41 protein-coding genes and 2 pseudogenes (2 of these 43 only partly in view) are annotated in these 57,671 nt (G+C 62.8%); 30 read left to right on the top strand and 13 right to left on the bottom strand.

Translation table 11 applies throughout. The features are described from left to right. Positions 1-674, bottom strand: partial view of a nucleotide sugar dehydrogenase gene (locus tag QD408_RS11220; protein WP_414139354.1) — the 5' portion only. It extends 664 nt beyond the left edge of the window; 674 of the gene's 1,338 nt are visible here — the first part of the coding sequence; it begins with the start codon at positions 672-674; the stop codon falls past the left edge of the window. Positions 675-1,110: 436 nt separating this feature from the next. Here QD408_RS11220 and QD408_RS11215 point away from each other — a divergent pair, with 436 nt between their 5' ends. The 10 genes and pseudogenes from QD408_RS11215 (at position 1,111) to QD408_RS11170 (ending at position 15,723) form a co-directional block, all read left to right on the top strand. Further along, complete coding sequence (locus tag QD408_RS11215; protein WP_414139353.1) at positions 1,111-2,454, top strand: adenylate/guanylate cyclase domain-containing protein; 1,344 nt, start codon at positions 1,111-1,113, stop codon at positions 2,452-2,454. A 152-nt stretch (positions 2,455-2,606) separates the two neighbouring features. After that, entirely contained in the window at positions 2,607-4,496 is a 1,890-nt protein-coding gene (locus QD408_RS11210) for an ABC transporter ATP-binding protein (RefSeq protein ID WP_414139352.1), read from the top strand. Next, entirely contained in the window at positions 4,496-6,403 is a 1,908-nt protein-coding gene (locus tag QD408_RS11205; RefSeq protein WP_414139351.1) for an ABC transporter substrate-binding protein, read from the top strand. The genes QD408_RS11210 and QD408_RS11205 overlap by 1 nt, the downstream gene beginning before the upstream one ends. A gap of 3 nt (positions 6,404-6,406) precedes the next feature. Continuing rightward, the gene (locus QD408_RS11200) at positions 6,407-7,405 is read left to right on the top strand and encodes an ABC transporter permease (protein WP_088683516.1); all 999 of its coding nucleotides are present in this window, start codon (positions 6,407-6,409) and stop codon (positions 7,403-7,405) included. Next, positions 7,405-8,577: an ABC transporter permease gene (locus tag QD408_RS11195; RefSeq protein ID WP_190237480.1), complete on the top strand. Its 1,173-nt coding sequence runs from the start codon at positions 7,405-7,407 to the stop codon at positions 8,575-8,577. The genes QD408_RS11200 and QD408_RS11195 overlap by 1 nt, the downstream gene beginning before the upstream one ends. A gap of 96 nt (positions 8,578-8,673) precedes the next feature. Then, positions 8,674-9,857, top strand: a pseudogene (locus tag QD408_RS11190) (glycosyltransferase family protein). Between the two features lie 9 nt (positions 9,858-9,866). Continuing rightward, a complete protein-coding gene (locus QD408_RS11185) occupies positions 9,867-11,114 on the top strand; it encodes a glycosyltransferase (RefSeq protein WP_414139350.1) in 1,248 nt (415 codons plus the stop codon). Further along, positions 11,111-12,256, top strand: a complete 1,146-nt coding sequence (locus QD408_RS11180) for a glycosyltransferase family protein (RefSeq protein ID WP_414139349.1) — start codon at positions 11,111-11,113, stop codon at positions 12,254-12,256. Before QD408_RS11185 ends, QD408_RS11180 begins: the two co-directional genes overlap by 4 nt. Positions 12,257-12,436: 180 nt before the next feature. Then, on the top strand, positions 12,437-15,151 hold the full coding sequence (locus QD408_RS11175) for an ABC transporter ATP-binding protein (RefSeq protein ID WP_088683521.1): 2,715 nt from the start codon (positions 12,437-12,439) through the stop codon (positions 15,149-15,151). Between the two features lie 104 nt (positions 15,152-15,255). Continuing rightward, positions 15,256-15,723 carry a cyclic nucleotide-binding domain-containing protein gene (locus QD408_RS11170; RefSeq protein WP_004679746.1) on the top strand — a complete coding sequence of 156 codons (468 nt, stop codon included), beginning with the start codon at positions 15,256-15,258 and terminating at the stop codon, positions 15,721-15,723. Between the two features lie 7 nt (positions 15,724-15,730). Here QD408_RS11170 and QD408_RS11165 read toward each other — a convergent pair whose 3' ends face one another. The 3 genes from QD408_RS11165 to QD408_RS11155 form a co-directional block, all read right to left on the bottom strand. After that, positions 15,731-16,021 (bottom strand): type II toxin-antitoxin system RelE/ParE family toxin, encoded by a 291-nt coding sequence (locus QD408_RS11165; protein WP_088683522.1) that lies wholly within the window; start codon positions 16,019-16,021, stop codon positions 15,731-15,733. Beyond that, entirely contained in the window at positions 16,018-16,479 is a 462-nt protein-coding gene (locus QD408_RS11160) for a hypothetical protein (protein WP_088683523.1), read from the bottom strand. Before QD408_RS11160 ends, QD408_RS11165 begins: the two co-directional genes overlap by 4 nt. A 481-nt stretch (positions 16,480-16,960) precedes the next feature. Further along, positions 16,961-18,292, bottom strand: a complete 1,332-nt coding sequence (locus tag QD408_RS11155) for an MFS transporter (RefSeq protein ID WP_088683524.1) — start codon at positions 18,290-18,292, stop codon at positions 16,961-16,963. A 376-nt stretch (positions 18,293-18,668) separates the two neighbouring features. On the opposite strand from QD408_RS11155, the gene cyoA reads away from it, so the two are divergent. From cyoA to QD408_RS11125, 6 genes are all read left to right on the top strand, one after another. Beyond that, positions 18,669-19,853, top strand: a complete 1,185-nt coding sequence (gene cyoA, locus QD408_RS11150) for a ubiquinol oxidase subunit II (RefSeq protein ID WP_414139348.1) — start codon at positions 18,669-18,671, stop codon at positions 19,851-19,853. 42 nt (positions 19,854-19,895) lie between these two features. Further along, the gene (gene cyoB, locus QD408_RS11145) at positions 19,896-21,899 is read left to right on the top strand and encodes a cytochrome o ubiquinol oxidase subunit I (RefSeq protein ID WP_414139347.1); all 2,004 of its coding nucleotides are present in this window, start codon (positions 19,896-19,898) and stop codon (positions 21,897-21,899) included. A 5-nt stretch (positions 21,900-21,904) separates the two neighbouring features. Next, complete coding sequence (gene cyoC, locus QD408_RS11140) at positions 21,905-22,525, top strand: cytochrome o ubiquinol oxidase subunit III (protein WP_088683777.1); 621 nt, start codon at positions 21,905-21,907, stop codon at positions 22,523-22,525. Beyond that, positions 22,522-22,923, top strand: coding sequence for a cytochrome o ubiquinol oxidase subunit IV (gene cyoD / locus QD408_RS11135; RefSeq protein ID WP_414139346.1), 402 nt, complete (start codon positions 22,522-22,524; stop codon positions 22,921-22,923). Before cyoC ends, cyoD begins: the two co-directional genes overlap by 4 nt. A 43-nt stretch (positions 22,924-22,966) precedes the next feature. Then, positions 22,967-23,725 (top strand): SURF1 family protein, encoded by a 759-nt coding sequence (locus tag QD408_RS11130; protein WP_414139345.1) that lies wholly within the window; start codon positions 22,967-22,969, stop codon positions 23,723-23,725. 132 nt (positions 23,726-23,857) lie between these two features. After that, the gene (locus tag QD408_RS11125; protein WP_414139381.1) at positions 23,858-25,057 is read left to right on the top strand and encodes an acyltransferase family protein; all 1,200 of its coding nucleotides are present in this window, start codon (positions 23,858-23,860) and stop codon (positions 25,055-25,057) included. A gap of 184 nt (positions 25,058-25,241) precedes the next feature. On the opposite strand, the gene QD408_RS11120 is transcribed toward QD408_RS11125, so the two are convergent. The 3 genes from QD408_RS11120 to QD408_RS11110 form a co-directional block, all read right to left on the bottom strand. Beyond that, positions 25,242-27,170, bottom strand: coding sequence for a PAS domain S-box protein (locus QD408_RS11120; RefSeq protein ID WP_414139344.1), 1,929 nt, complete (start codon positions 27,168-27,170; stop codon positions 25,242-25,244). A gap of 69 nt (positions 27,171-27,239) precedes the next feature. After that, the gene (locus QD408_RS11115; protein WP_414139343.1) at positions 27,240-28,646 is read right to left on the bottom strand and encodes an FAD/NAD(P)-binding protein; all 1,407 of its coding nucleotides are present in this window, start codon (positions 28,644-28,646) and stop codon (positions 27,240-27,242) included. Between the two features lie 287 nt (positions 28,647-28,933). Then, on the bottom strand, positions 28,934-29,551 hold the full coding sequence (locus QD408_RS11110) for a flavodoxin family protein (RefSeq protein WP_414139342.1): 618 nt from the start codon (positions 29,549-29,551) through the stop codon (positions 28,934-28,936). A 121-nt stretch (positions 29,552-29,672) separates the two neighbouring features. On the opposite strand from QD408_RS11110, the gene QD408_RS11105 reads away from it, so the two are divergent. The 5 genes and pseudogenes from QD408_RS11105 (at position 29,673) to QD408_RS11085 (ending at position 36,337) form a co-directional block, all read left to right on the top strand. Further along, the gene (locus QD408_RS11105) at positions 29,673-31,634 is read left to right on the top strand and encodes an ABC transporter ATP-binding protein (protein WP_414139341.1); all 1,962 of its coding nucleotides are present in this window, start codon (positions 29,673-29,675) and stop codon (positions 31,632-31,634) included. 23 nt (positions 31,635-31,657) lie between these two features. Further along, positions 31,658-33,550, top strand: coding sequence for an ABC transporter ATP-binding protein (locus QD408_RS11100; protein ID WP_414139340.1), 1,893 nt, complete (start codon positions 31,658-31,660; stop codon positions 33,548-33,550). Positions 33,551-33,655: 105 nt separating this feature from the next. Further along, complete coding sequence (locus QD408_RS11095; RefSeq protein WP_088683533.1) at positions 33,656-33,973, top strand: hypothetical protein; 318 nt, start codon at positions 33,656-33,658, stop codon at positions 33,971-33,973. Positions 33,974-34,175: 202 nt separating this feature from the next. After that, positions 34,176-35,217, top strand: a pseudogene (locus QD408_RS11090) (LacI family DNA-binding transcriptional regulator). A gap of 82 nt (positions 35,218-35,299) precedes the next feature. Then, positions 35,300-36,337, top strand: a complete 1,038-nt coding sequence (locus tag QD408_RS11085) for a LacI family DNA-binding transcriptional regulator (RefSeq protein ID WP_414139339.1) — start codon at positions 35,300-35,302, stop codon at positions 36,335-36,337. 16 nt (positions 36,338-36,353) lie between these two features. Here the strand turns inward: QD408_RS11085 and QD408_RS11080 are convergent, their stop codons facing one another. Further along, a complete protein-coding gene (locus tag QD408_RS11080; protein ID WP_088683536.1) occupies positions 36,354-37,553 on the bottom strand; it encodes a multidrug effflux MFS transporter in 1,200 nt (399 codons plus the stop codon). Positions 37,554-37,724: 171 nt separating this feature from the next. Between QD408_RS11080 and QD408_RS11075 the strand changes: the two genes are divergently transcribed. Then, positions 37,725-38,465: a TetR/AcrR family transcriptional regulator gene (locus QD408_RS11075; RefSeq protein ID WP_088683537.1), complete on the top strand. Its 741-nt coding sequence runs from the start codon at positions 37,725-37,727 to the stop codon at positions 38,463-38,465. 15 nt (positions 38,466-38,480) lie between these two features. On the opposite strand, the gene QD408_RS11070 is transcribed toward QD408_RS11075, so the two are convergent. Both QD408_RS11070 and QD408_RS11065 read right to left on the bottom strand, forming a co-directional pair. Next, positions 38,481-38,921 (bottom strand): response regulator, encoded by a 441-nt coding sequence (locus tag QD408_RS11070; RefSeq protein ID WP_088683538.1) that lies wholly within the window; start codon positions 38,919-38,921, stop codon positions 38,481-38,483. A gap of 200 nt (positions 38,922-39,121) precedes the next feature. Further along, positions 39,122-39,340: a hypothetical protein gene (locus QD408_RS11065; RefSeq protein WP_414139338.1), complete on the bottom strand. Its 219-nt coding sequence runs from the start codon at positions 39,338-39,340 to the stop codon at positions 39,122-39,124. Positions 39,341-39,498: 158 nt separating this feature from the next. Between QD408_RS11065 and QD408_RS11060 the strand changes: the two genes are divergently transcribed. The 5 genes from QD408_RS11060 to cueR all read left to right on the top strand — a co-directional run bounded on the left by QD408_RS11060 (position 39,499) and on the right by cueR (position 52,758). Next, on the top strand, positions 39,499-44,964 hold the full coding sequence (locus QD408_RS11060; protein WP_414139337.1) for an MG2 domain-containing protein: 5,466 nt from the start codon (positions 39,499-39,501) through the stop codon (positions 44,962-44,964). After that, positions 44,964-47,045 (top strand): penicillin-binding protein 1C, encoded by a 2,082-nt coding sequence (gene pbpC / locus QD408_RS11055; protein ID WP_414139336.1) that lies wholly within the window; start codon positions 44,964-44,966, stop codon positions 47,043-47,045. The genes QD408_RS11060 and pbpC overlap by 1 nt, the downstream gene beginning before the upstream one ends. 60 nt (positions 47,046-47,105) lie before the next feature. Then, positions 47,106-49,715, top strand: a complete 2,610-nt coding sequence (gene treY, locus QD408_RS11050; protein ID WP_414139335.1) for a malto-oligosyltrehalose synthase — start codon at positions 47,106-47,108, stop codon at positions 49,713-49,715. A 115-nt stretch (positions 49,716-49,830) separates the two neighbouring features. Then, a complete protein-coding gene (locus QD408_RS11045; RefSeq protein ID WP_414139334.1) occupies positions 49,831-52,359 on the top strand; it encodes a heavy metal translocating P-type ATPase in 2,529 nt (842 codons plus the stop codon). Between the two features lie 9 nt (positions 52,360-52,368). Further along, a complete protein-coding gene (gene cueR, locus QD408_RS11040; protein ID WP_088683544.1) occupies positions 52,369-52,758 on the top strand; it encodes a Cu(I)-responsive transcriptional regulator in 390 nt (129 codons plus the stop codon). A 5-nt stretch (positions 52,759-52,763) separates the two neighbouring features. Here cueR and QD408_RS11035 read toward each other — a convergent pair whose 3' ends face one another. After that, positions 52,764-53,072 (bottom strand): hypothetical protein, encoded by a 309-nt coding sequence (locus QD408_RS11035; RefSeq protein ID WP_088683545.1) that lies wholly within the window; start codon positions 53,070-53,072, stop codon positions 52,764-52,766. A 186-nt stretch (positions 53,073-53,258) separates the two neighbouring features. Between QD408_RS11035 and QD408_RS11030 the strand changes: the two genes are divergently transcribed. The 3 genes from QD408_RS11030 to QD408_RS11020 are packed head-to-tail and all read left to right on the top strand — an operon-like array spanning position 53,259 to position 55,283. Beyond that, on the top strand, positions 53,259-53,798 hold the full coding sequence (locus QD408_RS11030; RefSeq protein WP_414139333.1) for a sigma-70 family RNA polymerase sigma factor: 540 nt from the start codon (positions 53,259-53,261) through the stop codon (positions 53,796-53,798). Beyond that, complete coding sequence (locus QD408_RS11025) at positions 53,785-54,552, top strand: anti-sigma factor family protein (protein ID WP_414139332.1); 768 nt, start codon at positions 53,785-53,787, stop codon at positions 54,550-54,552. The genes QD408_RS11030 and QD408_RS11025 overlap by 14 nt, the downstream gene beginning before the upstream one ends. 20 nt (positions 54,553-54,572) lie before the next feature. Then, entirely contained in the window at positions 54,573-55,283 is a 711-nt protein-coding gene (locus QD408_RS11020) for a Bax inhibitor-1/YccA family protein (protein ID WP_088683548.1), read from the top strand. 172 nt (positions 55,284-55,455) lie between these two features. On the opposite strand, the gene QD408_RS11015 is transcribed toward QD408_RS11020, so the two are convergent. Together QD408_RS11015 and repC are read right to left on the bottom strand one after the other, a co-directional pair. Then, the gene (locus tag QD408_RS11015) at positions 55,456-56,589 is read right to left on the bottom strand and encodes an RHE_PE00001 family protein (RefSeq protein ID WP_414139331.1); all 1,134 of its coding nucleotides are present in this window, start codon (positions 56,587-56,589) and stop codon (positions 55,456-55,458) included. A gap of 180 nt (positions 56,590-56,769) precedes the next feature. After that, a protein-coding gene (repC, locus tag QD408_RS11010; protein WP_414139330.1) for a plasmid replication protein RepC crosses the window boundary here: on the bottom strand, positions 56,770-57,671 show its 3' portion. 313 nt of this gene lie beyond the right edge of the window; 902 of the gene's 1,215 nt are visible here — the last part of the coding sequence; the start codon falls outside the window, past its right edge; its stop codon occupies positions 56,770-56,772.

The raw sequence follows: 57,671 nt of genomic DNA, 5'->3' as shown, positions 1-57,671 counted from the left end.
TTTTCGGTAAGCTTCACCGCCTCGGCGGTCGCATTCGAGGAGACCGGGACGACGGTCGAGACCGCCGCGCCATAGAAGGCCTTCATCAGTGCCAGCGCCTCGGCGCCGTCGCCGGCAACGACCTTGGGGATGGTGGCGGTGTGATAATGCTGATTGCCGGGATCTTCGCGCTCCGGCGAGAAACCGACAAAGAAATCCGAGCCGGATTTCAGTCCTGTGCCTTCGAGAATGACCTTGACGATATCGTCGGTCGTGCCGGGATAGGTGGTCGATTCCAGCGCGACGAGCTGGCCGGGGCGCAGATGCCGAGCGATCGAGCGTGACGTCGCCTCGACGAAGGAAAGGTCGGGATCGCGGTGCTTGGTGAGCGGCGTCGGCACGCAGATGATGATGACGTCGCATGCGGCGAGGCCGGCGAAATCCGTCGTCGCCTGGAACCGCCCCGCCTCGATCTCGGCGGCAAGCGCTTCGTGGCTGACGGCGTCGATATAGGAGCGGCGGGCCTCGAGCGCCACCATCTTGCCGGGATCGATGTCGAAGCCGGTGACCGCAAAACCGCTGCGCGCCACCGCGATCGCCAGCGGCAGGCCGACATAGCCGAGCCCGATGATGCCGGCACGCGCCGCGCGGGTTTCGATCTTCTGCAAAAGCGTATCGAAGGTGGAGGAGGCCAAGGCGGGATCTTTCAGATGGGGAAGCTCAGGAAGCTGATCTAATGCATGATCGCTGCAAATTAAACCCGCGCGTGGATCTTCCTCTTTCTCCGGCGCGCTGTCCTTCCGCGCCGGTGGCTCCCCCTATCCAAGGTGTGACCGGAAAACCCCGGTGGCCGCCTTGCTACAACTTGAGCGCACAAAAAAATCCGGGTCCCATTGTTTCGCATTTGCAGCATCCCTATTTTGTCTTTTGATAATAAACCGCCATGAAAGGACTGCCTGTCCGATCTCCGACCGGGGAGCTGAGGGGCGCTGCTGCCGGGCTCCCGGCAGATCGTTGACACAATAATACCGCTCGTACATCCTGATTTCCTTATGTCCTGCGCATGAAAATGCGCCGGCCAAGGGGTTTTTGTTCTTGGGGATGGCGTGCCTTATGAGGATCATACCGAGAATGAGCACGACCGAATCCAGCGTGTCCTCCATCCTGTTGGACCGGGTCGCTGAATGGCTGACGAACTCTTCGCTGGCTGGAGACGATCTTGAAAACATCGTGCGCGGCTTCTGCGAGAGGATTGCGGCCGCGGGCCTGCCGATAGCGCGCGTGCATCTCAGTTTTTCGATGCTGCATCCACTCTACGATGCACTGAGCTTCACCTGGCGGCGCGCCAGCGGCGTCACTATCGAGGGCTTCCGCATGCCCGCCGGGCAGAAGCCGGATCGCTTCCTGCAGAGCCCCTATTACTATCTGCTCGACAACAACCTGCAGCACATCCGGCGCCGGCTGATGCAGGAGGGACCGGCCGAATTCCCGATCTTCGAGGACCTGCGCAAGGACGCCATCACCGATTACCTCGCCTTCGTGCAGCCTTTCGGCGACGGTTCCGTGCAGGGCATGATGGGCTCCTGGTCGACGGATCACCACAACGGCTTTTCCGACGACATGATCGACGCCTTGCTTAGGATGCAAGACCATCTGGCGGTCGCCGCCAAGATGGCGGTGCTCGGCAAGCTCGCCAACAACATGCTGACCACCTATCTCGGCGGCGACGCCGGCAAGCGGGTGCTGAACGGCCAGATCCGCCGCGGCGACGGCGAGACGATCCGCGCCGCGCTCGTCATGGGTGACATGCGCGAATCCACGATGTATGCCGAAAAGGAAGGCCGGCAGGCCTATATCGACACGCTGAACCAGTTCTTCGACGCGATCGCCGCGCCCTTCAACCGCAATGGCGGCGAGATCCTGAGCTTCCTCGGCGACGGTTTCCTCGCCGTCTATCCCTGCGGGCGCCACAAGGACCCGTCGAAAATCGCCTGCGAGGCCGCTCTTTCGGCCGTCCATCAGGCGCAGGCGCGGGTCGCGGAACTCAACAGGGACCGCGAGCAGAAAGGTCTCTCCAGGGTCGGCTACGGCATCGGCCTGCATGTCGGCAACGTCATGTTCGGCAATGTCGGCCTCAAGGACCGCCTGACGTTCTCCGCCTTCGGCTCGGCGGTCAACGAGGTCCAGCGTCTGCAGATCCTTACCAAGAAATACGGCCGCGAGGTCGTCGCCAGCCAGGCCTTCGCCGGTTACTGCGGCGGCGAGTGGACGACGCTCGGAGAGGAAAAGCTGCGCGGCATCCGCCAGAAGGTGACGGTGCTGCAGCCGCGTGCGCCGGCCCCCGAGATCGACGCCGGCGAGAGCTTCCGCGAGGCCGTGCAGAACGGGCTTTCCGAAGCGGAGCAAGTCATCCTCCTGCATCGCGACGCCAAGAAACAGGTCAATCGCACAACCATGGAGAAGTTCATCCAGTAAGAGCTGCAACCCCTGTAAAATGAGCGCGCTCCGCCCGGTAGCTTCGGCGGGACGCAGCGATTTCCCCTGCAATTGTCATCAGCTAGACACCCCGTTTGCGGTACGATAGTGTGCCTTAACGGGAACATAGAAGACTGGGGAATTTCATTGGTATGGCGTCTGCTGCCGATCTGTTGCGTATTGAGAACCTCGACGTCTCCTTCTCGGTTTTCGGCGACCGGCTGCGTGTCGTAAAGGAAGCCAATCTCCGCATCCTTCCGGGCAAGGTCACCGCTCTCGTCGGTGAATCCGGCTCCGGCAAATCCGTGATCAGCCAGTCCGTCATGGGCATCCTGCCCAATCCGGCCAAGGCTTCCGGCCGCATCCTCTTCACCGATCCGCTCGACGGCAGCACGACCGATATCCTGTCGCTGCCGCGCGACAGCGAAGAGATGCGCGATCTGCGCGGCAAGCGCATGGCGACGATCTTCCAGGAGCCGATGACCTCGCTCTCGCCGCTGCATACGGTCGGCAACCAGATCAGCGAAGTGCTGCTGATTCATACCGACGTCGACAAGCAGGAGGCACGCGCCAGGACCGAGGAGATGCTCGGCCTCGTCGGCTTCTCCAATCCGCACCGCACCTACGACATGTATCCGTTCGAGCTGTCGGGCGGCATGCGCCAGCGCGCGATGATCGCCATGGCGCTGATCTGCAAGCCGGCGCTGCTGATCGCCGACGAGCCGACGACGGCGCTCGACGTGACGATCCAGGCGCAGATCCTCGAACTGCTGCGCGACCTGCAGGCCAAGCTCGGCATGGCGATGCTGCTCATCACCCACGATCTCGGCATCGTCGCCAACATGGCCGACGAGGTGGTCGTCATCTATCACGGCGAGATCATGGAGGCCGGGCCGGTCGAGGCCATCTTCCGCAATCCGCAGCACCCCTATCTCAAGGCGCTGATGGCCGCCGTTCCGCATTTCGACATGAAGCCCGGCGAGCGGCTGAAAGCGCTGCGCGACGTGCCGGTCAATCTCGAAACGCTGGTGGGCAAGAAGAAGCCGCTGCAGGCGGAGACGCCTGGCGTGCTGCTTTCGGTCGCCAATCTCTCCAAGACCTACAGGACGCGAAAGCGTAGTTTGCTCGGCAGGCAGGAAGCCACCGTCGTGCACGCGGTCGACGATGTCAGCTTCGACATCCGCCGGGGCGAATGTCTCGGCCTGGTGGGCGAATCCGGCTGCGGCAAGACCACTCTCAGCAAGATCCTGATGCGCGCCGTCACGCCTGACGATGGCGCGGTGGTGTTCAACGACGGCAAGGACGTGATCGACGTCCTCTCCGTCAAGGGCTCAGAGCTGCAGGAACTGCGCACCAAGATCCAGATGGTGTTCCAGGACCCGGTCTCCTCGCTCTCGCCGCGCATGACGGTGCGCAACATTCTGAGCGAACCGCTCGAAATCCACGACCGCGGCGACAGCGCCGAGCGCAAGCGCAAGGTCGAGGGGCTGATGGGCGCGATCGGCCTCGACAAGCGCTACCTCAGCCGTTACCCGCACAGTTTTTCGGGCGGCCAGCGCCAGCGCATCGGCATCGCTCGCGCTCTGGCGCTTGGCCCCAAGCTCGTCATCCTCGACGAGCCGGTCTCGGCCCTCGACGTCTCGGTACAGGCGCAGATCCTCAACCTGTTGAAGGACCTGCAGAAAGAGCTGGGGCTGACCTATCTCTTCATCTCGCACAATCTCGCGGTCGTCGATTACATGGCCGACCGCATCGCTGTCATGTGCAAGGGCCGCATCGTCGAGATCGCGCCGCGCGAAATCATCCTGCGCGATCCGGTGCATCCCTATACGAAATCGCTGCTCGCCGCCGTCCCCTTCCCCGATCTCGACCGGCCGCTCGATTTCAAGGCGCTCCGGGAAAACGGCGCCGCCGACAAGCAGAATTGGGGCGTAACCTTCACCGCCGAGCATGACGACGCGTCCGAGCTTGCCTATGCCGACCTCGGCGACGGCCATCTGGTGCGCGCCCGCAAGGGCGCCGATATCAGGGAGTTGCGCTGATGGTGACGCGTCGCACATTCCTCGGCGGCCTCGTCGGCGCGGCGATCGCGCCCGCGGTGCTGCGCGCCCAACAAATCGCCGAGCCGGAATTCCTGAAGGAGCGGCTTAGCGCCGGCAGCCTGCCGTCGATGGCCGAGCGCATTCCGCTTCGCCCGCGCATCGTCAACCTGAAGGAGATGGGGCTCGCCCCAGGCGCCTATGGCGGCACGGTGCGCACCATCATCGGCAGTCAGCGCGACATCCGCTTCATGACGATCTACGGCTATTCCCGCCTGGTCGGCTATGACAAGCACCTGCAATTCCAGCCTGATATCCTGGCGGCCTTCCAGTCCGAGGACGACACGGTCTTCACCTTCACGCTGCGCGAGGGCCATAAATGGTCCGACGGCGAACCCTTCACCGCCGACGATTTCCGCTACTGGTGGGAAGACGTCATCCTGAATGACAAGCTGACGCCCGGCGGCGGCGCGCTGGAACTGCGCCCGCACGGCAATCTGCCGCGCTTCGAGATGCTCGATCCGCTGACCGTGCGCTACACCTGGGAAAAGCCCAACCCGATGTTCCTGCCGACGCTGGCAGGCCCCCAGCCGCTCGTCATCTTCGGGCCGGCGCATTACCTCAAGCAGTTCCACAAGAAGTTCCAGCCCGACGAGGCGAAGATGGAACAGATGATGAAGGCCAGCCGCGTCAAGAAGTGGCAGGACCTGCACATCAAGATGGCGCGTTCCTACCGCCCCGAGAATCCGAACCTGCCGACGCTCGATCCCTGGCACAACACGACGCCGCTGCCGGCCGATCAATTCGTCTTCGAGCGCAATCCGTTCTTCCACCGCGTCGACGAGAACGGCAGGCAGCTTCCCTATCTCGACCGTTTCGTCCTCAACGTCTCCTCCTCCTCGATCATCGCCGCCAAGGCAGGCGCCGGCGAAGCGGACCTCCAGGCGACCGGCATCGATTTCAACGACTACACCTTCCTGAAGGAGGCCGAGAAGCGTTTCCCGGTGAAGGTCAACCTCTGGAAGGTCGCGCGCGGCTCGCGCATCACGCTGCTGCCGAACCTCAACTGCGCCGACGAGGTGTGGCGCGGCCTCTTCCGCGACGTGCGCCTGCGCCGGGCCCTGTCGCTGGCGATCGACCGGCACGAGATCAACATGGTCGCCTTCTATGGCCTGGGCACGCCGAGCGCCGATACCGTCCTGCCCGACAGCCCGCTCTTCAAGCAGGAATATGCCGATGCTTTCGTGAAGTTCGATCCGGACGAGGCCAATCGCCTGCTCGACGAACTCGGCCTGACCAAGCGCGGCGATGACGGCATCCGGCTGCTGCCCGACGGGCGACGCGCCGAGATCACCGTCGAGACCGCCGGCGAGAGCAATCTCGATACCGACGTGCTCGAACTGGTGCACGACCACTGGGCCAATATCGGCCTTGCGCTCTATACCCGCACGTCGCAGCGCGACGTCTTCCGCAACCGCGCCATGAGCGGCTCGATCATGATGTCGATCTGGTACGGCCTCGACAACGGCGTGCCGACGGCCGACATGTCGCCCTCGGGGCTCGCGCCGACGCTCGACGATCAGCTGCAATGGCCGCTCTGGGGCATGCATTACCTCTCCGCCGGCCAGGAAGGCGTCGCACCCGACCTGCCGGAGGCGGCCGAACTGGTCGACCTGCTCAAACAATGGGGCTCGACGGCGAAATTCGAGGAACGCCAGGTGATCTGGCACAAGATGCTGTCGCTCTATACGCAGCAGGTCTTCTCGATCGGCCTCATCAACAGCACGCTGCAGCCGATCCTTCGCGCCGCCAAGCTGCAGAACCTGCCGGAGAAAGCGCTCTACGGCTTCGATCCCACCTCCTATCTCGGCGTCTACATGCCGGATGCATTCTGGTACAAGGAGGCCTGAGGCGTGCTCAGATACATTCTCTGGCGCATCGCCGCCATGGTGCCGACGCTCTTCGTCATTTCGGCGCTGGTCTTTACCATCATCGAGCTGCCGCCGGGCGACTTCTTCGAGAGCCAGATCGCCGAGCTGCGCGCCTCCGGCGAGACCGCCAACCTCCAGGAAATCGAGGAGATGCGCCAGCAATACGGCTTCGACAAGCCGGAGATCGTGCGCTATTTCTACTGGGTCGGCGGCATGCTGCACGGCGACTTCGGCTATTCCTTCGAATATCAGCTGCCGGTCTCCGACGTGGTCGGCGACCGCCTGTGGCTGACGATCCTCGTCTCCTTCACGACGATCCTGCTCACCTGGCTGATTGCCTTCCCGATCGGCATCTATTCGGCCACGCATCAATACAGCTGGGGTGACTACGGGCTGACCTTCCTCGGCCTGCTCGGCATCGCCATCCCGAACTTCATGCTGGCGCTGATCCTGATGTATTTCGCCAATGTCTGGTTCGGGCTGTCGATCGGCCACCTGATGGACCAGCAATATCTCAATGCGCCGATGAGCTGGGAAAAGGCGAAGTCGATCCTCGGCCATCTCTGGATTCCCGTCATCATCGTCGGTACGGCCGGCACGGCCGGCATGATCCGGCGGCTCCGCGCCAATCTTCTCGACGAGATGCAGAAGCAATATGTGACGACGGCCCGCGCCAAGGGCCTGCATCCGATGCGGGCGCTGGTCAAATATCCGCTGCGCATGGCGCTCAACTTCTTCGTCGCCGATATCGGCTCGATCCTGCCATCGATCATTTCGGGCGCCGAGATCGTCGCCATCGTGCTCTCGCTGGAAACCACCGGGCCGATGCTGATCAAGGCGTTGCAGAGCCAGGACATGTACCTTGCCGGCTCCTTCCTGATGTTCCTCGCCTTCCTGAACGTCATCGGCGTACTGATTTCCGATATCGCGCTCGGCTTCCTCGATCCCCGCATCCGTCTGCAAGGCAGGAGCACCAAATAATGTCGCCCCTTCCCGCACCCGGCGCACCGCTTCCGCACTACGTCTCGACCGCTCCCTTCGATCCGCACGCGACCGAGACGATGACGGCTGCGCAGTCGCGCATCCATCTCGCCTCGCAGAAGCAGCTGATGTGGTGGAAGTTCAAGCAGCACAGGCTCGCCTTGATCTCCGGCATCTTTCTCGCCGTCACCTACCTGATGATCCTGATCGTCGAGTTCCTGGCGCCCTACGGCCTGCACACGCGCAACGTCGATTTCATCCATGCGCCGCCGCAGCGCGTCCACTTCTTCGACAAGGGTGAGTTCGTCGGTCCCTTCGTCTACGGGCGCACCATGACGCTCGATCTCGATACGCTGCACCGCGTCTATACCGACAGGCCGAACGACGTGCAGCCGATCCGGTTCTTCTGCCGCGGCGATTCCTACAAGTTCTGGGGTGTCGTCGCCTCGAACTATCATCTGGTCTGCCCTTCGATCGGCGGCCAGATGTTCCTGCTCGGCACCGACCGGCTCGGCCGCGACGTCCTCTCGCGCATCCTCTACGGCGCGCGGATATCGCTGACGATCGGTCTCATCGGCATCGCGATCAGCTTCGTGCTCGGCATCGTCATCGGCGGCCTCGCCGGTTACTGGGGCGGCATTTTCGATCTCATCGTCCAGCGCCTGATCGAAGTGCTGCAGTCGCTGCCGAGCCTGCCGCTGTGGATGGCGCTGGCCGCCATCATGCCGGTGACGTGGAGCCCGATCGTCATCTATTTCGGCATAACGGTCATCCTCGGCATCATCGACTGGACCGGCCTTGCCCGCGCCGTGCGCTCCAAGCTGCTGGCGCTGCGCGAGGAGGATTACGTGCAGGCCGCACAGCTGATGGGCGCCAGCACGCCGCGCATCATCGGCCGGCATCTGGTGCCGGGCTTCATGTCGCACCTCATTGCCTCGGCGACGATTTCGATCCCCGGCATGATCCTCGGCGAGACCGCACTTTCCTTCCTCGGCCTCGGCCTTCGCCCGCCGATCACCAGCTGGGGTATTCTGCTGACCGAGGCAAAAAGCGTCAGCGTCATCGCCTTCTATCCTTGGCTGCTCTTTCCGATCATTCCTGTTGTTCTTGTCATTTTGGCATTCAACTTTCTGGGAGACGGCTTGCGTGATGCGGCAGATCCCTACAAATAGCAGCAAGCTCGGCGGCGCCTTCCGGCACCGCCCCCGCCTCGTGGCCTCCGGACGGTGGGGGTGCTAAAAATGTTGTTCACCCCGGAGGGAACGCCCATGGCCAGACGTCTCGAAGATGCACGCATCCTCATGTACAGCCACGACACCTTCGGCCTTGGCCATCTCAGGCGCTGGTGGAAGATTATCGCGGTCTCAACATCCTGATCATTTCGGGCGCCACGATCGCCGGCGCCTTCGATTACCGCGCCCGTGTCGACTTCGTGAAGATCCCGAGCGTCATCAAGCTGCGCAACGGCGAATATACGTCGCTTGCCAGCCATATCGACCTGCATGAAACGCTGAAGATGCGCGAATCGAGCATTCGCCACACGGCCGAGACCTTCCAGCCCGATATCTTCATCGTCGACAAGGAGCCGATGGGACTGAAGGGCGAGGTCGAGGATACGCTCGCCTATCTCAAGGCCCGCGGCACCGTGCTGGTGCTCGGACTTCGCGAGATCATGGACGCGCCGCATCTGCTCGACGCCGAGTGGAAGAAGAACGGCATCATGCAGAAGATCGACCAATATTACGACAGCGTCTGGGTTTACGGTCCGCCTGACTTCTACGACCCGCTCGTTGGTCTCGACGTACCGGCCAGCCTGCGCCGGAAGATGGATTTCGTCGGCTTCCTGCAGCGCAGCGTCTCCAGGGGCAAGAGCTCGGTCAACGCCCGCAAGGACAATTACCTCCTCGTCACCACGGGCGGCGGCGGCGACGGCTCCGATCTGGTCCACGACGTTATGAACGCCTACGAGGCCGATCCGACGCTGACGCAGAAGGCGCTCGTCGTGCTCGGGCCTTATATGCCGGCGGCCGAGCGCGCCAAGCTGGTGCAGAAGGGGGAAGCCATTCCCTATATCGAAGTGATCGAGTTCGACAATCACATGGAAGAACTGATCGACGGCGCCACCGGCGTCGTCGCCATGGGCGGCTACAACACCTATTGCGAAATTCTCTCCTTCGACAAGCCGGCCCTCATCGTGCCGCGCGTCAAGCCGCGCGAGGAACAGCTGCTGCGCGCCCAGCGGGCAAGCGCGCTCGGCCTTGTCGATATGCTGCTGCCGGAACAGTCGGCCGATCCGAGCATCATGGCAGAGGCGCTGAAGCGTCTGCCCTCCCGTCTGCCGCCGTCGAAGAGCGGCAGCAATATGCATCTCGAAGGGCTCGATCATATTTCGCAGACCGTCGGCCGATGGATCGACGGCCGCGCCAGCCACCTCGCCCTCGTCGCAGAATAGGGCAAAGCCTTGCCGCCACGCCGCAAGATCCTCGTCGTGCTGAAAGGCTATCCCCGCCTTTCGGAAACCTTCATCGCCCAGGAGCTGCTCGGCCTCGAAAAGGCCGGCTTCGACCTCACGCTCATTTCGATGCGCCGGCCGACCGATAAGAAGCGCCATCCCGTGCATGACGAGATCAAGGCGCGCGTCGTCTACCTGCCGGAATATCTGCATGAGGAACCGATCCGCGTGCTGAAAGGCCTCGTCGCCGGCTTCTCGAAACCCGGCTTCAAGGCACTGATCAAACGTTTCCTCGCCGACCTCAAGCGCGACATCTCCCGCAACCGCTTCCGCCGCCTCGGCCAGGCACTGGTCCTGGCGCGCGAATGGCCTGACGGCGGCGAGTGGCTGCACGCGCATTTCATCCATACGCCGGCCTCGGTAACGGAATATGCGAGCATCCTGACCGGCACGCCCTGGACCTGTTCGGCGCACGCCAAGGATATCTGGACATCGCCCGACTGGGAGCTCCACGAAAAACTCGGCAGCGCCCGCTGGGCGGTCACCTGCACCAGAACGGGTTACGAGCACATGCGGGGCCTGACATCACGCAAGGATGCGGTGCATCTGAGTTACCACGGTCTCGACCTCGCACGCTTCGGTCATTTCGCCGGCCGGCGTTCGGACCGAAATGGCAGCGACCCCGATGACCCGGTCTTCATCCTCAGCGTCGGCCGCGCCGTCGAAAAGAAGGGCTACGACGTGCTGCTGCGGGCGCTGGCACTGCTGCCCGCCGACCTCCACTGGCGCATGGACCATATCGGCGGCGGCGACGAGCTTGCGAAACTGAAGGTGCTCGCCGCCGAACTCGGCTTCGCCGACCGCATCGTCTGGAAGGGCGCCATGGCGCAGGAAGACGTGCTCGATCACTATCGCCGCGCCGACCTCTTCGCGCTGGCCTGCCGGATCGCCGCCAATGGCGACCGCGACGGCCTGCCGAACGTGCTTGTGGAAGCGTCGAGCCAGCGGCTCGTCTGCCTCTCGACCGACGTATCCGGCGTGCCGGAACTCCTGAAGAACGGTGAAAACGGCCTCGTCGTGCCGCCGGAAGATCCGGCGCTGCTGGCCCGGGCGCTGGAGACGGCGATCCGCGATCCGGCGCTGCGCAGGCGCCTCGGCGACGCCGCCGAAAGCCAGGTGCGCGAACATTTCGACTATCACTCCAGCATCCGACAGCTCACCGGCCTGTTCGAGGCCGAATGGCAGAAGGCCTCATGACGGCACCGCGTATCTTCTTCTATGTCCAGCACCTGCTCGGCATCGGCCACATCGCCCGCGCCAGCCGCATCGCCAATGCGCTCGTCAAGGACGGTTTCGACGTCACGGTCGTAACCGGCGGCCTGCCGGTGCCGGGCTTTCCCGGCGAGGGCGTCAAGACCGTCGCCCTGCCGGCGGTCGTCGCCAGCAACGCCGGTTTCTCCGGCCTTGCCGATGCCGATGGCCGGCCGGCCGGCGAGGACTTCCTCGCTGCCCGCCGCGATCGGTTGCTCGAGGCCTTTCATGCCGCAAGGCCCGACGTCGTCATCATCGAAGCCTTTCCCTTCGGCCGGCGGCAGATGCGCTTCGAATTGCTACCGCTGCTCGAGGCGATCGACAAAGCCGAACCGCGGCCGAAGCTCCTGAGTTCGGTGCGTGACATCCTGCAGGAAAACCGCAAGGCCGGCCGCGACGCGGAGACGGTCGCGCTGGTCAAGAACCATTTCGACGCCGTGCTGGTCCACGGCGACCCCGATTTCATCAGGCTCGAGGATACATTCCCGCTGACGCCCGAAATCGCCGACAGGCTGCGTTACACCGGCCTCGTCGCAGCGCCGCCGGCGCCGGAACCCACCGAGACCTTCGACATCATCGCATCGGCAGGCGGCGGCGCGGTCGGCGCCGAGCTGATCGGGGCGGCGAAAGATGCGGCGGCGCTCCTGCCGGCCGACCTTCGCTGGCTGTTGATCTCGGGTCCGAACCTGCCGGAGGCCGATTTCGCCGCATTGTCGCAGGACGCGCCCCCGAATGTAACGCTGGTGCGCTTCCGCAAGGATTTTCCCTCGCTGCTGCGCGGCGCCAAAGTCTCGATCTCGCAGGCCGGCTACAATACCGTCGGCGATTTGCTGCGCACCGAATGCCGCGCGATCCTCATTCCTTTCGTCGCCGGCGGCGAGACCGAGCAAACGGTGCGGGCCGAACGGCTGCAGGCGCTTGATCTCGCCGAGATCCTGCCGGAAAACGGGCTGACATCGAGCCATGTGAAGGAGGCCGTCGAAAAGGCGCTCGCAGCGCCGCGACGGCGGCCGGCATTGCTCGATCTCGACGGGGCGGAGAAGACGGCCGGCATCATTCGATCCATGATTGCCGAATCGCTCGCCTAATCCAAAATTCCTGTGATATAAGCAAGGTTCCGGCGAGAATCGGCGTTTTGCGGCCGGTCGCTTCGCCTTGTTTTCGTTGCGATATCGGCGGTCCGGCTGCATGATCCTGTTCTCAAAGATCCTTCCATCCCGGCGCCCGGATCGCGCCACCGGAATTTCCCAGCAAGCTGACGGTTAGCCATGGAAAAAAGCCTCGCCCGCTACATCTGGAAGAACACGCGGCTGCAGCAGCTGTGGATCCTGGCCGTCGTCGCCGCCTCGATGATCCCCTATTTCCTGTCCTTCGACCTGCCGAAGCAGATCGTCAACGGGCCGATCCAGGGCGACGGATTCGAAGGCCCCGGCGCAACGCAGAGGTTCATGCATATCGCCTACGACATTCCGCTGATCGGTCATGTCGAATTCTTTCAGGGCCTGCAGCTTAACCGCTTTCAGATGCTGATGGCTCTCAGCCTGGTTTTCCTGGCGCTGGTAGTGCTGAACGGCCTCTTCAAATTCTATATCAACACCTATAAGGGCCGGCTCGGCGAACGCATGCTGCGCCGCATCCGCTTCGAACTGATCGACCGGGTGCTGCGTTTCCCGCCCGCCCATTTCAAGCGGGTGAAATCCGCCGAAATCGCCACGATGATCAAGGATGAGGTGGAGCCGATGGGCGGCTTCACCGGCGACGCCTTCGTCTCGCCTGCCCTTCTCGGCGGCCAGGCGATCACGGCGCTTGCCTTCATCATCGTACAGAATTTCTGGCTCGGCATGATCGCCGCCGGCATCGTCGGCGTGCAGGCGGTCGTCATTCCCCGCATGCGCAAGCGCCTGCTGGAGCTCGGCCGCCAGCGGCAGCTGACGGCCCGCGAGCTTTCCGGCCGTGTCGGCGAAATCGTCGAGGGCATCGGCACGATCCACGGCAACGACACATCAAACCTCGAACGCGCCGACATCGCCTCGCGGCTCGGCCGGATCTTTTCGATCCGCTACGACCTTTACCAGTGGAAATTCCTGGTGAAGTTCATCAACAACTTCCTCGCCCAGGTCACGCCTTTCCTGTTCTACGCGATCGGCGGCTACCTCGCGCTGCAGGGCAGGCTCGACATCGGCCAGCTCGTCGCCGTCATCTCGGCCTACAAGGACCTGCCCGGCCCGCTGAAGGAGCTGATCGACTGGGACCAGATGCGCCAGGACGTGCAGGTGAAGTACCAGCAGGTCTACGAGCAATTCAACGTCGAGCCGCTGATCGACAGCCGCATCCAGGAACTCGCGACCGCCCCGGTCGGGGCGCTGACGAGCGCGCTCGTCGTCACCAACCTTTCGGTTTCCGACGACAGCGGCGCCCGCCTCGTCGACCACGTCTCCGTCGAGATCAAACCGAACGAGACGGTTGCGATCGTCGGCCCGAACGGCAGCGGCGCGGAAGCCTTCGCCGAGGCGCTCGGCCGCATGGTCTGGCCGGATTCCGGCCGCATCACCATCGACGGCCGCGACCATCTTGACCTGCCGGAATCGATCACCGGCCGGCGCATCTCCTATGCCTCGGCCGACACCTTCTTCTTCCATGGCACGCTCGCCAGCAATCTGCTCTACGGCCTCAAGCACGCGCCGATGACCGATGCCGTCTACGACGAGAAGGAAGCACAGGAGTATAAATGGCATTCCATCGAGGCGGTGAAGGCCGGCAATCCGACGCTCGACCTCAACAGCGACTGGGTGGATTACAAGGCGGCCGGCGCCAATGGGCCGGATGACCTCCTGAAAGCAATCCGGCCGGTGCTCGACGCCGTTCTGATTTCGCAGGATATCCTCGACCTGGCGCTGCGCTCGAACGTCAATACCGACGTGCACGTGGCGGTCAGTGACCATGTCGTGGCGCTGCGCGCCTCCTTGAGAGACCGGCTGCGCGACGAAGGTCTCGACGGCATCGTCGTGCCTTTCGATTTCGACGCCTACAACGCCCAGGCGACGGTTGGCGAGAACCTGCTCTTCGGCACGATGAAGCGGCCTCTGATGACCAATCGCAGGCTCGCCGCGCATCCCTATTTCCAGCAGCTTTTCCGCGAGACGGGCTTGAGCACCGATCTCTACGCCATGGGCCTCGAAATCGCCGAGAACGCGGTGGAACTCTTCCACGACCTGCCGCCGGACCATCCGTTCTTCCAGCAGCTGACCTTCATGACGGCGGACGATATTCCGACCTACCAGGCGCTGCTGCAGAAGCTGCAGAGCCGCCGCTTCGAGGACGCCACGCCAGAGGAACGCTCGGCCATCATCCGGCTGAGCTTCGCCTATATCGAGCCGCGCCACCGCTTCGGTCTGCTGACGAACGAGCTGATGGACAAGATCGTCAGCGCCCGCAAGCAGTTCCACGAGCATATTCCGGCCGATCTCTCCGAACTGATCGAGCGCTACGACGCCGAGCGTTTCACTCCCTCGGCAAGCCTGATGGACAACGTGCTCTTCGGCCGTATCGCCTACCAGCAGGCCGATGCCTCCGACCGTATCCGCGCCATCATGGGCGAGCTCTTCGACGCGCTCGACCTTTATGACGACGTGCTGGCGATCGGCCTCGAATTCGACGTCGGCTCCGGCGGCAAGCGGCTGACCATGGTGCAGCGGCAGAAGCTGAATCTCGCCCGCGCGCTGTTGAAGCGCTCGGACTATTTCATCTTCAACCGGCCGCTTTCGGCGCTCGATCAGCGTGTCCAGGATCAGATCACCCGCAACATCATCCAAGACCTGCACGAGGAAGGCCATCGGCCGGCGATCATCTGGGTGCTCACCAATGCACGGCTCGCCGAGATGTTCGACCGCATCCTGCTCTTCGACCGCGGCGGATTGGCGGAAGCCGGGAACTATCCGGAACTTTCCGAGAAAAACGGTATGTTCAAGGAACTGTTATCGTAATATTCTATTGGGGCGGCGGTAGTAGGCGTTCCCGGTGGAACGCCCTGGAATGTTGAAGGCGCCTGGTTCCACAGGGACCATGCGGCAGGGGGTTAGAAACGCTCATGCTGTTGAGAGACGAAGTCGAAATGCTGCGCCGGGTGCCGATCTTTTCGAGGATTGCACCAGCAAAGCTCAAGCTTTTGGCCTTCACCTCCGATCGCATGACCTACAAGGCCGGTCAGGATCTCTTTCATCAGGGCGACGTCGGCGACGCCGCCTATGTCATTCTCTCCGGCAGCGCCGATATCATCGTCTCCTCGCCGGCAGGCGAGATCAAGGTTGCCGACGTCGAGCTCAATTCCATCGTCGGCGAAATCGCCATCCTCTGCGATGTCTCACGCACGGCAACGGTGCGCGCCACCTCGCCGCTCGAAGTGCTGCGCATCAGCAAGGAGCACTTCCTGAAGCTGCTCAGCGACTTCCCCGAAATGGCGGTGGAAATCATGAGGGTGCTGGCCGATCGCCTGAACCACACCACAGCGGAGTTGACCGCGGCGCGCGCGGCAAAGCAGCCGCAGATGGCGCAGTAGAACGCATTCAGCGTTTCGGCGGCCATTTCTGCGCGCCATGAAGAAAGCGCAATATTTCCACTCTCTGTACTTTTCTGTCGATGCGGTAGATCAGCAAAAATGCGGTACGCGGAACAACCAGTTCTCGCGTTCCATCGAGACGACCGCCGCGTCCTGCCTCCGGATGATCAGCAAGCATTCTTACCTGATGTCGGATGACATCGTCCAATGCGATTGCAGCCTTGGGATTTTGGGTGAAGATGTGCCGGATCTGACCTTCCCGATCCAGAAGAGCCTGTGGCAGCCATTTGACGATCAAGCCTTATCTCCGGATTCCAACTGCGCGAGCAGTTCGGCTCGAATCTTGTCCATTCGCTCTTCGGCATCTTCTGCATTGATCCAGACCGTGTTCGGATCATCGGCTTCCCTGATCGCCTCTTCGACCTGATCGCGGAACCACTTGTCGTATTCCGCCGCCTCATGGGTACGACGCAGAGCTTCGGCTCGATCGGGCCGCGCGGCCGTTTCAGGCATGTAATCTCCGGCATCGACATCGAACTGCGCAATGCCGACATCCTTGAGATAAGAAACCAAAGTGTCGATGCGTTTGAACACCCGCACCTGCCGGCTGCGCTGGGCGGCGAGCGGGCGTTCGGCTTTGCCGTAGCGGATGACGACGGACCAGCCGCCGGCTTTGCCGACGACATGCGCAGCATCGACCGCTCCAGCTTCGACAAGACGGGAAAGGGTCGAATGATCGATAGTCTCGGCGGTCATGACATATCCTCGTTCAGGCCAACAATGATACGCAATTAATTATAGATTGCAATGCATTTAATTATTGTAATGGCATCTGGCGTGTGTACCCGTGTCCACATTCTATTCACACTGTTCCAACGCCTGCTGAAGGCCCGCGCCGCCGCGCGCAGATGGCGCCACAAGTCGGTCGGCCAATTGCGGATTTGGCTATCTGATGAGGGTGCGTAAGCGCTGTTCTTCATTTGCTCTCCGCCTGCGTCATTTAGCGGGAAACCAACGCTACACCCTCCACAAGTCCACGGCTGCTGCCGAATTCACACCGATTGGCTGCCCCTCACTCTAACCCTCTCCCCGTAAACGGGGCGAGGGGACGTGCCCTGCGAGAGGCTGATGGGGAACGGAGACGTTGCGGCTTGCCTCCTTCGCCCCGCGCGCGGGGAGAAGGTGCCGGCAGGCGGATGAGGGGCCGGCGTCTGGAGCGCAACCCGTGTCTACATTTCTATTCCCGCTGTTCCAGCGCCTTGCTGAAGGCGAGTGCCGCCAGCGTGCAGATGGCGCCGGAGAGCAGGTAGTAGCCGACGAAGGTCAGGCCGAAGCGGCTGGAGAGGCTGAGGGCCACCAGCGGCGCAAAGCCCGCGCCGACCAGCCAGGCAAGGTCCGAGGTGAAGGCAGCACCCGTGTAACGATAGCCGCGGCCGAAACGAGACGAGATCGAGCCCGTCGCCTGGCCGAAGGAAAGGCCGAGCACACCGAAGCCGATGATGACGAAGGCATCGTGACCGCTGTTGCCGGATGCAATCAGGATCGGGCCGACAAAGCTGAAGACGGCGATGATGACGGCACAGACGGCAAGCTGGGCGCGCCGGCCGATGCGGTCGGCGATCAGGCCCGATGTGATGATGGCGACGACGCCGACCATGGCGCCGATCACCTGCACCACCATGAAGGCTCCGATCGGCTGGTTGCCGTAAAGGCTCATCCAGCCGAGCGGGAAGATGGTGACGAGGTGGAACATGGCGAAGCTCGCGAGCGGCACGAAGGCGCCGATCAGGATGTCGCGGCCGTGAATGCGTAGCACGTCCAGGATCGGGGCCGCTTCAAGCTCGTGCTGCTCCAGCAGCGTGCCGAATTCCTTGGTCATGACGAGGCGCAAACGCGCAAACAACGCCACAACGTTGATCGCGAAGGCGACGAAGAACGGATAACGCCAGCCCCAGGAGAGGAAATCCTCACTCGAAAGATTGGCGACGAAATAACCGAACAGGATGCTTGCCAGCGCAAAGCCGATCGGCGCGCCGAGCTGCGGGATCATCGCATACCAGCCGCGGTGATTGGCCGGCGCATTGAGGGCGAGCAGCGAGGCAAGACCGTCCCAGGCGCCGCCGAGCGCGAAGCCCTGGCCGAGACGGAAGAGCGCCAGAAGCGCGATCGACCAGACGCCGATCTCGTTATAACCCGGCAGGAAGGCGATCGAGGCCGTGGAACCGCCGAGCAGGAAGAGCGCGATCGTCAGCTTCGTGCCGCGGCCATACATCCGGTCGATCGTCATGAAGACGACGGAGCCGACGGGGCGGGCCAGGAAGGCGAGCGAGAAGACCGCGAAGGAATAGAGCGTGGCCGTCAGCCTGTCGGGAGCGAAGGGGAAGACCAGCTGTGGAAAAACCAGGACCGAGGCAAGGCCATAGACGAAGAAATCGAAGAATTCCGACATGCGGCCGATCACCACGCCGACGGCGATGCTGCCCGGGGAAACCGGCTTGTCGTCGTGAATGCGCCGCGCGTCGCGTTCGAGCGACGACGATGACGGTCCGTAATGCGATGCTGTTGCCATGAAACGCCTCCTCGTTAAGGCGCTTCCGGCAAAGCGCCTCAAGCGTGATCTTGATCAAACCCGCAGGCTTATCAAGCCCGTAAGACGTAAATAGTTCATCATCACGGCTGAAAATGAGGCGCAGGAGAAGAATCGCGCCGCCGGCCGGCTATTTTTCCCGGGAAAGCTGGCTTGTCCGGCGCTTGCGGATATATTGATCGCAACGATCCCGCACCGCGAAGAATCCTTTCTGTTTTCATCAGGATTTCAAAGCGGTAGCCTAAATGATTTCTGCCGCACTGCGGCATACATGCTGCACTGCGACCTTCCGCCTCATGTCGCTATCGGGTTCAGTGCTTTAGTCGCGAACCAAACGAAACAACAAGAGCTTAGAGACGTGCCAAAACTCGTGAAGTTTTCCCGCCTTCTATCCGTCTTGCCGCTGCTTTTCCTGGCAGGATGCAACATGGTGGTCATGGCGCCTTCCGGCGACATCGCCGCGCAGCAGCGCGATCTCATCCTCGTCTCGACGGTACTGATGCTGATCATCATCATACCAGTGATCTTCCTGACACTGCTTTTCGCCTGGCGCTACCGCCGTTCCAACACGGCCGCGACTTACGACCCGGAATGGCACCATTCGACCCGCCTCGAAATCGTCATCTGGTCCGCACCGCTCGCCATCATCATTGCGCTCGGCGCCGTCACCTGGATTTCCACGCATAAACTCGATCCCTACCGTCCCCTCGACCGTCTCGATGCGGAGCGCGCCATTCCGGCCGATACCAAGCCGCTGACCGTCGAGGTCGTGGCGCTCGACTGGAAGTGGCTGTTCTTCTATCCCGAGCTCGGCATTGCCACCGTCAACGAACTTGCTGCCCCGGTCGACATGCCGATCAACTTCAAGATCACCGCCTCCTCGGTGATGAACTCCTTCTACATCCCTGCCCTTGCCGGCCAGATCTACGCCATGCCCGGCATGGAGACGAAGCTGCACGCCGTCATCAACCGGGAAGGCGAATATGAGGGCTTTTCCGCCAATTACAGCGGCGCCGGCTTTTCGCATATGCGCTTCAAGTTCCACGGCCTCAATCAAGAAGGCTTTGACGCCTGGGTGGCTCAGGTCAAGCAGCAGGGCACGATGCTCAACCGTGACGCCTATCTGAAGCTCGAAAAACCGAGCGAGAAGGAGCCGGTGCGCTATTATGCCGGCGCCGATGCCGACCTCTACAACGCCATCCTCAACATGTGCGCCACACCGGGCAAGATGTGCATGAACGAGATGATGCACATCGACATGATGGGCGGCGGCGGCAAGGAAAGCGCGGAGAACCGCGAGAAGCTGCAATACGACAATCGCCATGCCGACGAAGGCATCGTGGCGCCGGCTGCCACCGTGCCGGCAACGGGTGCTCCGGCACGCAGCGAGCCGGCCAGAAGCACCGATGGCAACAGCATGCAGCACGACATGCCCGGCATGCACAGCACGCCCGGAATGGACATGCAGCATGATGGCCATTCCATGCCCGGCATGAGCAATGATGCCGATCCTGCGCCGGCGCAGCTCAACAATAACAATTAACCTGGCGCTTTGCGTCGCAAGACATAATGAACGGGTTGTTCCATGTTTTCCAATCCTGACCTCCTGAAGTTCATCTTCGGCCGGTTGACCCTCGATGCCATCCCCTATCACGAGCCGATCCTGGTCGTGACCTTCATCGGCGTCGTCATCGGCGGCCTCGCCGTGCTTGGCGCCATCACCTATTTCAAGTTCTGGGGTCCGCTCTGGCACGACTGGATCTGCAGCGTCGATCACAAGAAGATCGGCATCATGTATGTGATCCTGGCCGTCATCATGCTGCTGCGCGGTTTTTCCGATGCCATCCTGATGCGCGTCCAGCAGGCGATCGCCTTCAACGGCAATGAAGGCCCGCTGCCGCCGCACCATTACGACCAGATCTTCACCGCCCACGGCGTCATCATGATCTTCTTCGTGGCGATGCCCTTCGTCACCGGCCTGATGAACTTCGTGGTGCCGCTGCAGATCGGCGCCCGCGACGTCTCCTTCCCCTTCCTCAACAACTTCTCCTTCTGGATGACCACCGCCGGCGCGATCATCATCATGCTGTCGCTCTTCATCGGCGAATTCGCGCAGACGGGCTGGCTCGCCTACCCGCCGCTGTCGGGCGCCGCCTACAGTCCGGGCGTCGGCGTCGACTATTATATCTGGGGCCTGCAGGTCGCCGGTGTCGGAACGACGCTTTCGGGCATCAACCTGATCGCCACCATCGTCAAGATGCGCGCCCCCGGCATGACCTTCATGAAGATGCCGGTCTTCACCTGGACGGCGCTCTGCACCAACGTGCTGATCGTCGCCTCCTTCCCGATCCTGACGGCAACGCTCGTGCTGTTGTCGCTCGACCGCTATGCCGGGACCAACTTCTTTACCAACGACCTCGGCGGCAATCCGATGATGTACATCAACCTCATCTGGATCTGGGGCCATCCGGAGGTCTACATCCTCGTGCTGCCGGCCTTCGGCATCTTCTCCGAAGTCGTCGCCACCTTCTCCGGCAAACGCCTGTTCGGCTACGCCTCCATGGTCTACGCGACCTGCGTGATCATGATCCTGTCCTACATCGTCTGGCTGCACCACTTCTTCACGATGGGCTCGGGCGCCAGCGTCAACTCGTTCTTCGGCATCACCACGATGATCATCTCCATCCCGACAGGGGCGAAGATTTTCAACTGGCTCTTCACCATGTATCGCGGCCGCATCCGCTACGAGGTGCCGATGCTGTGGACGGTCGGCTTCATGGTGACCTTCGTCATCGGCGGCATGACGGGCGTCATGCTTGCCGTGCCGCCGGCCGACTTCGTGCTGCACAATTCGCTGTTCCTCATCGCTCACTTCCACAACGTCATCATCGGCGGCGTTCTCTTCGGCATGTTCGCCGGTGTGAACTACTGGTTCCCCAAGGCCTTCGGCTTCAAGCTCGATCCCTTCTGGGGCAAGATGAGCTTCTGGTTCTGGCAGATCGGTTTCTGGTTCGCCTTCATGCCGCTCTACGTGCTCGGCCTGATGGGCGTCACCCGCCGCATGAGCCAGTTCGAGGATCCGTCGCTGCAGATCTGGTTCATCATCGCCGCCTTCGGGGTCGGCCTGATCGCGCTCGGCATCGCCAGCTTCCTGATCCAGATCGTCGTCAGCTTCATGAAGCGCGAGGAACTGCGCGACGACAGCGGCGATCCGTGGGACGGCCGCACGCTGGAATGGTCGACCTCCTCGCCGCCGCCGGACTACAACTTCGCCTTCACGCCCGTCGTGCACGATCATGACAGCTGGTACGACATGAAGAAGCGCGGCTACGAGCGTCCGCTCGGCGGTTTCAAGCCGATCCACATGCCTAGGAATACCGGCGCCGGCGCGATCCTGTCGGCCATCAGCGTCGCACTCGCCTTCGGCCTGATCTGGTATATGTGGTGGCTGGTCGTCGTCTCCTTCGTCGCCCTGATCGCCGTGGCGATCGGCCATACCTTCAACTACAGGCGCGACTTCTACATCCCCGCCGAAGAAGTCACGGAAACGGAAGGCAAGCGCACGACGCTGCTTGCCGAGCAGGTGTAATGACCATGAGCGATCACACTGTCGACACGGCCGAAAAGCCTGAATTCTACCTGACGGAAGATCATCATCCGGAGAACAGCACCAATCTCGGCTTCTGGCTCTATCTGATGAGCGACTGCCTGATCTTCGCGGTGCTGTTTGCGACGCATGGCGTGCTCGGCCGCAATTATGCCGCCGGCCCGTCGCCGGCCGATCTCTTCGATCTGCCGATCGTCGCCCTCAACACGTCGATGCTGCTGTTCTCCTCGATCACCTATGGCTTCGCCATGCTGCAGATGGAGCGGAACGCGAAGGCGGAAACGCTGTTCTGGCTCGCCGTGACCGGGTTGTTCGGCGCAGCCTTCATCGGGCTCGAACTCTACGAGTTCATCCACCTGATCCACGAGGGCGCCGGGCCGACGCGCAGCGCCTTCCTCTCCTCCTTCTTCACGCTCGTCGGCACCCACGGGCTGCACGTCACCTTCGGCATCATCTGGCTGATCACGCTGATGGTGCAGGTGTCGATGCACGGGCTGATCGAAGCCAACCGCCGCCGCCTGATGTGCCTTTCGATGTTCTGGCACTTCCTCGACGTCGTCTGGATCGGCGTCTTTTCCTTCGTCTATCTCCTGGGAGTTCTCGGATGAGTTCGCAAGCCCCCGCACATGAGGATGCCCACGAGGCTCACCACGGCCACAGCCACGGTCATCAGGCCGGCCACGGCACATTCAAAAGCTACATGACGGGCTTCGTGCTCTCCGTCATCCTCACCGCCATCCCCTTCTGGCTTGTCATGTCAGGCGTCGTCGCCAGCCCGGCTTTGACCGCGGTGCTGGTGATGGGTCTGGGCGCGGTCCAGATCGTCGTCCATATGGTGTTCTTCCTGCACATGAATCCCAGGAGCGAGGGCGGCTGGACGATGATGGCGCTGATCTTCACGATCGTCATCGTCGCGATTGCGCTCTCCGGCTCCCTCTGGGTCATGCATCATCTCAACACCAATATGATGCCGATGAGCCCCGAGATGATGAAGAACATGCCGTGATTGTGAAAAAAGGGCGGCGGCAACGCCGCCCTCGGCGGTTCCCATGAACAAGGCTTTCTCGGAAAAATCGGAAAGACGGCGTTCGCCGGCAAAGGTCGCGATATTCTGCCTCTGCCTGGCGCTGCTGGCAGCCGCCCTCGCCGCACTCGGCACCTGGCAGGTGCAGCGCCTCGCCTGGAAACGCGACCTCATCGCGCGCGTCGACGAGCGGGTGCATGCGGCATCCACGCCGGCCCCCGCCCCCACCGACTGGAACAAGATCAATGCCGCCGACGATGAATATCGGCGGGTGACGGCAACTGGCACTCTGGCAAACGACAGGGAGACGCTGGTCTATGCGTCCACGATGCTCGGCCCGGGCTATTGGGTGATGACGCCGCTGATGCTTGCCGATGGGGCAACCGTTCTCGTCAACCGCGGCTTCGTTCCGAGCGACAAGCGCGATCCGGCTTCGCGCCGCGAGGGCGAACTGTCGGGCCCCGTCGAGATCACCGGGCTCATGCGGATGACGGAGCCGAAGGGATCGCTGCTGCAATCCAACGACACCGCCGCCGACCGCTGGTATTCGCGCGATGTCGCCGCAATCGCTGAGAAACGCGGCATCGGTGCGGTCGCGCCCTATTTCATCGATGCGGATGCCACGCCCAATCCCGGCGGCCTGCCGGTCGGCGGCCTCACCGTCATCCATTTCCCGAACAACCATCTCGTCTATGCGATCACTTGGTATGGGCTGGCGGCGATGGTGCTGGCATTGCTGGCGTTCATTCTTCGCGGCGAGATCGGAAGAGACCGCCGAGCGTAGTTCCTGGCACCCGCCGTCGTTTTGCACTCGTGCGGACGCTCCGGCAAGCAGCAGTTGCGCGCGCACCGGATTAATCTCTTGTAAAGCGATGTCCGATACTGCTTGCCTGAAGAGAACATATTGAAGCTGCACATGAGCCGGCCGGATTACATCCCCAGTCTCGATGGTCTGCGCGGTATCGCCGCGCTTCTGGTCGTGCAAGCGCACATCGGGCTCATCTTTCCCAATACAGCCTTGCATTCCATAACCATGGGCAGCGAAGCCGTCGGCTTGTTCTTTGCCCTCAGCGGCTTTCTGATGGCCCATCTCTACGGCTCGCGGCCGTTGACCAGAGAAACCGTCCTGGATTTTCTCGTGAGCCGCTTTGCCCGGATCTATCCGGTCTATCTGGTTGCCGTCCTGCTCGTGGCGATGCTGTCGAGCATCCAAGATCTCAATTTCGTTCAGCCGATCATCGGCGGCACGGACTTTCTCCGCCATGTCTTTCTTCTGGGCTCGAGCGGCGTTTTCTGGTCAATTCCGCCCGAAATTCAATTCTATCTGTTCTTCCCGATCCTTTGGCTCTGCTTAGCCCGCCCGCACCGCCACAGCGGCGTGATCGTAGGCTTGACGGTGTTCGTCATGGTGGATGGCCTGCTCGGATTGCCGGGGCCCGGGATAATGCTCGTTTCCAAGCTCCCCTACTTCCTGTTCGGCGCCCTTGCCGGGGCGATGCATTCCTACTGGGATAAATGGACGCCATCCGCCCTCACGGGAGCTTTCACGCTCTTCCTTCTGGCGGTGTTCTTCACGTACAGGAATATCTTGCCGGGTTTCTCGCCTGAGTTTTGGAGCCTGCAAAGCGCGGCCGCCGCAGCCGTCATTGTGGCGCTCGTCGCTCGACAACCTCCCATCGCAGCCCATGTCCTGGCATCTGCACCCGTACGGTTCCTGGGGACGATCAGCTTCTCGCTCTATCTTTTCCACGTCCCCATAATGTTCCTTGTACGCCGGGCCTTGGAGGCCCTGACGCCGGAACCGGCGCTCATCCTGGTGGCGCTTTTCGTTGCGGCAGCAGGAGCATGGTTCATTCATGAGACGATAGAAGTTCCGAGCCGACGCCTGCTCGTCGGGTTGTGGCAGCATCATCGGTGGCGCATCCCCTCGCGCGAAACTCCGGCGGAGACGATCGAACGGGCGATCCTTGACCTGCATGAGACTGAAAAGCGCCTCTTGGACGGCGCAGCTTCAGCCTCGGCGGGTGAACCGCCAATTCCGACGGAGGCAGAACTCCGGGAGCGAGCCGAACACTCGATCATCCAGGATAATGGCGACGAGAAGCTTCGCGCCTAAAGCTTCCGGCGCAGGCACTCGACAACACTCGCTGGACCAGTTCGTAACGCGTCCGAGAATTGAGCGCCGCCAGCCGGACGCCTAAAGCGTGTCGCGATCTTTCAGATTCGCTTGCCACGCTTTAAGTCTTTGGTTTGCGCATGTCTTTGGCGCAAAACCGCTGCACACTTTTGCGCGACATGCTCTAACAAGCGACCCGGCTGATCGCTTCGGCGAGCTGTGCCTGCGAGAAAGGCTTGCCGAGCCGGGGCAGATTGGCCATGCCGGACCCCTCTGGCAACTCTGCGTAACCGGTTGCAAGGATGATCGGCATCTCAGGCCATTCGGTGCGGATCGCCCGGGCAAGCTGCGCGCCAGTCATGCGCGGCATGGCATGGTCGCAGATCACCAGATCGACCGGCTCCTTGCGCAGGATGTCGAGCGCCTCTGATCCGGCCATTGCTTCGAGCACGGTATGGCCGAGATCCTCCAGCATTAGCGTCGTATTCATCAGCACCAGACCGTCGTCATCGACGGCGAGGACGCGCAGGCCCGGCGGCGCGTTTTTTGCGCGTTGCGGCAGCGGCGCCGCTGCCTCGGCCGCCTGTTCGGCAACGACGACCGGGAACCACAATTCGGCCGTCGTGCCTTCGCCGGGCGTGCTCTCCAGGAAGAGGCAGCCGCCGGATTGGGTCGCAAGGCCCTGCACCATGGAAAGGCCGAGGCCGGTGCCCTTGCCGACGCCCTTGGTGGTGAAGAAGGGAGTGACGGCCTGTTCCAGCGTCCTGGCATCCATGCCCTCGCCCTCATCGACCACTGCGATCCGGACGTAGCGGCCGGGCGACAGACGGCCCTTGCCTGACGGCACCACTTCCTCGGCAGCGCGAAGCACGATTCTGCCGCCGGACGGCATGGCATCGCGAGCATTGACGACGAGGTTCAGGATCGCCATTTCCAGCTGGTTCGGATCGGTAAGGATCGTCGGCAGCCTGACGGGGAAGAACGTATCGATCATGGTGAGGGGACCGAGCGAACGGCTCAGCATATCCATCATGCCGCGGACCAAGCCGGAAACGTCGATCGGCTCCACATGCAGTTCCTGCCGGCGGGAGAAGGCAAGCATGCGCTGCGTCAGCGCCGCTCCGCGCTGAGCGCCCTGCATGGCATTGTCGACCAGCGATGTCAGCGAGAGATCCTGCGGCATGCGCTTCTTCAGGATTTCGAGACTGCCGAGCACGGCCATCAGCAGATTGTTGAAGTCATGGGCGATGCCGCCGGTCAGTTGCCCGATCGCCTCCATTTTCTGCGACTGGAACAGCTCCTCGCGAGCCTGCTCCAATGCCCGCTGGGTTTCCATCTTCTCGGTGATATCGCGGGTGATCTTGGCGAAACCGAGCACCTGGCCATCGTCGTCACGGATGACGTCGATGACGACGCTGGCCCAGAAACGGGTGCCGTCCTTGCGGACGCGCCAGCCTTCCCTTTCGAACCGGCCTTCAGAACGCGCGGCGCTGAGCGCGGTTTCAGGCACACCGGCTGCCCGGTCCTCTGGAGTATAAAAGGTCGAAAAGTGCCGGCCGATGATTTCTTCGGGCCGATAACCCTTGATGCGCTCGGCGCCGAAATTCCAGCTGCTGACATTGCCCTCGGGGTCGAGCATGTAGATCGCGTAATCCGAAACGCCCTGGATGAGCCGGCGGAACTGTTCCTCGCTCTGGCGGATCGCGTTTTCGGCTGCCCGGCGTTCGGTCAGGTCGCGGGTGATCTTGGCATAGCCGATGAGTTCCCCGGAGGGGTGGCGGATCGGGTCGATGATCACATGAGCCCAGAAGCGGCTGCCATCCTTGCGCTGGCGCCAGCCCTCCCCTTCGAACCGGCCGGTCTTGGCCGCCGTGGCGAGCGCTCGCTCGGGAATTCCCGCGGCTCGATCCTCTTCCAGATAGAAGCGGGAAAAATGGTCGCCGAGAATTTCGGAAGGCTTGTAGCCCTTGAAGCGTTGCGCGCCGGTATTCCAGCTCGTTACGATGCCTTCAGGGCTGAGCATATAGATGGCGTAGTCGGTGATGGCATCGACCAAGAGGCGAAAGCGTCCCTCTTCGGTAAGAGACGTATCATGTCGATCCAGCACTTCCATCTGCCCCTCTGCGTTACCAGCGCACATAACGCAGCCGCAGGCCGATGGTTCCGGGACGCCCTCAAATTTTCAGACGGCCTTGACCTGCGGATAAAACCGTTCGCCGACGCGCTCGGCCGCGGCATAGGCCTGCGAGACGATTTCGGGCACGAGATCGATATCGGGCAGGCTGCCGAGGCCGAGGGGGCCGACGGCAAAGAGACCGGCGACCGTCGAGCCATCGTCGAGAAAAGCCTCACCGCGCGCATTGACCGCAAGGCCGAGCGAGAGTTCGTCCGGCATGGCGAGTCCGGCGGAAAGCAGGCTCTGCACCAGCGGCGCGGAAAGATCGGGCGCCTGACAGCGGCAGTCGATGATGCGCTCGGCATGAATGACCTCTTCAGCGGATGAGCCGGCCGGCGTGAAGAACAGGCCGCTCAATCCCTGGCGGCCGACGCGGCCGCGGCGCAGCACCGTACGGCCTTCGGCCAGCTCGCGTTTCAGGCGCAGGTGCATGGCCTCCGGCAGGCGATTGCGGTGGCTGTCGTAGATTGCCCTCAGATGCCGGTTGAACTGGTGCTTGTCGCGCGCCGGCAGCGAGCGCCAGAGCGAGCGGGCATGTTTCCTCAAGCCGTTCATCACCGATTGCCAGCTTCGGCCCTGTTCTTCCGCCTCGCGACAGGCCTGGCGGATGAAGCGCACGATCTCGGGCAGGCTCTGGGGCAGCGCTTCGGCCGGGAAGACCGGATCGGCGGAATTCGGCGTATGGCTCTGCGGCAGGAAGCCACGCCGGGAAATGATCGTCACCTGGCCGTCATAACCGGAATCGCGCAGCTGCAGCAACTGGTCGACGACGCGGATGCCGCTGCCGAGCAGCACCGTATGCGGCCGGGCGACGAGGCGCTGGGCCCTGATCGGCGAGGCATCCTGATCGCCGGCATCGGCCTGCGCCAGACCATAACCGGTAGCGAGGATGACGGTATCGAACAGCGGGTTGGCGGGATTGGCGCTTTCAAGCAGGAAGCGGTTGCCGTGGCTCCTGCGGATCGCCACAACAGGATCGGTACACACCTGGACGGTAATGTCCTTGCGGGCGGCGAGCGCTTCCGAAAAGCGCTGGTAGACATAGTCGCTGAAGATCTCCTTCGGCACGAAGATCTGCCGAAAGCCCGGAATGGCGGCCGGCACGGCGGCGCGGAAGGCGGCGTTGCTGCAGAGCCAGTCGTTGAAATCGTCATTGTCGCCGAGCGACACCGAAAGATCGCGCACACGGGTATTGAGGATCGTAGAGGAGCGGACCGAGGCCAGCGCCTGACCGCCGCTCACCGACGAATGCGGATCGAACAGCTGCAGGTGGAAAGGCGTGCGCACCGTCTTCATCAGCGCAATCGCCGTCATCATTCCGGAAAAGCCCCGCCCGACGATCGCAATGCGCGGTACGGCCGAAATTTGCGCCGCCGCATTGGCTCTCGCGGAAAAAAGTCCCTGAACCGTCATCGCAACTCCTTTGCGGTTTCAGCCGCACCGTCTGTCGATCGAGGTTTCAACGCATAAAGCGATCACGCGTTGTTGAGGTTCATACGGCCATTCACAAACACCGCCGCAGGATCGGGTCCGGCCAGCGGCCCGCAAAAGAGATAAAAGGGCGATCATGCTCACCCATAGTCTATTAAACTAGTCGTGTATGAAAGCCCCAAAAGCCTGATGTGGCAAGAGGGTTTACGGCACCGCCCCATAACTAATTGAAATAAAAAGATATTAACTACCGAAGCGACTTTCTCCGGTCAGCCGCCTTCGCCAGGATACTGCTTCGCCTGCAAAAGACCCGCCAAATGCGCCGCGTTGCGCGCCAACATATCGACCGATGTCGTCACCTGCTTCGGCACCTTGTCGAGATCGACGAAATTGGTGGACCCCATCGCCTCGCCGACCCAATAGGCGACGGCATTGGCGGGGATGGTGAAGCCGACATCGCTCAGCGCCTGATAGAGTTCGGCCGATACGTGATGGGCGCCGTCCTCATTGCCGACGACGGCGACGGCCGCGACCCTGCCGTAGGAAACTATGCGGCCCTGATCATCCGTCTCCTCGAGGAAGGCGTCCATGCGCTCCAGCGCCCGCTTGCAGACGCTGGAGGGCTGGCCGAGCCAGATCGGCGTCGCCATGAGCAGAATATCGGCGTCCAGCAGCTTCGCGCGGATCGCGGGCCAGTCATCGCCGTCGCCTTCGTCCGAAGTGACGCCCGGCTTGATGTTGAAATCGGCAAGGCGGATCACTTCGGTCGTGATGCCATGCGCCGACATTGCCTTGTCGATGAGGCCGATCATCCGCTCGGTCGAAGATGCATCCTTGGCGTTGCTAGCCTTCAGCGTGGCGTTGAGAGCGAGGGCTTTCAGCGGCATGTGTCTCTCCCGGTAACGGTTGCTGAAAAGGGTTGCCTGCTGCAACCCGCCCGCGGGCTGATTGTTCCCGCCGGCATATGGGAGGCCTCACGCAAAAATAACCAGATGGTGAATTCTTTACTTGAACGGCCAAATGGAATCGGCAAAAGTGACGGTGCTATCAATCCCTTCATGGATTTGCCGTCTTTCCGGGCCAGCGTCCGACCACACATCTATTGGAAAAAATACCGTGAGCAGCGATGCGTCCATACGCGCGGCGAAGCCTTCGGCTTCGATGGCGCTTGCAACCGCGGCAGGGTGGGGCAAGGGCCTCTACACACTGTTCCGCATCACCGTCATGGCCTTCCGTCACCCTTGGCAAGCCGGGCTTGCCATCGGCGCCACCTTGATCGCCTCCACCTTCCAGCTTCTGATCCCCCGTCTTCTCGGCCAGGCCGTCGATCATACGCAGGTGGCGCTTCACGGCGGCACGATCGGGCAGCAGGCACAGGACGCGCTGCTGACGACGGCGCTGCTTCTGCTCGGCGCCAGCGTGCTGCGCGGCATTTTCACCATGGTGCAGAACTATTTCAGTGAATCCGTCGGCCATCACATGGGCTACGAGCTGCGTCTGGCCTGCTACGAAAAGATCCAGCGCCTCTCCTTCAGTTTTCATGACACCGTGCACTCCGGCGACCTGATCACCATCGGCCTGCTCGACCTGGAAGGCGTGCGCATGTACTTCTCGACGGCGCTCGTGCGTGTCTTCCTGCTTTCGATGCTGATCGGCATCGGGGCTTACATGCTGCTGTCGACGGACGTGGTGCTCGGCCTGCTGGCCCTTTCCTTCGTCCCCTTCGTAGGCTGGCGCTCGTCCGTCACCCAGCTTCGCCTGCGCGCCACCTGGCTGGACCTGCAGCAACGGCTTTCGGTGCTGACCCGCATCATGGAAGAAAATCTCGGCGGCATCCGCGTCGTGCGCGCTTTCGCGGCGCAGGAGCACGAACTCTCGAAATTCGAGAAAGCGTCGAAGAATGCACTGGAGCTTGCCCATCAGCGCGTCGGCATCCGCGTCACCAATACCAGCGCCATGACCTTCTCTTTCTTCGCAGCCATGGGTCTCGTGCTGTGGGTCGGCGGCGGCAAGGTGCTCTCAGGCGAGATCACCGTCGGTACGCTCGCTTCCTTCCTCACCTTCATGACCATCCTGCAGATGCCGGTGCGCCAGCTCGGCCTGATGGTCAACGCCTTCGCGCGCGCCTCGACCTGCGGAACGCGCCTCTTCGATCTTCTCGACCTGGAGATCGCCGTGCGCGATGCGCCGGATGCCAGGGAGCTTGATGTCACCGATGGCACCCTGCGCTTCGAGAATGTCAGCTTCGCCTATCCGGCCTCGCCGATGCATGAGGTGCTGCACGACGTAAGCTTCGAGGCGAAGCGCGGCGAAACGATCGGCATCGTCGGCCCGCCCGGCAGCGGCAAGTCGACGCTGGCGCATCTGATCCCGCGCTTCTACGACGCGACCGGCGGCAAGATCACCATCGACGGGCAGGATATCCGCAAAGCGACGCTGCAGTCGCTGCGCCGCGCCGTCGCCGTCGTGCAGCAGGATTCCTTCCTCTTCACCACGACGATCGAAAACAATATCGCCTATGGCGACCCCTGGGCCAAGGAAAGCCGCATCGAGCGCGCCAGCGAAAGCGCGCAGCTCCACAACTATGTCCTCGGCCTCCCCACAGGCTACGGCACCGTTGTCGGCGAGCGCGGCGTCTCGCTTTCGGGCGGCCAGCGCCAGAGGCTTTCGATCGCGCGGGCGCTGATGCTCAAACCCGCAGTGATGGTGTTCGACGATTCGACGGCGGCAATCGACGCAGCCACGGAGCAGCGCATCCGCAGCGCGATGCGCCGCTATGCCGCCGACCGCGTCACCATCATCGTCGCCCATCGCCTGAGTTCGCTGATGCATGCCGACAGGATCTTCTTCATCGAGGACGGCCGCATCGTCGAACAGGGCACGCATGACGAGCTGCTTTCGCTCGGCGGGCGATACAAGGCGCTTTACGATTTGCAGGTGCGGCCGGGCGACGACGCTTTGAGCGCGTAAGAAACCGGCGCTGGAGGAAACTGATGGCCGAGGAACTGGAAACCGAACGCTCCGACGTTCGCGAGGATGGCAGGCGCCCGCCGCGGGCGGTCGTCGGATCGCAACGCGTCGAAGAGGAAATCTTCGGCAAGGTCTTCGATTCCAACATCATCAAGCGCATCTGGGCCTTCGTGCACCCCTACCGGCGCGATGTCATCCTGTCGGTCGTTTCGGTGCTCGTCTTCACCGCCATGCAGCTCATGATCCCGCTGATCATCCGCTACGCCATCGACCACGGCATGCAGCCGGGCGGCAATTCGGCGCTGATCTCGGCGATCGTCGCCTTCCTGATCGCCATCCTCGTCAACTACGGCGCCAGCTATTGGCAGGAAACACTGGTCGGCGGCGTCGCGGAAAACGTGCTCTTCGATATACGCAGGGCGATGTTCTCGCATCTGCAGCGCGTCTCGCTTTCCTTCATGGACAAGACGGAGGTCGGCCGGCTGATGTCGCGCCTGCAGGGCGACGTCAACTCCATGCAGGAATTCCTCGAAACCTGCGTTCTGTCGGTCGGCGACATCTTTCTGCTCTTCGGCATCGTCTTCGTGATGCTCTATCTCGACTTCAAGCTCGGCCTGCTGACGCTTTCCGCACTGCCTGTTCTCTTCGTCGTGCGTCTCTTCTGGCTGCCGCTCGCCCGCAAGTCCTTCATGGCCGCACACGAGACGAACTCCGTGGCGAACGGCGCGCTTGCCGAAGCGATCCATGGCGTTCGCGCCGTCCAGAGCATGGACAGGCAGGAAGTCAACTTCCAGCTCTACGACGACAAGGCGCATGCCAACCTGCTGACGCATCTGACGGCGGCGCGTTATGCCCAGATCATGGTGCCGATCGTCGATTCGCTGACCGGCATCGCCATGGCGCTCGTCATCGTCGTCGGCGGTGCCCGCGTCCTGAACCAGGCGCTCGACGTCGGCGTGCTCGTCGCCTTCCTCTTCTATATCCAGCGCTTCTTCGACCCTATCCGTTCGCTGACCCTGCAATATTCCGTCATGCAGCGCGCCATGGCGTCAGGCCAGCGTTTGACCGACGTGCTCGACGTACCGATCGAGATCCAGGACGCGCCCAATGCCAAGGTGCTGTCGGCAGACATGGACGGCTCGGTGGAGTTCCGCGACGTCGTCTTCGGCTACAATCCCAAGCATCCTGTGCTCAAGCACGTCAGTTTCAAGGTCAATCCCGGCGAGACGGTGGCCCTGGTCGGCCCGACGGGATCGGGCAAATCGAGCTGCATGTCGCTGATCCACCGCTTCTATGAGGTGCAGCAGGGGCAGGTTCTGGTCGGCGGGCATGACGTGCGCGCGCTGACGCAGGATTCGCTCGGCGCTCAGATCGCCATGGTGCTGCAGGAACCCTTCCTCTTCACCGGCACCGTCTTCGAGAACATCCGCTACCACAAATCGGAAGCGACGCGCGAACAGGTGATCGAAGCCGCCAAGGCGGTCGGCGCGCATGACTTCATCATGCGCATGCCGGAAGGCTACGACAGCATGCTCGGCGAGCGCGGCGGCAATCTTTCACTCGGCCAGCGCCAGCTCCTCTCCTTCGCCCGCGCGCTGGTGGCGGATGCGAAGATCCTGGTGCTCGACGAGGCGACGGCCAATATCGACAGCTATACCGAGATGCTGATCCAGAAGGCTCTGGTGAAGCTCTTGGAAAACCGCACCGGTCTCGTCATCGCCCACCGCCTTGCGACGATCCGCGAGGCCGACCGCATCATCGTGCTGCAGAACGGCGAAATCATCGAAAGCGGCAACCATCGGCAACTGATGAAGAACCGCAAGCTTTATTCCAGGCTCTATAACCTCAACTATGCCTCCTTCGACGATATTCCCGAGGACGTGCTGGAAGAGACGACGACGGAATCGGCGACCTGATACCCCTTTGCCCTGCATTAACGCCTGTCGCAAAGTTTGAACGAACAATCGCCTTGCTGCCGCATTTCCCTCTTATCCGGGGCAAGTGCCACTGAGGAGAATATTATGAAGAGAATTATTAGCAGCCTGTTGATCGCGACGGCCCTTGTTGGATCGGCTATTCAGCCTGCTGCCGCGCGTGACCGTCATCACCACAACGACACCGGCCGCATCATCGCCGGAGGTGTTGCCGCAGGCGTCGTCGGCGGTCTGATCGGAGGCGCGATCGCCAATGGCGGCCCGCGTTACGTCGATGACGGCCCTCGTTATGTGGAGAGCCCCCGCTATGTCGAACCCCAGCCGAGATGCTGGTATGAGGACCGCGACGTGCGCAACCGCTATGACGGCGGCTATCACGCCGAAACGGTCCGCGTCTGCGAGTAGCCGAACTTCTCGGAGCGGCGCGCCCTGAGCATTGGTCGGCGCCGCTCATTCACTCCCTCAGCCGAGGTTGAATTCGCCAGCCCGGCAGCTGTCCGCAACGAAATCGCCTGTACTTTGCGATTATCTCCCTTTTAGAAAAAATCTGGCTGCCGTGCGGCCAGCTGTCATCTGGCTGTCAGAGACGGCAAATAGCTGAAGGGCCATGATTGATGGCCCGGTGAACGGCGGCAAGACGCCGAAGAAAGAACGCATGCGTTTCGTCAGCGCCGAGCAGGTGGCGCAATTGGCGGGCGTTTCGCGCTCGGCCGTCTCCCCGCACATTTACACCAGGCGCGAGCGTCGCTCCGGCGACGCGCGAAAAGGTGCTGCGGGCGGCCGAAGAACTGGGCTACCACGTCAACGACCTGGCGCGCGGCGTGCTTGCCAATCAGAGCCGCCTCGTCGGCATCGTCGCGACCCGGCCGGAAGTGGGTTTTCGCGCGCATCTGGCCGCCACCCTTGCCAAATCGCTGATCCGGCGGGGCAGCATCCCGATCCTGATCAATACCGGTCAGACGGAAGAAGAACTGCTCGCCGCCCAGAAGATGCTGATCGGCCACCGCGCCGAGGCAATCATCATCCTGTCCGGCTCACCGCCTGCAAGTTTCCTCGAACTCGCCCAGCGCAACGGCCAGCCGCTCGTCGTCATCGGCCGATCGGAGCCCGACGCCGATCATGTGCGCGCCGGCAATTCCGAAGCCTCGCGCAGGGCGGCGACGGCCTTTTACGAAAGCGGCAGGCGTCGCCTGGCCGTGATCGGCTCCAATTCGGGAACGCCTGCGATCGTCGAGCGCGAAAGCGCCTTCCTTTCAGCCGCCGAGTCGCTCGGCGCATCCATTGTCGTCACGCGCGGCGGAGATTCCGATTATGAGGGCGGCGTTACCGCCGGCCGTGCACTCTTCTCGGAGCGAATAAAGCCCGACGCCGTCTTCTGCGCCAACGACCTGATCGCCTTCGGGCTGATGGATGTCGTGCGCCAGGAAGCGCGGCTGCGCATTCCGGAAGATGTCGCCATCATCGGCTTCGACGACGTTCCGGAATCCTCCTGGCTGAGTTACCGGCTGACCACCTTCCGCCAGGACCCGTTGACCATAGCGCAACGCGCCGTGGAACTGATGGAGCGGCGGCTTGAAAACCCCGACGCGCCGCCGGCTTACGAACGCGTCATTCCGGAACTCGTCATCCGCCAGAGCTTCAAGCCCTAACCTCTCTCCCTGGCTTTTCGCGGGCGCAATCCTGTGGCAAGAAGGGCGTAACGCGATCGGGTGGGGAGGAAAGTCGCCAGAGATGAAGGGAATTCGCCAGCTCGCCGAGCATCTCGACATTTCGATCGGGACGGTGTCCCGGGCGCTGAACGGCAAGCCGGATGTCAATGAAGAAACGCGCCGGCGCGTGCTCGCCGCCGCCGAAGAACTCGGTTACGTCGCCAACCAGTCGGGCCGCAGCCTTCGCCAGGGCATGACCAATGTCATCGGCCTGATGCTCGAGGTGAGCCGCGAGACGGTCGAAAACAGCGACGACTTCTTCCTCGGCGTCACCGACGGGCTGCAGAGCGTGTTTTCCCGCCACAAGCTCGATCTGGTCATGCTGCCCTGCCCCGATGACGAGGATCCGCACGAATATCTGAAGCGCATGGTGGCGCGCCGCCTCGTCGACGCGCTGATCATCTCGGCGACGAGGCGTACCGACCGGCGCATCGAGCTTCTGGAAAAGGCCCGCATCCCCTTCGTGGCGCTCGGCCGCAGCGCCTCGGGCGGCAGCTATACCTGGATGGATCTCGACTTCGAGGGCGTGGCGGCGCGCGGTGTCGACCGGCTGGTCGCAAAAGGCCATAGGCGGATCGCGGTGGCCGCCCCCTCCTCCGATATCAATCTCGGCTACATTTTCCTGGACAGCTACCGTCAGGCGCTGAAACGCCACGGTATCCCCTTCGATCCGGCCCTCGTCATCCGGGTCAAATCGAGCGAACAGGGCGGCTATCAGGCCGGCCACGAACTGCTGATGATCGAAGAGCGGCCGACCGCGATCATCCTGATCCACGAACTGATGGCGATCGGGCTTTACCGGCGGCTGGCGGAAGCCGGCATCGTGCCGGGCCGCGACCTTGCCGTCGTCGGCTTCCGCGAAGAACCGCGCACGCATTTCCTGCAGCCGACGCTGACATCTTTCCGCATGTCGCTGCGCGATCTCGGCGCGCAACTCGGCGAAACCTTGCTCGCCACCATGCCGGCCTATGCCGATCACTATCCGCAGGGCGCCCGCAACCGCATCTGGCCGCTGGAACTCGTTCCCGGTGAAAGCGACGCTTTCACGCTGACGGGCTGAACCTCCTCAGAGCCGGTCACTCGGCGGCGGCAACCGCGGCGCGGCGGCCGATCGTTGCCTGCGTCAGCACGAAGGCCGAGAAGGCGCAAAGCGCGATGCCGGCGGCCATCGGAACGGCCGTTCCGTCGAAGAAGATGCTCGATATGACCATGGCAACTGCGGCGATGACGAAATGCAGCGTGCCCATCAGCGACGAGGCCGTGCCGGCGATCTCGCCGTGATCCTCGAGGGCGAGCACCGCGCTCGTCGGGATGACGAGACCGAGGCAGCCATAGCCGATGAACAGGAAACTTGCCATTACGGGCAGCTGGTTGAAGCCCGCAGCCATCACCACCGCCATGACGACCATGGCAAGCGCGAAGGCGCTGACCGCAATCCGCATGACGCGCACCAGGCCGAAGCGTTCGCCGAGCCAGCCGGTCGCCTGCGATACCGCAAAGAAGGAGACGGCATTGATCGAGAAGGCGAAGCTATATTGGGTCGGCGTCAGCCCGTAGTGCTGGATCAGCACGAAGGGCGAGTTGGCGAGATAGACGAGGAAGCTCGAAATGCCGAGACCGCCGATGAAGGTCAGCGTCAGGAAATTGCGGTCGGCAAGCAGCCGCCGGTAGGCGCTCATGGCGCTGCCAAGGCCGCTGCCGTTGCGCTCCTTGGCCGGGCGGGTTTCCTCAAGCTGGGTGGAAAGCAGGACGAGGCCGATCGCGGCAGCGATGGTCACCGCCCAGAACACGCCGCGCCAGCCTGAGAATTCGATGACGGCGCTGCCGGTCAGCGGCGCCAGAATCGGCGAAATCGAGAAGACCAGCATCAGCAGCGACATCAGGCGTGCGGCCTGCACACCGGTGTGCATGTCGCGGACGATGGCGCGCGGAATGACCATGCCGGCCGCGCCACCGATACCCTGGACGAAGCGGAAGGCGATCAGCGTTTCGATATCGGTCGCCAGCGCGCAACCGATCGAGGCGACGGCGAAGACGCCGATACCGAGATAGAGCGGCAGCTTGCGGCCCCACATGTCCGACAGCGGACCATAGACGAGCTGGGCGAGCGCAAAGGAGATGAAGAAGGCGAGAAGGGTCAGCTGGGTGACGCTGTTATCGGCATGCAGGTCCTGGCCGATGGACGGCAGTGCAGGCAGATACATGTCGATGGCAAAAGGCCCGATGGCCGAGAGAAGGCCGAGAATGAGGGCAATGCGAAAGAATGAAGCCGTCATAATGGTGATCTTTCATAAAAGCGCAGCGGAAGCATCGGATCGTCGCTCCGCGCATTGCCTCGAGGTTTAATGATGATCGTTCCGCGCGAAGACGAAGTTGGGAGCTCATATCTCCAGCGGCGAAACCAGGGGTGTCAATAAATTTGGACACGGATGTAAAATTAGACGCCATTGTCTAAGTCGTCAAGACGTCTTATCCTCGTTCTCATGAAAGATCGCATGACACCCGCAGGCAGGATGACGGGGCATACCCAGCGCGGACAATGCTTCAAGCGCATGTCCATTTTGGATGCCGCCGCCGACGTCTTCTGCCGCCAGGGTTTCGCCGGCGCCAGCATCGACGAGATCGCCGCCGTTGCCTGCGTATCGCGCCAGACGATCTACAATCACTATCGCGAGAAGGAAACGCTGTTCGTCGCCGTCGTCGAGGACGTCATGAACCGCGCCAACACCATGCTCTTCTCCATGCTGTCGACCTTCCCAGAAAATGCCGACAATCTGGAGGACGACCTGACGGCCTTCGTCGTGCGCCTCAACAAGAACTGCATCTGCAATCACGACGGAAAATTCCTGCGCAAGCTGGTGCAGACGGAAGGCGAGCGATATCCGCACCTCTTCGAAAGCTGGCGCCAGCACGGGCCGGGCAAGCTGACCACGGCGCTGTCGGCGCTTTTCGCGCGGCTTTCTCACAAGGGCGCGCTCGTCATCGACGATTTCGACGTCGCCGCCCGCCAGTTCGTGGCGCTCGGCAATGCCGACCTGCAAATGTCAGTGCTTTTCGGCGGGATGCCCACCGACGAAGAACTGGAAAAAGCCGCCCGCAACGCGGTGCGCACTTTTCTCAAGGCTTACGGCAGGCCGGCGACGGAAAAGGCCGGCGTCCAGCCGCAGCTTGCAGCCGTTTCCGGCTGATCGAGACAAGCCCGATCAGGCAAATACCGTCATCTGCTTGGGAACGACCGCGAACATGCCGACGCGGCGCGCGGCAAGATATTTCACCAATTGTTCGACGACCGAAGGCATGACCGGTTTCTGAACCACGCCCACCGCGCCCTTGATCCCATCGGCAACCATCTCGGGATTGCCGGTCATGAAGACGACCGCGATGCCGTGCTCTTCCGCCAGTTGCCGGCCGATCTCAGGCCCCGTCGGCCCATCGGCGAGATTGACGTCGACGAAAGCGATGTCGGCAAGCGGCGCCAGCCGCAGCGCCTGTTCGCGATCATGCGCAAGACCCGCCACCTGCATGCCGATGCTCTCCACCGTCGCCCCGAGATCCAGGGCGATCAGAAATTCATCTTCGACGATCAATACTCTCTGATTCATGAGATCATCTCGTTGCCAGCGCCGCACGACATTGGTGGCCATGATATATCCCCTTGTTACGCACATACTTCGAAAGAGGGATCCGCTCCGGCAGCTATCCCTGCCCAAAACTCATGGCTGTAACGGGCAACTCGACGTTATGTTCCGCCGTGAAACGCGATTTTCCATATTTAAGATATTGTTAACATTGATAAATTTTTAACGATGTGAATTTCGCGCAAAAGCGGCCGCCTCTGCCGCCGTCACGGCGCTGCGACCGACAGGCTAATCAATCCCCGATCTTCTGGCGAAAAGGAAAACAATTTCAGGCTCTCGATTCTCGGCAGCATGTTGCGGGCGGCCCCGGCCGCACCTGCTGCACCCACAGCGAGCAAGAGGCCATTGGCTGCAAGGAATGTGGTAAAGCCGCCATGGCCGAAAATCGTGAACGTTGCATTGCCTCTGGCAGCCACCCAAATCATTGCTCACCCTTGCAAAAAGCGGCCCATCGCTTCCATCGATATGACAGCCGGACGAAAGCGTCTGTGTGAAGGTGAAACAACGCTCAAGTTGAGTTGACAATCTCGTGAGGAGTGAGGAGAGTGCCCGCCGGTCAGAGCCAGCATTCCGGGGGGAACCTATGTCCGTGCGCTCGTTCTTCGCTTTCGCTGCAATCGCATTTTCCACGATCGCCATCAGCTTTCCCGCCACCGCGGCGGACACCAAGCGCGACATCCAGACGATCAAGGACGCCGATTTCTTCGGCTTCGATCTTCGCACCGAGCAGAATGTTTCGCTCGACCAGTGCAAGACCTCCTGCATCGGCGACAAGAGCTGCAAGGCCTTCACCTACAATCCCAAGGTGAAGTGGTGCTTCCTGAAATCCGACTTCAAGACGATGAACGCCTTCCCCGGCGCCATCGCCGGCAAGATCGTCGAGACAGCGACTCAAAAGGAACCGGATATCGGGGCGCCGCCACGCCTGACCTTCCTGACGAACGATCTCATCCAGCAGGCCCACGACTTCAAGGACAATCTTGCCCTGACCGACGGCCAGCAGGGCCAGGGGGTCGACAGCCTGACGGCCAACGCTCGCCTCGACATGACCGCCAACAACCTGACCGACGCGCTGATCGCCTTCCATGGCGCACTGTCGATCACGCCGGATGATGGTGATCTCTGGCTCGAAACCGCCCGCGCCGCAATTTCGTTCGGCAGTTCCGAGAGCAGCATCACGGGCCAAGCCGTGCTCGACGCACTGAACGGCTACGAGCTGACGCGCACGACGGCCAAGCGGGCCGAGGCGCTCGCCGTCCTTGCCAATGCGCTGGAACGAAACGGCAATTACCGTCCGGCGCTCGACGCCTACAAGGCGAGCCTGGCGCTCGTCGGCGCCAAGGATGTGCAGGCCGCCTACCTGCAGCTGAAATCGACGAAGGGCTTCCGCATCACCGAACATACGGTCGACGCCGACAGCGCCACGCCGCGCGCCTGCGTCACCTTCTCCGAAGCGCTCGTCAAGACCACCGACTACACGCCCTTCGTGACGCTGAACGGCGCGGCGCCGAAGGCGGTCGAAACCAAGGGCAAGCAGATCTGCGTCGAAGGCCTGACGCATGGCGAGACCTACAAGATCGCCTTCCGTACCGGCCTGCCGTCTTCAGTCGACGAGGTGCTCGACGCACCCGTCAGCATCGACGTCTACATCAAGGACCGCACCCAGATGGTGCGCTTCACCGGCGACAGCTTCGTGCTGCCCTCGACGGCGCGGCGCGGCATCCCGATCGTCTCGGTCAACCTCGCCTCGGCCAACCTGAAACTCTATCGCATCGGCGATCGTGGCATTGCGCCGCTGCTGACGAATTCGCAGTTCCTGAGCCAGCTCGACGGCTACAGCGCTCAGAACATTCAGGACCAGAGCGGCGAACTCGTCTGGCAGGGCTCGATCGAGATCGCCAACGAGCTGAACAAGGATGTCGTCACGAGCTTCCCCGTCGACGAAGCCCTGCCCGAGCGCAAGCCCGGCATCTACGTGATGACCGCAACGGCAGGAACCGGCCCGTCGCAGGAGTGGGATTCGCAGGCGACGCAATGGTTCCTCGTCTCCGATATCGGCATCACCACCTATGCCGGCACGGACGGGCTCAACGTCTTCACCCGCTCGCTCGCTTCGCCAAAGCCGATCGCGGGCGTCGAACTGCAACTGCTCGCCAAGAACAACGAGGTGCTCGGCACCGCGACAACAGACGAAAACGGTCGCGCCACCTTCACCGCCGGCCTGATCCGCGGCACGGCGGCGCTGACGCCCGCCGTCATTGCCGCCAAGAACGGCACGTCTGACTATGTCTTCCTCGACATGACGCGCGCCGGCTTCGACCTTTCCGACCGCGGCGTGACCGGCCGCGCCGCACCCGGCGCGATCGACGTGCTGACCTTTACCGAACGCGGCATCTACCGCGCCGGCGAGACGGTGCATGCGCAGGCGCTCGCCCGCGACACCGACGGCAACGCCATCGAGAACCTGCCGCTCACCTTCATCTTCAGCCGCCCCGATGGCGTCGAAGACCGGCGTATCGTCAGCCAGACCAGCAATCTCGGCGGTTATTCCATCGATTTCCCGACCCAGGAAAACGCCATGCGCGGCACCTGGACGATGAATATCTATACCGACCCCAAGGGCACGGCGATCGCCACCAAGAGCTTCCTGGTCGACGATTTCGTGCCGGATCGCACCGAGATGGAGATCAAGACCGAAGCCAAGGAAATCGGTCCCGATACCCCGGCGACGATCACCATTTCCGGCAAATATCTCTATGGCGCTCCGGCAGCCGGCCTGACGCTCGAGGGCGACGTCGTCGTCAAGCCGACGCGCGAGAGCGCCGATTATAAGGGCTTCCTCTTCGGCCTCGCCGACGAGGAGGCGAGCGAAGATTCGCGCCTGCCGATCGACGGCCTGCCCGAACTCGACGAGAACGGCGAAGCCTCGACCGACCTCACGATCAGCGACCTGCCGGCCACGACCCAGCTTCTCAACGCCACGGTCTATATGCGCATGCAGGAGGCAGGCGGGCGCGCCATCGAGCGCTCCCTCGTCATTCCGGTGAAGAACCAGGGCGCTTCGATCGGCATCAAGCCGGAATTTTCCGACGACCTGCCTGAAAACTCGATCGCCAATTTCACGGTGATCGGCGTTAATGCCGACGGCCAGAAGCAGGAAACGAAAGGCTTGCGCTGGAAGTTCTACAGCCTCAATCGCGAATATCAGTGGTATCGCGAGGGAACGGCGTGGAAATACGAGCCGGTCTACACAGCCGAGCAGGTCGCCAACGGCAGCGTCGACGCGACGATGGACGGCGGCAAGATTTCCGTGCCGGTGACCTGGGGCCGCTACCGCCTCGAAGTGGAAAGCCCGGATGTCGACGGCCCCACCTCCAGCGTCGAATTCGAGGCCGGCTGGTTCGTGGCCTCGACCTCCACCGAAACACCCGACGGGCTGGAAATCGCCCTCGACAAGGACAGCTACAAGGTCGGCGAGACGGCCAAGCTGAAAATCACCTCGCGCTACGGCGGCGAACTGATGGTGACGGCCGGAACCGAAAAGCTGGTCGCCGTGCAGAACGCCACGATGGGCGAGACCGGCGGCGAGGTCGACATCCCGGTCACATCCGATTGGGGCGCCGGCGCTTATGTGACCGCCACACTCTTCCGCCCCGGCGACGCCCAGGACAGCCACATGCCGATGCGCTCGATCGGCGTCAAATGGCTGAAGGTCGATCCCGAACAGCGCGCGCTGCAGGTGGCGCTCGACACGCCTGAAAAGATGCTGCCGCGCGGACCATTGAACATCGGCCTGCAGGTGACGGGCGCCGGCGCCAACGAGGATGCCTATGTGACCGTTGCCGCCGTCGATGTCGGCATTCTCAACCTGACCCGCTACGAACCGCCGAATCCGGAAGACTGGTATTTCGGCCAGCGTCAGCTCGGCCTCGAAATCCGCGACCTCTACGGTCGCCTGATCGACGGCTCGCTTGGTGTGACCGGCAAGCTCCGGACCGGCGGTGACGGCGGTGCCGTGGCGCTGCAGTCGAGCCCGCCGACGCAGAAGCTCGTCGCCTTCTTCTCAGGCGCGGTGAAGCTCGACGCCGAGGGCAAGGCCAATGTCTCCTTCGACATTCCGCAATTCAACGGCACGGCGCGCGTCATGGCGGTCGCCTGGTCGAAATCAGGCGTCGGACACGGCGTCAAGGACGTCATCATCCGCGATCCCGTCGTGGTGACGGCAAGCCTGCCGAAATTCCTCGCTCCTGGCGACAAGGCCAATCTGCGCCTCGACATCGCCAATACCGATGCGCCGGCCGGCGACTACAAGCTGCAACTGACCGGCAATGATGCCGTCGGTATCGACCAGGCTTCCGTCTCGCAGACGATCCGCCTCGAAGCCGGCGCGAAATCCGAGTTGACGCTCTCGCTCGTCGGCAAGCAGCCGGGGGCCGGCAGCGTCTCGATCAACCTCTCCGGCGCCTCCGGCCTTTCGCTTGATCGGACGGTCGACGTGCCGGTCCGCCCCTCCTCCTTGCCGATCACCCAGCGCAGGGTGCTGGCGCTGAAGCCGGGAGCAAAACTCACCGTCGATAAGAACCTGCTGGCCGACAGCGTGCTGCCGGGCGCCTCGATCAGCGTCAACGTCACGCGTTCAGCCGCCTTCGACATTCCGGCACTGCTGATGACGCTCGACCGTTACCCCTTCGGCTGCGCCGAGCAGACGACCAGCCGGGCGCTGCCGCTGCTCTACCTTGCCGAAGTGGCGAAGCAGGCCGGTATCGAAAACGACGACGACGTGCGCCAACGTGTCCAGGATGCGATCTACCGCGTGCTTTCCTATCAGGCGTCCGCCGGCAGCTTCGGCCTCTGGGGCCCTGACTCAGGCGATGTCTGGCTCGATTCCTACGTCACCGATTTCCTGACGCGGGCTCGCGAGCAGAAATACGACGTGCCGGAAAGAGCCTTCGTGCAGGCGCTGGAAAACCTGCAGAACACGCTGTCCTACACCACCGACATCAAGGGCCAGGGCGATCAGATCGCCTACGCCATCTACGTCCTTGCCCGCAACAAGAAGGCCGCGATCAGCGATCTGCGCTATTATGCCGATACGATGATCAACGACTTCCCGACGCCGCTCGCCAAGGCGCATATCGCCGCCGCGCTAGCGCTTTACGGCGATGCGCAGCGTTCGAAGAACATCTTCCTCGATGCGCTGCAGATGTCGGAACAGTCGATGGTCTCACGCGTGAACCTGTCGCGTACCGACTACGGCACGATCCTGCGCGACGGCGCGGCGATCCTGGCGCTCGCCGCCGAAAGCCGGCCGGTGCCGCCGGTCATTCCGGAACTTTCCAAGGCCGTCGCCAAGGAATGGGGACGCAGCAAATACAAGAGCACCCAGGAAGAGACCTGGATGCTGCTTGCCGCGCGCGCCATCCAAGGCGGCGATGACGACCTGAAAATCGACGTCAACGGCGCCTCGCACAGCGGCGCCTACATGGCGCGAATGAGCGGCGATGCCCTTGCCGGCCATCCGCTGACGCTGACCAACCAGACGAACGACGCCGTTTCGACGGTTGTCACCACCGTTGCCGCCCCGACGGTGCCGCTGCCGGCCGGCGGCGACGGCTTCACCATCGAGCGCAGCTATTACACACTCGACGGCGAGCAGGCGAATGTCAGCGACGCGAAGCAGAACGAGCGCTATGTCGTCGTCATCCATGTGCGGGAAACCAACGACTGGCCTTCGCGCATCGTCATCACCGATCTTCTGCCGGCAGGCTTCGAGATCGACAATCCGAACCTCGTCGACAGCGCCCAGATGACCAATTTCGACTGGATCGGCGAAATATCGGCCGCCCATACGGAATTCCGCTATGATCGCTTCGTCGCCGCCTTCAACCGCGCGTCGGGCGACGAGCGCGAATTCAACGTCGCCTATGTCGTGCGCGCCGTCACTCCCGGCACCTACGATCATCCCGCGGCAAGCGTCGAGGACATGTACAGGCCCGAGCTTTCGGCCCGCACGGCGACCGGCAAGATGGAGGTCGTGACGGCACAATAATGGGGCTGTGGCGCAAGTTTGCGATCGGATCCGCCGCTGGCGTCATTCTCGCCGGCGCGGCTCTTTTCGCGCTCGACGCCGCCGACCGGGCCTTTCCGCCGCCACTCGACAAGGCGGATGTGATCTCCGCCGAGGTCCTGGATGCCGATGGGCAATTGCTGCGCGCCTTCGCAACGTCGGAAGGCCGCTGGCGGCTGAAGACTGTTGTCGCCGACGTCGATCCGCAATTCCTGCGCATGCTGATCGCCTATGAGGACCGGCGCTTCCATGACCATGGCGGCGTCGATCCCTTCGCGCTTGGGCGCGCAAGCCTGCAGTTCATCAGCAATGGCCGCATCGTTTCCGGCGCCTCGACGCTTTCGATGCAGGTGGCGCGGCTGATCGAGCCGCGCCCGGAACGCACGTTTTCGGCAAAACTCCTGCAGCTTGCGCGCGCGGTGCAGATCGAGCGGCGGCTCTCAAAGGAACAGATCCTCGACCTCTATCTCACCCACGCGCCCTATGGCGGCAATCTGGAGGGCGTGCGCGCCGCAAGCCTTGCTTATTTCGGCAAGGAGCCGCGACGCCTGACGGTCGCAGAAGCCGCTCTGCTCGTCGCCCTGCCGCAATTGCCGGAACGGCGCCGGCCGGACCGTAATCTCAAGGCGGCGCAAGAGGCGCGCAAGCGCGTGCTCGACCGCGTCGCCGTGGCTGAAGTCGTCGGCGACGGCGAGGCGGAGCGGGCCGAGGGTGTCGCCATTCCCATGCGGCGCATGCAATTGCCGGCGCTCGCCGCCCATGTCGCCGAGGCGGCAACCCGCAAGGAACCTGCGGTCCTCAAGCACCAGACGACATTGAAGAAACAGGTGCAGCAGGGGCTGGAGTCGGTCGCGCGGGCCGCGGCTATGAAGCTCGGGCCGAAGCTTTCGCTCGCCATGGTGATGGCGGATGCGCAGACAGGCGAGATCATCGGCGAAGTCGGCTCGGCCGATTATTTCGACGCCAGCCGCTCCGGCTGGATCGACATGACACGCGTCAACCGTTCGCCGGGCTCGACGCTGAAGCCCTTCATCTACGGGCTCGCCTTCGAGCAGGGCCTCGTCTCCCAGGAGACGATCATCGAAGACCGGCCGGCCGATTTCTTCGGCTACCGGCCACGCAATTTCGACATGAGCTACCAGGGCGACGTCACCGTGCGCGAGGCGCTGCAGCTCTCCCTGAACGTACCGGCCGTCAAGCTGCTCGACGCCGTCGGGCCGTCGCGGCTGCTGGTGCGCTTCCGCCGCGCGGAGGTGCGCCCTGCTTTGCCGCCGAACGAAACGCCGGGGCTGGCGATCGGTCTCGGCGGCGTCGGCATCACGCTGAAGGATCTGGTGCAGCTCTATACGGCGCTCGCCAATCGCGGCCAGCCGGCAAGGCTCGGAGACGGCATCACCGGTGTACCCGGCAAGATCGACGGCGAGCCGATGCTGGAGCCGGTCTCAGTCTGGAACGTCGCCGATATCCTCTCCGGCGTCATCCCTCCGGCCGGCGCGCCGCAGCGCGGCATCGCCTACAAGACCGGCACGAGCTATGGCTATCGCGACGCCTGGTCGGTCGGTTATGACGGACGCTATGTGCTCGGCGTCTGGGTCGGCCGGCCCGACAACGGCGCCGTGCCCGGCTTGACCGGCTACGGCACCGCCGCGCCCATCCTGTTCGAGGGTTTCGCCAAATCGGGCATCGCGACGACCCCGCTGCCCCGCCCGCCCGCCGGCGCCGTGCGCATCGCCCAATCCGAGCTGCCGATCAGCCAGCGGCGTTTTGCGCTGAATGCCAGCGGCCTGCTCGTCGCCTCCGGCCGCGAGGCCGCGCCGCAGATCGTCTATCCGCCCGAGGGCGCCCACATCGATCTCGGAGCCGGAGCAGGCGACCTGTCGCCGCTGATGCTGAAGCTGCAGGGCGGCCGCGCCCCCTTCCGCTGGCTTGCCAACGGCAAGCCGCTGCCCGATCTCTCACGCCGGCGCACCCAGCAATGGCTGCCGGATGGCGGCGGCTATTCGAAACTGACCGTCATCGATTCAACCGGCCGCGCAGCAAGCGTGGGCGTTTTCATCGACTGAGGGAACAAAAACGCGGCCGCAACCGTTGAAGAAGGCCCCACTCCAACGGCAGGCGGCCTCATGACACTTCCGACCGCGACCTACCGGATACAATTCCGCAACGGCATGACCTTCGATCGCGCCTGCGGCCTCATTCCCTACCTCAAGACCCTCGGCATCAGCCACCTCTACGCCTCGCCGATTTTTACCGCCGCCAGCGGCTCGACCCACGGCTATGACATCACCGATGCCAACGAGATCGATCCGGCGCTCGGCGGCCGGGCAGGCTTCGACCGGCTGACGGAAAGCCTGGCTTCGGCAGGGATGGGGCTGATCCTCGACATCGTACCGAATCACATGGCCGCCTCACCGGAAAACGCCTGGTGGCGCGATGTGCTGGCCTTCGGCCGGCAAAGCGCCTATGCCGGCCACTTCGACATCGACTGGAGCGAACCGCTGACCCTGCCGCAGCTCGGCCAGGATTTTGATCGCGCGCTCGACGCCGGCGAGTTGCGCCTCGTGCTCGACGAAACGCACGGCAACCTCGCCTTCGCTTATTTCGAGACGCTGTTGCCGCTGAACCCCAGCAGCTACGGGGCGGTCGCAAACCGGCTCGACGATCCGGTTGCAACGAGAATGGCGGAAGCTGCGGCCGTGACATCAGGCGAGGGCTTCCGCCGCGCGATGCGCGACATCCTCTTCGAAGGCGGCGATCGGGCGGTTCTGCGGCAGAAGCTCGAGGATGTCTCCTCCGATCGAGATTTCCTCGAAAGCCTGCACGAGGGGCAGCACTGGCGGCTGACCCACTGGAAGGAGGCGGCGCGGCATCTGACCTATCGCCGTTTTTTCGAAGTGACCGGCCTGGTCGGCACCCGTGTCGAAAATCCCTCGGTGTTCGAGGAGATGCACCGGCTGGTGATCGAGTTGGTGCGCCAAGGCAAGGTGCAGGGCCTGCGCATCGATCATGTCGACGGGCTTGCCGAGCCGAAAGCCTATCTCGACCAGCTACGGGCGGCGGCTGGGCCGGACATTTACATCGTCGTCGAAAAGATCCTCGGGGCGAGCGAGGTCCTCCCGGAGAGTTGGCCGGTGGCCGGCACCACGGGATATGAATTCATCGCCGCAATGAGCGAACTCTTCATCGATGGCCGCGGGCTGCGCATATTGGACGATGCCTATCGCAGCATCGCCGGCGAAGCGGCTGATCTCGATGAGGGCCGGCGGATCGCCAAGCGGCTGATGGTGGAACGCAATTTCGCCGGCGAGACCGACAGGCTGGTATCGATCGCCGCCGGCATCTTTCCCGAGGAGAAACGAGACGAGATTGCCGGCGCGCTCAGGGAACTGCTGATCGCCTTTCCCGTCTACCGCACCTATGGCGACGGCGGCCCGCTGACTTGGCAGGATTCGGCCGTGCTTGCCGCAACCGCATCGCAGGCCATGGCACGCCTGGATGATCGACGGGCGCTCGACCATGTGCTGAAACTTCTCGAAGGCAAGGTCGAAGGCGATGCAGCCCACGAGTTCCGCATTCGCTTCCAGCAATTGAGCGGGCCAGTGATGGCGAAGGCGACCGAGGACACGCTGTTCTACCGCTATAACAGGCTGCTCGCCGCAAACGAGGTGGGCGGCGAACCCGGCAGGGCGCCGGGTGGCCCCGAGGAATTCCATCGTCGGATGGCGGAGCGCGCGCGGCTGCAGCCGCATGGCCTGTCGGCAAGCGCCACCCACGACACCAAACGCGGGGAGGATGCCCGCGCGAGGCTCTATGCGCTCAGCGAAGGCGCCGATGTTTTCGTACAGGCGGTGGCGCGCTGGCGGGACATGAATCGGTCCTGGGTGAAGGATCTGCCTGAAGGCGCGGCCCCGGAGCCGAATGTCGAGTGGATGCTCTATCAGGCGCTGGCCGGCGTCTGGCCGGAGGATTTCGACAGAGGACAGACGGAAGAGCTTCGCGAACGCTTTACCGCCTATGCTGGGAAGGCGGTGCGCGAGGCAAAGCAGCACAGCGACTGGATGGACCAGGATACCGCGTATGAGGAGGCGGTCACGGCCTATGCGGCGGCGCTGGTATCGCCCGAGAATGACGCTTTTCTCGAAGATTTCGAAAAGGTGCTGCAGCCGTTCATCGCGGCGGGTTATCTTAACAGCCTGTCGCAGACGCTCCTCAAGCTGACCGCTCCCGGCATTCCCGACATCTACCAGGGCGCAGAAGGTTTCGATTTCAGCCTCGTCGATCCCGACAACCGCCGGCCGGTCGAGCACGAACGGCTGAAGGCCTGGCTCGATGAAGCCGGACCGATCGCGAAACTGCAGGCGGCGGCGTTGAAGCAGCGCATCATCGCAATCGGCCTGCAACTGCGCCTGCGGCACCCGGCCCTCTTCGCCAGAGGTGACTACCTGCCGCTGAAAGTGACGGGCAACCGGCGCGACCATGTTCTTGCTTTCGCCCGGGTGCACAATGACGAGTTCGCAATCACCGTGGCGCCGCGGCTGATGTTCGGCTGGCTCGATCCCGGCGTTCTCTTCGCCGGTCCGGAATTCTGGGAAGATACGGCGATCGCCATACCCTCCCCTCTTCACGGGTTGAAGGCGGATCTGGTAACGGGAAAGACCATCGAACCCGGAGGCAGCATCTCCGTCGCCGCCTTGCTCGGCAGCCAGCCGGTCGGATTGATCAGCCCGATCTGAGCGTTGAACTTCCCAGACGATTTAAAATTCGGCTCTCCAAATTAGGGCTTGACCTTCCAGTTGCTGGAAGGTGGATAAGCCTATCTGACTGCCCTTCCGGGCACAGGAGATAGGCATGAATACCAATCACGAACACGATCATCATCATAACCACGCCCATGGCGGCAATGGCTGCCATTGCGGCCACGACCATCAGGAGAAGACCCCTGACATGGTGATTCGGGATCCTGTCTGCGGCATGACCGTCGATCCGCAGGGCGGCAAGCCATCGCTCGATCATGCGGGCCGGGCCTATCATTTCTGCTCGGAGGGCTGCCGGACGAAGTTTGCCGCCGCGCCGCAGGATTATATGACCGCGAAAGACCCTGTCTGCGGCATGAGCGTCGACCGCTCGGCCGCGAAACATTTCCTGAAATTCGAAGGTGAGAAATTCTACTTCTGCTCGGCCGGCTGCCAGGCAAAGTTCGAAGCCGATCCATCAGCCTATCGGAACGGCAGCCGTCCGGCGGCAAAGGCGGCGCCGAAAGGCACGCTCTATACCTGTCCGATGCATCCGGAGGTCGTCAGCGACCGTCCCGGCGACTGCCCGAAATGCGGCATGGCGCTGGAACCGATGGGCGTTCCTCCTGCCGACGAGGGCCCGAACCCAGAACTCGTCGATTTCACAAGGCGGCTCTGGGTGAGCGCCATCCTCGCAGTGCCGCTGCTTGCGCTCGGCATGGGTCCGATGCTCGGCCTGCCGCTTCGCGAAGCGATCGGTGAACCGCTGGCGACATATATAGAACTCCTGCTGGCGAGCCCCGTGGTGCTCTGGGCCGCCCTGCCGTTCTTCCGCCGCGCCTGGGCGTCCCTCGTCAACCGCAGCCCCAACATGTGGACGCTCATCGGTCTCGGCGTCGGCACGGCCTATGTCTACAGCGTCGTCGCCACGCTTGCGCCCGGCATCTTCCCGATGGACTTCCGTGGCCATGGCATGGCCGTGCCCGTCTATTTCGAAGCGGCCGCCGTCATCGTCGCGCTCGTCTTCGTCGGCCAGGTGCTGGAATTGAAGGCACGCGAGCGCACCGGCTCGGCGATCCGCGCCCTGCTCGACCTTGCGCCGAAGACGGCGCGGCGTATCCATGCCGATGGCAGCGAAAACGACGTGCCGGTCGACGAGATCCAGACCGGTGACCGGCTGCGCGTGCGCCCCGGCGAGCGGGTGCCGGTGGACGGTTCCGTCCTCGAGGGCCAGTCGACGATCGATGAATCGATGATCACAGGCGAGCCTCTGCCCGTCGAAAAATCGAAGGGCGATGTATTGACCGGCGGCACGATCAACAAGAACGGCACCCTCGTCATGACGGCTGAGAAGGTCGGTGCGGACACGGTGCTGTCGCGCATCGTCGACATGGTCGCCAAAGCGCAACGCTCCCGTGCGCCGATCCAGGGCGCGGTCGACCGGGTATCCGCCTTCTTCGTGCCGGCGGTCGTCATCGTCGCCATCCTTGCCTTCCTGGCCTGGGCCGCAGTCGGGCCGGAGCCGCGCATGGCGAATGCGCTGCTTGCCGCCGTCGCGGTTCTGATCATCGCCTGCCCCTGCGCGCTGGGCCTGGCAACGCCGATGTCGATCATGATCGCGACAGGGCGCGGCGCCGGGGAAGGCGTGCTGATCAAGGACGCCGAAGCGCTGGAACGCTTTTCCAAGGTCGATACGCTGATCGTCGACAAGACGGGCACACTGACCGAGGGCAAGCCGAGGCTGACCGATATCGTCGCCTTCGGCAGCGTCGAAGAAAGCCGGCTGCTGTCGTTGGCGGCAAGCCTGGAGCGCGGCTCCGAACATCCGCTGGCCGAAGCGATCGTTTCCGGCGCTGAGGAACGCGGTGTTCCCTTCGTCGACGTCACCGGCTTCGAGGCCAGGACCGGCAAGGGTGTCCAAGGCATTGCCGGCGGCACGACAGTGGCGCTCGGCAATGCCGCGATGCTCGCCGATCTCGGCATCGATCCGGCAGCACTTGCCGAGAGGACCGACGCGCTGCGCGGCGGCGGCAAGACGGTGATGTTCGTGACGCTCGACGGTGCGCTCGCCGGCCTCGTCGCCGTCGCCGACCGGATCAAGCCGACGACGGCCGCTGCCATCAAGGCGCTGCACGACAGCGGCCTGAAGATCATCATGGCGACAGGCGATAATGAGCGCACGGCGCGGGCGGTGGCAAAAAGCCTCGGTATCGACGAAGTGCGCGCCGACGTGCTGCCGGAAGGCAAGAAGGCGCTGATCGACGAGCTGCGCGCCAAGGGCGCGGTCATCGCCATGGCCGGCGACGGCGTCAACGATGCGCCGGCACTTGCCGCGGCCGACGTCGGCATCGCCATGGGCACCGGCGCCGATGTTGCGATGGAGAGCGCCGGCATCACATTGGTGAAAGGCGATCTCACCGGCATCGTCAGAGCACGGCGGCTGGCGGAGGCGACGATGCGCAACATTCGTGAGAATCTCGGCTTCGCCTTCGGCTACAATGCCCTCGGCGTTCCCGTCGCGGCCGGCGTGCTCTATCCCGTCTTCGGGCTGCTGCTATCGCCGATGATCGCCGCGGCGGCGATGAGCCTCTCGTCCGTCTCGGTGATATCGAATGCGCTGAGACTGCGCTTTGCAAAACTATAGGAGACGGCGATGAATATCGGCGAAGCATCGGAGCGGTCAGGCCTGCCTTCGAAGACGATCCGCTACTATGAGGATATCGGCCTCATCCGCCCCGAAAGGGGCGGAAACGGCTACCGCGACTATGACGCGGCCGACGTCCACAAACTGCGCTTCCTGCAGCGCTCGCGCGGCCTCGGCTTTTCCGTGGAGGAATGCCGGCAATTGCTGGCGCTTTACGAGGACAGGGGTCGGGCGAGCGCCGACGTCAAGGACATCGCCCAGATCAAGCTTGCCGAAATCGACCGCAAAATCCGCGAACTGACGGAGCTGCGGCTGACGCTGGAGCACCTCGTACATGCCTGCCATGGCAACGACCGGCCGGACTGCCCGATCCTAGAAGAGCTTTCAGACGGCGGCTGACCAGTTCAGGACAACCGGCGCGTGTTCTGGTTGGCCGCCGGGATAGAGGCGACCGGTTCATCGGGCTCCTCGTCTTCGCCGTCATCCAGCACGCCTTCATCCAGCCGATGCTTGATCGCGAGCGCATAGATCACGTCGAGAATGTTGCGGTCCCTGAGATGAGGATCGGTGAGCGCGAGGAGCGAGGCCCGGACGATCTTCTTGCTGGTGGCCTTCGGGCAACGCGCCTTGACGAAATCATAGAGCGCCTGATCCGTCAGCCCTTCCATGGCGCCGTCCACGAGAGCCTCGTAGACCCGCTTCTTTTCCTTCATTCCTTGTTTTCCCCTTCAAATCAGCGCGCCATGATCTGTCATGTAATTGTCATAAACAATCGCCGATTTAAGGTGCATGTCCACTGGAGAAGGATATTTTGATTATTTTTCAGGCAGCGGCCCTCTGCCCGTACGATTTTTTTCTTTCGCTGGAATAAAATCCATCGCACATCCGTATACTCAATCATGGAACGCAAAGAACGCCCCTTCGACGTCATCGGTCAGCTTGCCGCGCTGAGGCGCTATGCCCGCTCGCTGGTGCGCAGCTCGGACGAGGCGGAGGATCTGGTGCACGATGCGCTGGTGCGCGCCTATGAGAAGCGTAAGAGCTTCCGCAGCGGCGGCAACCTTCGCACCTGGCTTCTTTCCATCCTGCACAATGCCCACATCGACCGTCTTCGCCGGAACCGGTCGCTGACGCGCCGCCACGATGAGGCAGCCGTCGAAGCAGAGCAGTCTCTACCGGCGGGCCAGGAACATGCCGTGCGCCTGCAGCAGGTGCGCGACGCCTTTTTCGACCTGCCGGAGGAACAACGCGAGGCGCTGCATCTCGTGGCGATCGAAGACCTTTCCTATAACGAAGCCGCTCAGGCGCTCGGCATCCCTGTGGGTACGCTGATGTCCCGCATCTCCCGCGCCCGCGCGCAGCTGCGTGAATTCGAGGAGAAGACGCCGCGTGTTTCGCATCTGAAACTAATCGGAGGCAACGGCAATGAAAGCGATTGATCCGATCCTCGACGCCGATCTTGACGCCTATGTGGATGGCGAGCTCGACGTCGCCCGCCGCATCCAAGTGGAATCCTATCTTTCCGACCACCCGGCAATTGCCGCCAAGGTCATGGCCGACCTCAGCATGAAGGGTGAACTGCGCCTGGCGCTCGCCGGCGAAAGCGCCTTCGGCCGCGCCGAGACCCGCGACGCCGCCCGCCGGCTGGAACGTGGCCTTTCCTATGGCCGCATCTTCCATTCGATGCAGCGCATCGCCGCCGTCGGCATTCTGATTGCCGCCGGCTGGGTGGCGCACAATTCCTTCGGCGCCTTCTCGGCGACCGAGGTTGCGGCTTCCGTTCCGGCACCCGCCTATGTCGAAGACGCGGTTCGCGCCTATCAGACGGTGACACTGCGCGAATCGATGCCGTCACAGAAGCCGACCATCTCCAGCGCCGACGACATTCGCGCCGCCACGGCAATCGTGATGCCGGAACTGCCGAAGGACTGGAAGGTCGCCGACGTGCAGATCTTCCCTTCCGAATTCGGTCCCAGCGTCGAAATGGCGATCGAGGAAACGAATGGAAAGCGGCTTTCGCTTTTCGCCGTCCGGCCAGGCGCTTTCGAGGTCCAGCCGGTCAGCCATGTCGCGCTCGAAAAAACCGAAGCTGCCTATTGGCAGATCGGCGAAGTCGCTTATGCGCTGATCGCCGACGATAGCAGCTTCAATCTCGATCAGGCGGCCGAGCGGCTCGCCCGCTCGCTCTACTAGTTCAAACCGAGGAGATCAGCATGAACCCGATCAATTCCCGCTACGGCGCCGCGGCCGGCACCCAGGCGCTCTTCGACGAGGGCCTGCGCCAGCATATGCTGCGCGTCTACAACTATATGGCTCTCGGCCTCGTCATCACGGGCCTCGTCGCCTTCGTCGTCGGCTCGACGCCGGCCCTCTACGTGCCGCTCTTCGGCTCGCAGCTGAAGTGGGTGGTGATGCTGGCACCCCTCGCCTTCGTCTTCTTCTTCTCCTTCCGCATCCAGACGATGTCCGCCAGCACGGCGCAGCTTACGTTCTGGGCCTTCTGCGCCGTGATGGGCTTGTCGCTCGCCTCCGTCTTTCTGGTCTTCACCAAGACGAGCATCGCGCAGACCTTCTTCATCACCGCTGCGATGTTCGGCTCCATCAGCCTCTACGGCTACACGACGAAGCGTGACCTCTCGAAGATGGGCTCGTTCCTGATGATGGGTCTCTTCGGCATCATCATCGCCGGCATCGTCAACATCTTCCTGGGTTCGAGCGCGCTGCAGTTCGCGATCTCCGTGATCGGCATCGTCGTCTTCGTCGGCCTCACCGCCTACGACACGCAGAACATCAAGGAACAGTATTCGGAGAACTACGATCAGGAATCGAACCAGAAGCTCGCCGTCTTCGGTGCGCTCTCGCTCTACCTGAACTTCGTCAACATCTTCCAGCTTCTGCTCAACTTCACGGGCGAGCGGGAATAAGGACCGCGCTTCTGGGGGCAATGGAAGCGCAAGAGCGCCCGGTCTGCAATCTGTGACAGGATGGCAGATCGGGTGCTCACCTAAAAGGAGATGGCCGGGCTCGATGCCCGGCCGTCTTTGTTTTATGCATGTCGTTGCCCCAAAACCGCGTCACACTTTTGGGTGACATGCGTCAGATGATGCCCCAGGCGCGATAGCGGCCGCGGCCGGTGATTTCGCGAATGCCGATCTCGTTGACCAGGTTCAGCGCGCCGCGCGGGGTGATGCGGAGATGACGGGCGATCATCGCCGCCGAAACCATCGGCCGCGACAGGATGAAATCGGCAAGCTCGGGCAGGCTGCTGTTCGAACGGCGACCGCGAAAGCGCAGCTCCATTTGCGTGCGCGCCAACGTCAACCGATCGATCTCCTTCAGGCCGGCCGCAGCCCCCAGATGCATCGCCTCGAGGAAAGCCTGCAGCCGTGTAGCCCGGTCACGCGCACGACGGCGCTCGTGGCGCACCAGCTTCAGCCCGCCGAAAAAAGAAAACAGATGCGAGGCGACCTTGCCGCGGGCGCGCAGATGGCTTGCAACCAGGAGACCGCCGAGCCAGTGCTGACGCCGCAACGGCTCGATCCTCTCCCAGGCTTCGAAGAGAATGGCCGCGCCAAGAACCGGCGGCAAGGCCTCCGCCAGAGGCAGCACGCTCCGCCACTCCGCAAGCCGCTGTTCCTCGTCCCATTCATCGTCGCCGAGCAAGCCGAGCGGATCGTCGTTTCGCTGCGTTGCGGGAGTTGCAGCCGGTTCGCTTGCGGGCGCCTTTCCCGCATGGATATCGAGGAGCTTCTGTGAGCGCGCGAGAAGCGCATCGATCTCCGCCAGTTCGGCAGCAAGCGGCGCATCCTCGTCCTCGCCATCTTCGCCTGTCTCGATTTCAGCGTCGGGCCGCTTCGTTTCCTGTGCGCTCCCCTCCCCTTCCCCGAGCGTCGCAGTCAAAGTCGCAAGGCCCGAGGTTCCAAGGGCCCAGGAGGGTTCGCCGGTCCATATGCGGCGGCGTGTCCGCAACACGGAATGGGCGATCGTCAACTCGTGGCTCGGAGCTCGGCTATCCATGTGCGCATCGTGCAGAACGAGATCCTCGACATGCACGAGCTCACCGGCCACCCAGAGCGCGCCCGCCGCATCGAAGAAATGGCTGCGCTCGGCAAATCCCTCACCCACCGGGGAACGCAGCACTCGCTCGTCCAGCCGCGCAATCGCATCCTCAGCGGCGGCGATGGCCGGAAGCAGGCTTTGCAGCATTGCACCGTCAATGTCGTAGCGCATTGTTAACCTTTACGGTTTTTCACAAATGGAAGCAAAACGAACGTTTTGTTCCGCCATCTATGACATGGTTAACGTCGTTTTTCAATGAAAGCGCTGGGGAGAAAGCGGTTGAAGTGGCGAAGCGCCGGCCCGCATCTCTCCTTAACCGCCGCAGCTGGTGTGAAACTTTTTGTTGCCGGCTCATCCGGTTTTCCTCGTTGCCGGACCATTTGCCCGCATCAATGCCATCAGCATCGGCCCGAGCGAGAACTCGCCGCGCTCCGCCCGTCGCGTCAGATCACGCAGATAGCCGCCGGCCGAGTTGATATGCCCGCCCCTTTCCAGAATGCAGGCGATCACTGTCGCGGCATTTTCCGGCCCCATGACATCGCATGCCTGCTGATAAGCGCTGGGGCTGACCCCAAGAGTGGAACGGACGATGACGGCAGCGGCCATCAGATCCCGCCAGCTGCCGATTCCGCCGCCCGGCCCATAAGCGGTGATCTCGGGGCAGGACTGCAGCACCATGGAAAGAGGGAAAGATTTCGGCGGCTCACGCCACGGCTGCGGTTCTTCCTCCGGCTTCGCGCCCTGCTTCGTTCCGAAGCTTGGTTCAAGTTCAGATATGGGGTGTGGGTTTGAATTATGTATGTGCCGACCGTTTTGGCTATCATTGGCGTCTGTTTTTTCTGTTTTCGTTTTCGTTTCCAACGTCTTGACGATCATTGCACGGAACGCTTCGAGATCTTCCAGCAAAGTTTCCATCTCGGCCGTCGACGGACGACGTGGCAGACTGGCCGAAAGCAGGTTGAAATGCCTCTGCATATCGAGCCATTCACCCGCAATTCCTTCTTCCAGCGCGATCTCGATGAGTTTGGCTATATCACGCCGGCAGAGCGTCAGACGCTCTCTCAGGCGCTTCCATTCGAGTTTGGCAGCAACCACCTGCGCCGCCTGCGCCTCGATCTCGCGGGCGCGGACAAGGAGCGGCGCCACGCTGAAGCCGAAGGCCTCTCCAAGCCCGCCCTCACCGTTCCGGCGGGCGAAGCGTTTTCCATTCGGGCTATCGCGCCGGATGATCAGGCCTGCCTCGACCAGCATCG

Origin of the sequence: Rhizobium sp. BR 249, from assembly GCF_047445895.1 — a bacterium.
Lineage (GTDB): Bacteria > Pseudomonadota > Alphaproteobacteria > Rhizobiales > Rhizobiaceae > Rhizobium.
The sequence above is the reverse complement of the archived record's forward strand: the minus strand, read 5'-3'. Positions and strand labels throughout refer to the sequence as shown.

What these genes read in the sequence shown, in the direction of transcription:
- QD408_RS11210 (WP_414139352.1), top strand. Translation starts at nt 2,607, where the DNA reads ATGGCGTCTGCTGCCGATCTGTTGCGTATTGAGAACCTCGACGTCTCC.
- QD408_RS11205 (WP_414139351.1), top strand. Translation starts at nt 4,496, where the DNA reads ATGGTGACGCGTCGCACATTCCTCGGCGGCCTCGTCGGCGCGGCGATC.
- QD408_RS11060 (WP_414139337.1), top strand. Translation starts at nt 39,499, where the DNA reads ATGTCCGTGCGCTCGTTCTTCGCTTTCGCTGCAATCGCATTTTCCACG.
- cueR (WP_088683544.1), top strand. Translation starts at nt 52,369, where the DNA reads ATGAATATCGGCGAAGCATCGGAGCGGTCAGGCCTGCCTTCGAAGACG.
- QD408_RS11180 (WP_414139349.1), top strand. Translation starts at nt 11,111, where the DNA reads ATGACGGCACCGCGTATCTTCTTCTATGTCCAGCACCTGCTCGGCATC.
- QD408_RS11120 (WP_414139344.1), bottom strand. Translation starts at nt 27,170, where the DNA reads ATGGAAGTGCTGGATCGACATGATACGTCTCTTACCGAAGAGGGACGC.
- cyoC (WP_088683777.1), top strand. Translation starts at nt 21,905, where the DNA reads ATGAGCGATCACACTGTCGACACGGCCGAAAAGCCTGAATTCTACCTG.
- QD408_RS11095 (WP_088683533.1), top strand. Translation starts at nt 33,656, where the DNA reads ATGAAGAGAATTATTAGCAGCCTGTTGATCGCGACGGCCCTTGTTGGA.
- QD408_RS11025 (WP_414139332.1), top strand. Translation starts at nt 53,785, where the DNA reads ATGAAAGCGATTGATCCGATCCTCGACGCCGATCTTGACGCCTATGTG.
- QD408_RS11080 (WP_088683536.1), bottom strand. Translation starts at nt 37,553, where the DNA reads ATGACGGCTTCATTCTTTCGCATTGCCCTCATTCTCGGCCTTCTCTCG.
- QD408_RS11115 (WP_414139343.1), bottom strand. Translation starts at nt 28,646, where the DNA reads ATGACGGTTCAGGGACTTTTTTCCGCGAGAGCCAATGCGGCGGCGCAA.
- QD408_RS11030 (WP_414139333.1), top strand. Translation starts at nt 53,259, where the DNA reads ATGGAACGCAAAGAACGCCCCTTCGACGTCATCGGTCAGCTTGCCGCG.
- QD408_RS11170 (WP_004679746.1), top strand. Translation starts at nt 15,256, where the DNA reads ATGCTGTTGAGAGACGAAGTCGAAATGCTGCGCCGGGTGCCGATCTTT.
- treY (WP_414139335.1), top strand. Translation starts at nt 47,106, where the DNA reads ATGACACTTCCGACCGCGACCTACCGGATACAATTCCGCAACGGCATG.
- QD408_RS11155 (WP_088683524.1), bottom strand. Translation starts at nt 18,292, where the DNA reads ATGGCAACAGCATCGCATTACGGACCGTCATCGTCGTCGCTCGAACGC.
- QD408_RS11125 (WP_414139381.1), top strand. Translation starts at nt 23,858, where the DNA reads ATGAGCCGGCCGGATTACATCCCCAGTCTCGATGGTCTGCGCGGTATC.
- QD408_RS11035 (WP_088683545.1), bottom strand. Translation starts at nt 53,072, where the DNA reads ATGAAGGAAAAGAAGCGGGTCTACGAGGCTCTCGTGGACGGCGCCATG.
- QD408_RS11100 (WP_414139340.1), top strand. Translation starts at nt 31,658, where the DNA reads ATGGCCGAGGAACTGGAAACCGAACGCTCCGACGTTCGCGAGGATGGC.
- QD408_RS11130 (WP_414139345.1), top strand. Translation starts at nt 22,967, where the DNA reads ATGAACAAGGCTTTCTCGGAAAAATCGGAAAGACGGCGTTCGCCGGCA.
- pbpC (WP_414139336.1), top strand. Translation starts at nt 44,964, where the DNA reads ATGGGGCTGTGGCGCAAGTTTGCGATCGGATCCGCCGCTGGCGTCATT.
- QD408_RS11015 (WP_414139331.1), bottom strand. Translation starts at nt 56,589, where the DNA reads ATGCGCTACGACATTGACGGTGCAATGCTGCAAAGCCTGCTTCCGGCC.
- QD408_RS11085 (WP_414139339.1), top strand. Translation starts at nt 35,300, where the DNA reads ATGAAGGGAATTCGCCAGCTCGCCGAGCATCTCGACATTTCGATCGGG.
- QD408_RS11045 (WP_414139334.1), top strand. Translation starts at nt 49,831, where the DNA reads ATGAATACCAATCACGAACACGATCATCATCATAACCACGCCCATGGC.
- QD408_RS11020 (WP_088683548.1), top strand. Translation starts at nt 54,573, where the DNA reads ATGAACCCGATCAATTCCCGCTACGGCGCCGCGGCCGGCACCCAGGCG.
- cyoB (WP_414139347.1), top strand. Translation starts at nt 19,896, where the DNA reads ATGTTTTCCAATCCTGACCTCCTGAAGTTCATCTTCGGCCGGTTGACC.
- QD408_RS11215 (WP_414139353.1), top strand. Translation starts at nt 1,111, where the DNA reads ATGAGCACGACCGAATCCAGCGTGTCCTCCATCCTGTTGGACCGGGTC.
- cyoD (WP_414139346.1), top strand. Translation starts at nt 22,522, where the DNA reads ATGAGTTCGCAAGCCCCCGCACATGAGGATGCCCACGAGGCTCACCAC.
- QD408_RS11070 (WP_088683538.1), bottom strand. Translation starts at nt 38,921, where the DNA reads ATGGCCACCAATGTCGTGCGGCGCTGGCAACGAGATGATCTCATGAAT.
- QD408_RS11110 (WP_414139342.1), bottom strand. Translation starts at nt 29,551, where the DNA reads ATGCCGCTGAAAGCCCTCGCTCTCAACGCCACGCTGAAGGCTAGCAAC.
- QD408_RS11065 (WP_414139338.1), bottom strand. Translation starts at nt 39,340, where the DNA reads ATGATTTGGGTGGCTGCCAGAGGCAATGCAACGTTCACGATTTTCGGC.
- QD408_RS11195 (WP_190237480.1), top strand. Translation starts at nt 7,405, where the DNA reads ATGTCGCCCCTTCCCGCACCCGGCGCACCGCTTCCGCACTACGTCTCG.
- QD408_RS11175 (WP_088683521.1), top strand. Translation starts at nt 12,437, where the DNA reads ATGGAAAAAAGCCTCGCCCGCTACATCTGGAAGAACACGCGGCTGCAG.
- QD408_RS11160 (WP_088683523.1), bottom strand. Translation starts at nt 16,479, where the DNA reads ATGACCGCCGAGACTATCGATCATTCGACCCTTTCCCGTCTTGTCGAA.